The organism is Tessaracoccus sp. OS52, assembly GCF_020687685.1.
In the GTDB taxonomy this organism is placed as follows: Bacteria; Actinomycetota; Actinomycetes; order Propionibacteriales; family Propionibacteriaceae; genus Arachnia.
In genome coordinates this window covers 1702374-1760044 of record NZ_JAJEWM010000001.1, presented here as the reverse complement: position 1 = coordinate 1760044, position 57671 = coordinate 1702374, and the positions used below count along the sequence as shown (strand labels likewise).

Genomic DNA, 57671 nt, shown 5'->3' with positions numbered 1-57671 from the left:
CACCTCGCCCAGCCCGCGGGTCAGCACGTAGGTGACGAAGGCGACCGTCGCGATGATCAGTCCGAAGGGCACACCGGCCATGAGGGTCCTGCGCACGAAGCCGGTCCTCGCTCGCTCCCGGTTCGGGGCCAGGCTCAGCAGGAACGCGGGGATGCCGATGGTGAACCAGCCGACGATAGTCATGTGCAGCGGCAGGAACGGGCTCGGCAACCCCAGCAGGCCCACCAGCAGGGCCAGGGTGGCCGCGTAGACGGTCTTGGTCAGGAACAGCTTCGCCACGCGTTCGATGTTGCCGATGACGCGCCGCCCCTCGGCGACGACGTGGGGGAGGGTGGCGAACCGGTTGTCCAGCAGGACGATCTGGGCCACCGACCTGGTCGCGGCCGAGCCCGACCCCATGGCGACGCCGAGGTCGGCGTCCTTGAGCGCGAGGACGTCGTTGACGCCGTCGCCGGTCATGGCCACGGACTGGCCGGACGCCTGCAACGCGCCCACCATCCGGCGTTTCTGCTCAGGCTTGACCCGCCCGAACACGCTGGCGCTGTTGACTGCGGAGATGAAGCCGTCCTCGTCGTCGGGGAGCGTCCGGGCGTCCACGGCGTCCTCGCCGGACATGCCGAGGGAGCGGGTGACGGCGCCCACCGAGGCGGCATTGTCGCCGGAGATCACCTTGATCCTGACGTCCTGGCCACGGAAGTAGTCCAGGGTCTCGGCTGCATCGGGGCGGATCACCTGGTCCAGGACCAGCAAGGCCACGGCCTGAAGCTCCCCGGGTGCGTCGATCGCGTCCACGCTCCTGCTGCCGCGCGCCAGGAGCAGTACCCGGCGGCCGTCGGCTCCGATCTCCTCGGCGCGGGCCGCGACGTCGCCGTCGGCCAGGACGTCGGGGGCGCCGATCAGCCAGCTGCCCTCGTCGGCGAAGGAGGCGCCGGACCACTTCTTGGTCGAGGTGAAGGGGGCCCTGGCGGTGAGGTCCCACAGCCGCGCTGCCGGTTCAAGGGCTGCGGCGATGGCCTGCATGGATGCGTTCGGGGCGGGGTCGACGGCGACGAGTTGCGCCAGCACCTCCCGGACCTGTGCCTCGTCTGCGTCGTCGAGCCCGACCACCTCGCCGAGCGTCATCGCGTTCTCGGTGAGGGTTCCGGTCTTGTCGGTGCAGACGACGCTCACCCTGGCGAGGCCCTCGATGGCCGGCAACTCCTGCACCAGTGCGTTGCGCCTGCCGAGCCGGATGACCCCGAGGGCGAACGCCATGGAGGTCAGCAGCACCAGGCCCTCGGGCACCATCGGCACCAGCGCGCCGGTCATGCGAAGCACCATCTCCTGCCAGGTGGAGTCCTCCTGGTTGAACTGGACCCAGATCGTCAGGATCCCGACCGGCACGAGCAGGAAGCTGATGAACTTGAGGATGCTGTCGATGCCCTGCCGCAGTTCCGAGTTGACCAAGGTGAACTTTGCGGCCTGGGCCGTGATCTGGGCGGCGTAGGCGTCGGCTCCCACCTTCTGCGCCCGGTAGTAGCCGCTGCCGGCGACGATGAAGGCGCCGCTGAGCACCTTGTCGCCCACCAGCTTGGGCTCGGGGTCGGCCTCGCCGGTGAGCATGGACTCATCGAGTTCGAGGTAGTCGGCCCAGACCACTTCGCCGTCGACGACGATCTGGTCCCCGGGTCCGACCACGATCAGGTCGTCGAGCACGACGTCGTCGCGGTTGATGGTGTGGCGGACGCCGTCGCGGATGACGGCGGGGTGGGCCTCCCCGACCACGGCGAGCCGGTCAAGGGTGCGTTTGGCGCGGAGTTCCTGGACGATGCCGATGATCGAGTTGGCGACGATCAGGGTACCGAACAGGCCCTGCGTGAAGTGCCCCGTGGACATCACGAGCACGAAGAGCACGAACAGCATCACGTTGACGCGGGTGAACACGTTGGCGCGGATGATCTGGCCGGTGCTGCGGCCGGACCGGTCCGGCAACGTGTTGACCTTCCCGTCGGCGACCCTCGAGGCGACCTCGTCGCTGGTCAGGCCGCGATGGAGGTCAACGGTCACGCTGCACGCTCAGCTCGGCCAGGCGGACCAGCGCCGTTCGGCCGTCTGCGGTCATCTCCGCACCACCGAGGGCGGCCAGCGCCTCTGAGCTGCCCCGCTCGATGAGCTCCTCCACGTGGGCCAGCGCCCCGGTGGCGTCGATGATGACGCGGGCTTCGGCCACCTGCTCGTCCGTCAGGTCCGCACGCCCGAGCATCGCTTCGAGACCACGGCGCTGGGTGCCGTCGCCGCGCTCCAGTGCGGTGAGCAGCAGGATGGTGCGCTTGCCCTCGCGGAGGTCATCGCCGGACGGCTTGCCCGTGACCGAGGAATCCCCGTAGACCCCCAGCACGTCGTCGCGGAGCTGGAACGCGGCGCCGAGCGCCGATCCGTAGACGCCCAGTGCCCGGATCAGCTCCTCGTCGGCGCCGCCGAGGGCGGCGCCTGCCTGGGCCGGGCGCCGCACGGAGTAGCTGGCCGACTTGTACTCGAGGATCTTGCGGGCGACGGCCAGTTCGTCGGAGGGACCATCGCTGCCGGTCACCCCGTAGGCGGCGCTGACGTCGAGGAACTGCCCGCAGGTGACCTCGGTGCGCATGGCTTCCAGCAGGGGTCTGGCGCGGGTGACGGCGTCGGCCGGCATGCCGGAGGACTCGAACAGCTCCAGGCTCCAGATGAGCAGCAGGTCACCCAGCAGGATGGCACCGGAGGTGCCGAACTCGTCACCGTCGCCACGCCCGCCGGCGAAACGGTGTCGTTGCGCGAACTGACGGTGGGCGGAGGGGACGCCGCGCCGGGTCTCCGAGGCGTCGATGAGGTCGTCGTGGACCAGCGCGGAGACGTGCAGGAGGTCCAGGGAGGCGGCGGCGCGCAGCAGCGCCGTCGGATCCTCGGGGTGCCCGGCGGCGGCGACGTGCCCCCAGTAGCAGAAGGCCGGGCGCAACCGCTTGCCGCCGCTGGTGAACGTCCGGGCCAGGTCCAGCATCGGGGCCGTCCCGATCGCCGCGACGCGGGACTCCTGCTGGTCGAGGAAGGAGTTCAGCGTCTCCTGGATCCCCTGCAGGAAATCGGAACCGAGCGGGTGGGCAGGATCTGGTGTTCGCGGCACGCCTCCGAGTCTATTGGTACGGGGCAATGGCGGACCTGTGCGATTGCCTATCCTTGGGGCCATGCCAGCCGCCAGTCACGTCGCGACCACCGTCGCCTCCCTCATCCAGAGCGCCGACCGTCCCCTGCTGTCGTATGAGTTCTTCCCGCCACGCAAGCCCGAGGAGCAGGAGAAGTTCCGGACCACGGTTGACAAGCTGCGGACCCACCGGCCTGACTTCATCTCGGTGACCTACGGGGCCAGCGGTTCCACGCGTGAGCGCACCATCAGTGCCACCAAGGCCCTGGTGGGTGAGGGCGTACTGACGGTTGGTCACCTGACCTGCGTGTCGCAGTCGCGCGATGACACGCGGCGCACGCTGGACGAGTTCGCGGCCGCCGGAGTCCACAACATCCTCGCCATCCGGGGGGACATGCCCGGTGGTCCCTCGGTCCCGTGGGAGCAGCACCCCGAAGGCCTCGCAACGGCCACCGAACTGGTGGAGTTCATCAAGTCACATGGTGACTTCTGCGTCGGCGTGGCCGCCTTCCCCAACGTGCACCAGCCGGACAACGACCCTGAACTCGACGCCCGGATCGTGGTGGAGAAGGCCCGGGCGGGTGCGGAGTACGCGGTCACCCAGCTGTTCTTCGAAGGGCATCGCTACGTGGAACTGGTGGACCGGGTCCGTTCCCGGGGCTGCGACATCCCGATCATCCCGGGCATCGCGCCGCTGACCGTGATCACCCAGGTGGGGCGATTCGCGGCACTGGCCGACGCCGAACTCCCGGCCGACTTCATCGAGCAACTGAACGCCGCCCCGGATCCGGACGAAGTGCGTCGCATCGGCATCCAGCGGGCCGTCGACGTCTGCCTGGAGGTGCTGGAGGCTGGCGCGCCCGGGCTGCAGTTCTTCACCCAGAACCGCTGGATGGCTACCTCAGAAGTGATCTCCAAGCTGCCTGCTTACCGGGATCGGTGATGTCCAGGGTCGTCATCCGCTGGGTGGCGCGCGTGAGCGCGACGTAGAGCACCCGTTCCGCGCCGGGGGCCTCGGCCACGATCTCGTCGGGTGAGAGCACGAGCACGCCGTCGTATTCCAGGCCCTTGGCCTGCAGGGCGGTGACCACGACGAGCCTGTCCTCAAGCTGGGCGAGGCGCTCGTCCGCCATGGTGAACCGGGTGACCGCTGTCAGCCGCGAGGCAGGCACGATGACACCGACGGTGCCGGTGACCTGCCCGGCCAGATCCCGCACCTGCCGCAGGAGGTCGGCTTCGAGGTCCTGCTCGGTGGTGACCTCCAGGTTTGGTTGCAACCCCGTCGAGCGCACCGCCCGAGGCAGGTCCGCCTCGGGGAACACCTTGACGATGACCCTGGATGCGAGGTCGAAGACCTCCTTGGGGGAGCGGTAGTTGGTGCTGAGCGTGAACTTGCGCAGCGGCGCCCGCCCGACCACCTCGTCGACGGCCCGGGCGGTCTCCTCGGGGTCCGGGTAGGAGCTCTGGGCAGGGTCACCCACGATGGTCCACGACGACTGGGGGCCCCGACGGCGCAGCATCCGCCACTGCATGGGGGTGATGTCCTGGCCCTCGTCGACGAGGATGTGCGCGTAGGTGCGCTGGGGGTCTGCATCGGGGTCCTCGACCCGTTCCCTGCGCAGCAGGTCGGAGGTGGTCACGAGCTCGTTGACGTCGTCGAGGCCCACGAAGATGGGCTCCTGGTCGTCGTCGGCGTCCGGGGGCGGGGAGCCGAGGATGTCAAGGAGCTCGTCGAGCAGTGCGATGTCGGCCACCGACCAGCCCGTGATCTCCGAGCCGTCCTCGCCCGATTCCAGCCAGGTGTAGGAGTCGGCCAGGTCCATTCGCTCCTGGGCCGTCAACCCGGGCGCCACCTTCTCGACGACGCGCGGGTCAGCCAGGCGCGACAGGACCCGGGGGGTGCTCAGCGAGGGCCACCAGGCGTTCATGAACATCTGCAGGCTCGCCTGCTCACGGATCAGGGCGGAGACCTCCTCGTCGCCGAGGGCCACGTCGTCGGGCAGCTTGCGCGCGAGCGCGGCAACCACCTGGTCCAGGGCCTGCTGGCGGCCCCGGTTGAGCTTTGTGTGGGCAAGGACGTTGTCGCGGATCCGGTCCAGCTCGGCTTCGGTCAGCGTCAGCACCTCGCCCTTGACGGTCACCCGGACGCGCAACACGTCGGGGCCGGAGATCAGCGGCAGCCGCACCAGGCGCCGCAGGACGTCGAGCATCCGGAGGCTTCCCTTGAGCGTGGCCGCGCGGGCCCGGTCGACGCGGTCGCTGGACATCCCGAGCACATCGGTGGCCACCGAGCCGATCGCCTTGAGGGTGACCGAGTCCTCTCCGAGGCTCGGCAGCACCCGTTCGATGTAGTTCATGAACACGTTCGAGGGACCGACGACCAGCACGCCGCCCTTCTCGAGGCGGGCCCGGTTGGAGTAGAGCAGGTAGGCGGCACGGTGCAGCGCCACCACGGTCTTGCCGGTGCCGGGGCCGCCGGCGATGATCGTCACACCTTGGTAGGGAGCGCGGATGGCTTCGTCCTGCTCGGCCTGGATGGTCGCGACGATGTCCTTCATCGTGCGGCCCCTGGCGCGAGTCAGCGACGCCATGAGGGCGCCCTCGCCGAGGATCGGCAGTTCGGTCTCGGCCTCCGTGTCCAGCAGGTCGTCCTCGAGGCCGATCACCTTGTCGTCGCGGCACCGCAGGACACGCCGACGGATCACGCCCATGGGGTTGGTCTGGGTGGCGCGGTAGAAGGGCTCCGCAGCGGGGGCGCGCCAGTCGATGACCAGCGGTTCGTACTCCTCGTCCCGAACCCCGATGCGCCCGATGTAGCGCCTCTCCTCGGGTTCGGCCATGTCGAGCCGGCCGAAGACGAGTCCCTCGTGCTCGGCGTCGAGGATCGCTAGTCGCCGTGCGGCCTGGTAGGAGAAGGCGTCCCGCTCGAACAGGGCGGTGCCGTCCTCCTCACGCATCCAACTGGTCCGGTCGGTCATGAAGATGTCGCGTCCCCGGCGGGCCATTGACTTCGCATTCGCCGTCGCGTTCGCGAGATTGGCGTACACCTTGTCGACGTGGGCCTGCTCCAGGGCGATCTCCCGCTCCAGGTCATGGCGTGAAGTGGTCAAGAGTTTGAATCCTCACGTTGAGACTGACGATCCACCTTACCCTCTTGCGCTGCGCCCGTCGTGCGGGGCGGGCGCTCTGGGTGGCCGGAAGTCCTTGTTCGTGGGGCGGGAGTCCTCCCCGGTCAGCCGTTGGTGCAGTTCGTAGACGGCCAGGGCTGCGCTGGAGAGTTCCGCCCATGGCTCCGCGCCGGCAGGTGAGGCTGCCGAAGCACGGATGGTCCCGCCCGGGACCGGGACGCGCCCGAGCCAGTCGCGAGCGCTGTGCGTCGCCGCTCCCCAGGCGGGATCGGGCGCGGGGTGGCGATGGTCATGCGTGGTCACGAGCGCGCCGTCGGTGGCGGGGCGCTGCCAAGAGACGACGGGGCGTGCCGCAGTGTGGTCCACCACCTCGCGGACGTCGGCGGCCGGCTCGTCGCGGAACTCTTGGGTCACCAGCGGGGCCGGCGCCGGAGGTGTGCCGCGCCGCAGCAGGGCGCGCGTCGGGAGGGTGGGGCGGCAGTCGAGCGCCGCTTCGGTGGCGGATCCGGCCACTACGGCGACGCCCCGCTCGCGCAGACGTCCGGAGAGCAGTTCCAGGAGGCGGGAAGGGCGCTGGGGCATCCCGTCGGCATCGACCAGCTGCCAGCGTCCGAAGAGGTGCTCGACGTGGAGGGGCACGGCCATCAGCCCCGGGGAGCGGGGGGAGTCCCCGAGGTCGGTCAGCAGCCGCCCGAGCGGCGAGCCCAGGTCGTCGGCGAGGTCGCCGAGCGTCCGGTCGAGCCACAGGGCACGGCGCTGCTCCCGGGTCCGGACCGCCGCCACGCCCTCCAGCGCGTGGTGGCGATAGGCGAGCCAGAGGTCGTCGAGGCCCTCGGTCAGCGCCAGCCAGCTTCGGGCCGCTTTCCTCCCGAACGCCGCCTCGACGGCTCGCGACCGGCCCGCTCGATCAGTCGGGAGTGCGACGACGGTGCCGTCGGCGAACCGGTGCTCGGCCGCAGGAGCCTCCACCAGCGCCAGACCGACGCGGTTCAGTTCCGTCCGCAGGTGCGCGCCCGACTTCTTGAACAGGTCCCGCCAGGTGGCGGGGAGGGTGACCACCTGCGCCATGGCGTCGACGACGTGCCCGGCCGGCCCGGGCGCCGGCGCCCAGCGGTCGCCCAGGGGTTCGCCGTCGGTGACGAGGACCACCTCGTGCCCCAGCCGCGCCAGTCGCGCCGCGGCCGCCATCGCGGCCAGGGTGGCACCGCGGACGGTCAGGTGCATGCGGGTGTCGGCGGCGGGCAGCGGCCGCGTTGCTGGCTCGGGGTTCAAAGATCCCTCCTCGTGGGCATGATTGTCCCAGAACGCGGGTGGTCAGTGGCGGATGTCGAAGCTCGTCTCGCCCGTGGGTGCGACGTCGCTGACCCGGACGTTTCGGACGCGGGCACCGGGCGGCCCGTCGGCCAGCCAGCCGAGCAGGCCGTCGACTGCTTCCGGCGCACCCTCGACCTCCGCCTCGACTGTCCCGTCGGCGCGGTTGCGGATCCAGCCGCCGAGGCCCAGGTGCTCGGCGTGCCTGAGCGCGTGGTAGCGAAAACCCACTCCCTGGACCATGCCGGAGACCACGACGTGAACGCGACGCATGGGTCCATCGTGCCGCGCCGACCGGCCTCAAGTCGACCCGCTCGGCCCCTTGACTCCCGACCGAGGGGAGGGGCTACTATGGTCTGGTATCGAACAGGCGTTCGAATCTCGGAGGGTCTTGGGGAAGGGCTCCGTCGGGCGTCTTTCGATACTACTGGGCCGCTTCGGGTCCGGTAGTGGCATCGACCCCCACTACCGGACCCGAAGCTCCCGACGAGGGTCGAATCTCACAACTTCCTGCCCGGAGAACCGGACAGGCAAACCGATCCCGGAGGCCCACGTGCGCAGCTACGAAGAACCGATCCACGTTCTGTTCAGTGATCGCCCGAGGCAGTTCATCTGGCGGGGAAGACTGCTGCTGGTCAAGGAGGTCCAAGGTCGGTGGAGCCGGTCGACGGCGTGGTGGCGCAACCCTGAGCCGGGAACGGGTGAGCTGACCCGTGAGCGTGAGGTCTGGCGCGTGGAGGCCGGCAACGGCTCGCACCGGGGGGTCTATGAGCTCGCGCATTCCGTCGGCGACGAGGACTGGGTGCTGCAGGCGGTGAGCGACTGATGCGTCCCGCCGATGTCTACGTCAACGCCCACCGTGACGCCGAGAGGATCGCCCTCACCGTGATCGCCTCCGCGCCCGGGCAGGTCAGTGGCCGCCACGACGTCTGGGAACTGCTCGCCCGGCTCGCGCCGGAGCTGGGCGAGTGGGCCGCCTTCTTCGGCTACCTCTCCACCCGCGTGGAGGTGGCCGCAGCCGGTGAGCACGCGATCATAAGCCAGCGCGAGGCTGATGACCTGGTGCGTGAACTCGAACGCTTCGCCGTCGACGCCGCCCGCCGCGTCCGACGGGTCAGGGGCAGGAGTGCATCGTGACCACCCCCTTCACCCACCTGCGGGTGGCCTCGGGCTACTCGTTCCAGTACGGCGCCTCCCACCCCGGGGCACTGGTCGAGGCCGCTGCCGCCCATGGCATGGACACCCTCGCGCTGACTGACAGGGGAGGGCTCTACGGCGCGGTCCGGTTCGCCAAGGCCTGCCTGAAGGCGGGCATCATGCCCGTGGTCGGGGTGGACCTCGCGGTCGGGCCCGGTGGACTGACGGTCCGTCGTCCCACCGCGGCGCGTGGCGGACAGCTGCGCGACGAGCGGCTCCCGCGCGCCGTCGTCCTGGCCAGCTCCAGACGGGGCTGGGGCACGCTGTGCGGGCTGATCACCCAGGTCCACCTCAGCGGTGAACGCTCAGAACCGGTGGCCACCTTGGAGACCATCGCCAACCACTGTGCCGGCCGCGACGTCGTCGTCATGCTCGGTGCGGACTCCCGCCCGGGGGAACTCGTCGCCGCCGGTGACCTGCAGGCCGCCGGGGAGGAAGCCGCACGCTGGCGGGAACTGCTGGGGGACTCCCTCGTGATCGCCGCCACCAACCACCAGATCGGTGGCCGCGGGCCGACGTCGGCGCACCAGGCCGCCGGGATGGTCCGGCTCGCCGAACAGCTCGGGCTCCGCTCGGTGCTCACGAACATGGTGCGGATGGCCCACCGCCACCAGGCGGCCACCGCCGATGTCCTGGACGCTGCCCGACGGCTGGTGCCCCTGGACCTGCGCAACGTGGACCGCCGCAACGCCGAGGGCCACCTGAAGTCCACCCCGCAGATGCTGGAGGCGGCGCGGGAGGTGGCGGACCTGGCGGGCGTCGAAGTGGAGGCATTGCTGGGGCGGACCCGCGAACTGGGGGAGGAGTGCCGGCTGGATCCCATCGCGGACATCGGCCTGGGCGAGATCCGCCTGCCCGAGTTCGAGACCCTCGGCACCACCCCCGAGGAGGCGCCGACCGTGCTGCGCGCCCGGTGCGAGGCGGGTATCGCGGAGCGCTACGGTGCCCCGTCGCGGGAGGTGCTGGACCGGCTCGACGACGAACTGGCAGTGATCGGCCGCCTGGGCTTCGAGTCCTACTTCCTGACGGTCGCCGACGTCGTCGGCCTGATCCGTGAACTGCGGATCCGGTGCGCTGCCCGTGGGTCCGGGGCCGGGAGCCTCGTCAACTACGCACTCGGGGTCTCCGGCGTGGACCCGATCGCCCACGGCCTGCTGATGGAACGGTTCCTCTCGCCGCTGCGGGTGGCACTGCCCGACATCGACCTGGACGTCGAGTCCCACCGGCGCACCGAGATCTACGAGCGCATCCTTGAGGTCTTCGGTGGGCAGCGGGTCTCGTGCGTTGCGATGCTGGAGACCTACCGGGTCAGGCACGCAGTTCGCGACGTCGGGGCAGCGCTCAGCCTGCCACCGGTGGAGGTGGATGCCATGGCCAAGGCGTTCCCTCACATCCGCGCCCGCGACGCCCGCGCGGCACTGCGGGACCTGCCGGAACTGCGCGCCGCAGGACTGGGCGAGAAGCGGCTGGAGGTGCTGTTCGAACTGGTTGAGTCTCTCGACGGACTGCCCCGCCACATCGCACTCCACCCGTGCGGGGTGTTGTTGAGTGACTCCTCGCTCGGCCAGCGCACCCCCATGGAGGCCAGCTACGGCGGCTTCCCGATGAGCCAGTTCGACAAGGACGATGTCGAGGACCTCGGGCTGCTGAAGCTGGACGTGCTCGGCATCCGGATGCAGTCGTCGATGGCGCACGCGATCGACGAGATCGGTCGCACCATCCCCGAGGAGCCCGCACCCGACATCGACGCCCTGGCGCCCTTCGACGACGACGAGACCTACGAGATGATCCGGCAGCGCCAGACGCTCGGCTGCTTCCAGATCGAGTCTCCGGGACAGCGGGAACTCGTGGGCAAGTTCGGCCCGGAGAACTTCTCAGACATCATCATCGACATCTCACTGTTCCGGCCCGGTCCCGTGAAGTCGGACATGGTCACGCCGTTCCTCGAGGCCAGGCAGGGTTGGCGGGAACCGGAGTACCTGCACCCCAGCTTCATCCCGGCCCTGGAGCAGACCGGTGGGGTGGTGGTGTTCCACGAACAGATCATCCTGCTGATCTCCATCGCCACCGGCTGCTCGCTGGCGCAGGGCGACGAGGTGCGCCGGGCACTGGGCGACAAGGAGGGCCAGCAGCAGGTCAAGGAGTGGTTGTTCCCGAAGGCCAGGGCCCGTGGCTACGAGGAGCAGACCATCGAGGAACTCTGGTTCATCCTCGTGCAGTTCGCCTCCTTCGGCTTCTGCAAGGCCCATGCGGCGGCGTTCGCGCTGCCCACCTACCAGTCGGCGTGGCTGAAGCGGCACTATCCGGCCCACTTCCTGTCCGGCGTCCTCACCCATGACCCGGGCATGTACCCCAAGCGGCTGCTGCTGGAGGAGGCCCGCCGCATGGGCGTGGCCGTCCTCGGCCTGGATGTGAACCGCAGCCACGGCGCCTACCGGACCGAGCGTGTGGGGGAGGGCTGGGGGATCCGGCTGGCCCTCTCGGACGTGAAGGGGATCAGCGAGACGGAGGTGGAGCGGATCGTCGCCGGCCAGCCCTATGCCTCGCTCACTGACTTCTGGGCGAGGGCCAAGGTGGATGAACCCGTCGCCCGCAACCTCATCCTCGCCGGCGCCTTCGACTCCTGCTACGGGATCGGAGCCCACGCCGGCGTGCAGGCGCGTACGAAGGTGACCCGACGGGACCTGCTGCTGGCGCTGGCGGACCTGCAGCGTCTGCGCCGGGCCGACGAACGCACGGCCTCCAGGGCTCGCGGCCGGCGGCGCCTGCCGCAGACATCGGACGACCCGGGCGTGCTCGCACGCGCCCAGGGCCGTGCGGCGGAGGTGGCGGTGCAGTTCGTGCAGGGGGCACTGGACTTCGACGGCGACGAGGCCGAGTGCGACGTCGTCACCACCGGTCTGCCGGAGATGGACGCCGACGAACGCCTGAAGGCGGAGTTGGAGATCCTGGGTCTGGACGCCAGCCAGCACATCATGCAGCGCTACCTGCCGTTCCTGGCGGCCATCGGCGCCACGAGTTCACGCCGCCTGCTGGAGCAGCGCAACCGCTCCGAGGTGCTGGTCGCGGGGGTGAAGGTCGCCACCCAGACCCCGCCGGTGCGAAGCGGTCGCCGGGTGATCTTCCTGACCCTCGACGACTCCACGGGCCCGGTGGACGCCACCTTCTTCGAGAACGTCCAGGGTCCCTATGCGGCGACGGTGTTCTCGAGCTGGATGCTGCTGGTGCGCGGGGTCATCCGCCGCACCGGGCCCCGGGGTATCTCCATCCGCGCCACCGGCGCCTGGGACCTGGGCCAGGTCCACGAGGTCTGGGCCACCGCCGTCGAGGGCGGTGCTTCCCGCGACGAGGCCATGGCTGCCGTCTGTGAGGTCATCGATGAGGTGCCTGTGGGCTACAGCCTCGTCGGCGAATGGATCCCCGACGATTGGGGCGAGGACCCGGACCGCAGGGCGGCGCGGGCGAAGGCGCTGGCCGCAGACGCCAGCGGCGCAGGGCAGGGGGACGAGGAACCGCCTCCGGATCCGCAGGACCACACCCGTGCCGGCGGGATGGGCCGCCGTCGGGTGCTGGTTCACGCGAGCGGGTTCAAGCAGTCCCCCTACGCCGACATCAAGCCCGCCGGCACGGGGGCAGCTGAGGCGCCGCGCAAGCTGTGGCACTCCAGTCCCGGGAGCGCGGGACGATGAGCGCGCCGGTCATCATGCACGTGGACATGGATGCGTTCTACGCCTCCGTCGAGATGGCGAGGCATCCTGAACTGCGCAGCGTCCCGATGTTCGTCGGCGGCTCCAGCCGCGGGGTGGTGCTATCCGCCAACTACCCGGCCAGGGCGTGGGGGATCACCTCCGGGATGCCTTCGACGCGTGCCCGCCGACTGTGCCCCCAGGTCGCGGTGGTGCACCCCGACTTCGACCGGTACGCCGCGGTCTCCGACGCCATCGAGGAGATCTTCGACGCCATCACCAACCAGGTGGAGATGGTCTCCATCGACGAGGCGTTCATCGACGTGACGAGTGCCCTGCGCCGGCTCGGGGGTGACCCGGTGGCCATCGCCGAGAAGCTGCGTGCCCAGGTGGGTGATGAGCAGGGGGTGGCCTGCTCGGTCGGGATCGGGCCGAGCAAGTTCATCGCCAAGCTGGCCTCCAAGGCAGCCAAGCCCGACGGTCTGAAGCTGGTGTCCCCCGATGAGGTCATCGGCTTCCTGCATCCGCTCCCGGTGGAGGCCATCTGGGGCGTCGGGGAGGCAACTGCGGGAAAGCTGCACCAACTGGGATTGCGGCTGGTGCGCGACATCGCCAACACCAATCGCGCGACGCTGCAACGGGCGTTGGGTGACGGGCAGGGCGCCTTGTTGTTCGACTTGGCCTGGGGGCGCGACGACCGCTCGGTCCTGGCGCGGGAGCCGGCCGAGCACAGCGTCGGATCACAGGAGACCTTCTCGAGGGACACCGACGACGTGGAGATCGTGACCACCGAGATCCTTCGAATGGCCGAGCGCACGGCGTCGCGGATGCGGGCGCAGCGGATGGTGGGCAGGGTGGTGACCTTGTCGGTTCGGTTTGCGGACTTCACCACGATCACTCGCACGGGGACGATGAAGGCGCCCACGGATCTGACGGGGGAGATCCATGCCGAGGCGATGCGCCTGTTCCGCAGGTTGAACCTGCAGCGGGCGCGGATTCGTCGGGTGGGGGTGCGGGTGGAGAAGCTGGTGCCGAAGGAGGAGACCTACCTGCAGCCGGCCCTGGACGAACCGGAGGCGGGCTGGGCACAGGCGGAAGCGGCCATTGATCGGGCTGTGCTCAGGTTCGGGCCCACAGCGGTGAGGCGTGCCAGGTTGACGCGCAAGGCGTCCTGAACCTAGAGGTCTCCGCCGTCCTGTCGGCGGCGCCAGCGCTCCTCGAGTTTCTCCATGAAGTCCTGGCTCGTCGGCTTCGGGCCCGGGTGGTCATCGGGACGCGCGGGTGATTCTCCCTTGTCGTCCTCTCCGGCCACGCGCTGCCATGAGTTCACCGCGATGATGGCGGCCGCGAGCATGAGCAGGAACCCGCCGATGCTCACGAGGGGATTGATCTGGACCCCTGCGATCAGGACGACGACGCCAGCGATGAAACCGAGACCGGCGACAGTGGCGCGCCGACGGTGGATGCGAATGCTGCTGGTCCCCCGGAGAGTCTCGGCCAACTTCGGGTCATCGGCCATGAGGGACGCCTCAAGCTGCTCCAGCAGCTTGCGCTCCTGCTCTGACAAAGCCATCCGGACTCCTAGGTGTTGCGCCGTGGGACCATTGTATGTCCGCCCCGCAATGGGCAAAAGAGAATCGAAGACGTCATTGCCCCACGACGGAACGCAGCCGCTCGGGCAGCAGGGACAGCGGCAGGAACAACGCCCGGACCTGCCGGCTGCCGGACTGTGTTCGCAGCAGGTCCCTGCGTAGCCCCTTCACCTGCGCGCCGAGTCCGGACACGTCGGCGCCGCCCCGGGCGAACCGTGCGCGCTCGACGGAAGTCGCGATGCTGGTCAACATTGCGGCGCTGGACTCCGACACCTCACCGGACATCGCCCGCGCCGCCAACGTGGGGCTGTGCTCGTTCCAGTCGAGTCCCAGGTCCACGAAGGTGGCGCGCACCTCTTCCCAGGCAGACACGGCTGCTTCGACCGGAGGCTGGCCCGGCCGCAGCCGCCACGACCTCGCCCCGGTGCGGACCAACCAGGGCGCCGCCACCAGGAACAGGGCGCCGAACAGGATCCACCAGCCCAGCGCGGAGGAGTCATCCTGGCCGTCAGGCACCTGCGGAGGTGACGTCGGGCTCGGCGACGGCGACGGCGAGACCGGTCCCGTCGGGGAGGGCGAGGGCGACGGGCTGGGAGACGGCGATGGCTGCGCGGAGGGGTCGGTGTCCGGGTCCGTGTACTCGGGAGGAGCGGCCACCGACTTGGTGGGCTCGAACGGAACCCAGCCGAGGCCCTCGAAGTACAACTCGGGCCAGGTGTGCATGTTGTGGGTGGTCACCCGGAACCCGTCCTCGCTGGCCTCACCGGGTGTGAACCCGACGGCCATTCGGGACGGGATGCCCTCGATGCGGGCCATGGTCACCATCGCGGCCGCGAAGTGGATGCAGTAGCCGGAACGCGTCTCGAGCAGGAACGCGCTGATCGCGTCCAGACTGGTTGAACGGGGCGCCTCCAGGCTGTACTGGAACGGGTCGGAGCGCAGGAAGTTCTGGATGGCCTGGGCCTTCATGCCGTCGGTGGTCGCGGCTGCGGTGACCTCGTCGGTCAACGCCCGGACCTGGGGGTCCAACCCATCGGGAACCCGCACTGTCTCCTCGCCCGCAGGGTCGGAGCCGGCCATCGCGGCGTCCAGTGCCTCCCGGTCCGGGTTGGGCGCGGTTGCGGTGGCGCGATACCGCAGGGCGGAGGTCTGGTTCACCCGGTCGCTGCCGGTGGCCACCACTGCGAGCGTGTCGGGGTCGTGCGCCCAGCGGCCGGAGGCCTGGAAACCGTCGACGGCGAACGGCACCGGCAGGTACTCCGACGGGTAGACCATCTCGACCTCGACCTCGACGCGCTCTCCCGGAGCCTCATAGACCCCTTGGAGGTCGTTGGTCTCGAGCTGCATCGGCACCAGCTGCGCTCCGCTGGTCGTCAACCGGGACAGCGCGACCGTTCGCAGGTAGGTGGGCTGCCCGTCGCCGGTGCGGTAGAACAGGACGTCGGTCTCTTCCGGACGGGTCAGGTTCTCGTTGAGCTGGATGGTCGGGTCACTGAGCTGGATCGGGGCGTCGCTGCCCGCCTCCAGCCACGGTTGCTTCTGCGCCAGGGGGACCGCGGGTGTGACGAACAGCGCCAACGCCACCGCGACGGCGGCCAGGGCGGCCCCCGCCCCAGCCCGCGAGGCCTGGAACCCGTTCAGCTGTGACCTCGTCCCCGCCCGCCTTCCGTTTCCGAAGCCGGTGGTCACCAGGAGGATGGCGACGTAACCGATCGCGACCAGCAGGAAGTGCCGGAAGCTCATCTCGGAAGGGATCGCCAGCGCGCCGATGCCGTACAGCACGCCCAGCGGGGCCATGGACCAGGCCGGTTGTTCCAGCCCGTTCACGAGCAGTTCGAGGGAGATGATGATCAGGGCGATCGCGCAGCCGATGAGCCACATCAGCCCTGCCTCACTGGGCAGCGGCAGGCTCCCCTCCCTGACCGTCCGGACACCGGACTCCGCCAGGGCTACCAATGACTCCACGCGTCCGACGTCGGCGGCTCCCGTGACGCTGGCAGCCTCGGAGAGCCCGCGCCAGACCAACAGCGCCGCCAGGACGGCCAACTGCAACAGGATCGCAACCAGCCGTGGCATCCGGGCCAGCACGGCCAGGGCTCCGGTGAGCGCTGAGGCGGCGACCAGGACGCCGACCCAGCCCATGTAAGCGGCCTCCGCTAGCAGCGGCTGCACGCTCCAAGCCGCGAGCCAGACTGCGACGGCGATGGTGACCGAGTTGAGGGGGGAGTGGGAGAACCTCACCGGGCCTCCCGGCGAGCGATCATGGCCGTCCACGCACTGGGTACCGACTGGCCCGGTCGGTAACGCTCCACGGTCCAGCCGCTGGACTCCAGCAACCTGCAGGCGTCGTCGTGCACGGAGGCCGCCTCGGCAGCTGCTCCGAAGGCGGAGGCGTCCGGGACCAGGGCCGTGCAGTGGAGCATCCGGGAGCCGACCGCGGTCAGCGCCGCGGCGTCCCCGGCGGTCAGCATCCCCAGCGCGCCGACGATGGACTGGGAGTTGCCCGTCCCGGTCGGGTCCTCCAGACCCTCCATGAGGGTCGAGGCCCCGGAGGCTTCGAGGTCCGTGAGCCGCCGCAGCATCCGGTTGCGCCCGGACAGCGCGTCGACGTGTCCCGGCGCGAGGACTTCGGCGTCGGCGGAGAGGATCGTGATGCGGTACCGGCCCGCGAGCAGTTGCGCGGCGACCGAGGCGCCCAGCGAGATGCACCACTCGAGGGTGCCCTCCGGGCCCTGCCCGAAGTGGGCACTTCGTCTGGTGTCGATCACCAGCGTCGCCGACGGGTCCCAGGGATGCTCCTCGAGGCGAACCATCAGTTCCCCCTGCTTTGCGCTCATGCGCCAGTGGACGCGCCTCAGGTCGTCGCCATGCCGGTGCTCCCGGACGAGGACGTCGTCCTGTCCCGCCTGGCCGATCCGCTGTGGGGTGGCATCGCCCGAGGAGCCCGCACCCATGCTGTCGCGCAGCCTGGTGAGCGCCCACACCCGTGGGGTGACGCTGAGCGTCGCGTCGTCGCCGGGGACGGACCAGCTGTAGCGGGCCAGGGCCATCGGGTCGATAGCCGTGGCGCGCAGGGGGCCCAGCCGGAAGTGTCCGCGATGGTCCGCCCGCAGGTCGTAGCCCACAGGTTGCCGCCACGCACCAAGGCCGCGCAGCAGCGTGAACCTGGCGTCGGAGCCGAACTCGGAGGGGGCCTTGTCCCGGAAGTCGAGGGCAGCCACAGCGACAGGGTTGCGGTTCCGGAGCTCCAGCACCACGCGCGGTCGGCTGCCCAGTGGAACCTCGGGAGGTTCGACGCGACGTTCCATCGTGAGGCGGGGACGGGTGAGGCCGACGAAGCCGAGGGCAAGCACCGGCAGGGAGACCAGGAACACCCCGACCCAAACCAGGTCCGGTTCGCCGACCATCGCCGCAGCCACAGCGATGACTATCCCGAGGACCAGCAGTGCCAGTCCCCGTCCGGTCAGCCGCAATGTGGGCGCGCTCAACCTCAGCCCCGGCTGGGTCGGGTGGTGTTGGCCACGATGCTGCCGACCACCTGCTCGCTGGTGAGCCGGGCCACCTGCGCGTCCACGGTCAGCAGGACCCGGTGCGACAACACCATCGGCGCGAGTCGCTGCACGTCCTCGGGGATCACGTAGTCCCGCCCGGAGAGGGCGGCCTCGACCCTGGCCGCCCGCATCAGGTGCAACGAGGCGCGCGGGCTCGCTCCCAGCCGCAGGTCGGGGGAGTTGCGGGTGTTCTCCACCAGCGTGACGATGTAGTCGTTGATCACCGGCGCCACGTAGACGCCCCGGATGGCGTCGGTGGCACGGGCGATGAAGTCGACGTCGGTGACCGCACGCACGTTGCCGATCTGGTCGCCGCTGGCCTGTGAGGTCAGCATCGCCACTTCCGAGCGGCGCTCGGGGTACCCCATCTCGATCCGGGCCATGAAGCGGTCCCGCTGCGCCTCGGGGAGGGGATAGGTGCCCTCCATCTCGATCGGGTTCTGCGTGGCCACCACCATGAACGGTCGGCGCAGGTGGTAGGTCCTGCCGTCGGCCGAGACCTGCCCCTCGGCCATGGCCTCCAGCAGGGCTGACTGCGTCTTCGGGGAGGCCCTGTTGATCTCGTCGCCGACCACGATGTTGGCGAAGATGCCGCCGGGCTTGAACTCGAACTCACGAGTGCCCTGGTTGAACACCGACACACCCGTGACGTCGCTGGGCAGGAGGTCAGGCGTGAACTGGATCCGCTTGACGTCTCCGGCGATCGACCGGGCGAGTGCCTTGGCCAGCACGGTCTTGCCAACCCCTGGCACGTCCTCGATCAGGAGGTGGCCCTCGGCGAGGAGCACGAGGACCGCGGTGTGGATCTGCTGGGGCTTGCCCTCGATGACCTTGGCGATCTCGTCGGAGACGTTGCTCACGACGGCGGCCACCTCGGCCAAGGACGGGGTTGCGGCTGCTTGCTGCACCGGTACTCCTTCTCCAGTTCCGCGCCGTCTCGGCGGCACTCAATGGTTCAGCGTAGTTGCTCCCGCGGAGCCGAAGCCGCGTCCCTCCCAACACGCGACAAGTCCTGCACCTCCAATCCATGGGCAGGTGGGGGAATGTGGGGTAATGTGGGGGCAAGTGGAGGACGTTGAGTGGATTTCGGAGAGGTAGGGGGTGACATCGGTGTTCCTCGGTACGTACCAGCCCAAGCTGGACGAGAAGGGCCGGTTGATCCTGCCCGCCAGGTTCCGGGACCAACTCGCCGACGGACTCGTGGTCACGCGCACCCAGGAGCGCGCTCTGGCCGTCTACCCCACCGCCACGTTCGAGGCGATGATGGCCGAGATCGCCTCGGCTCCCTCCACCGTGAAGCAGGTCCGCGACTACCAGCGCATGCTCAGCGCCGGGGCCAGCTTCGAAGTTCCGGACAAGCAGGGCCGCGTCACGATCCCCCCGATCCTGCGCACCTATGCCTCTCTGGATCGCGACGTCGTGGTGATCGGTGCGATGAACCGCGCCGAGATCTGGGACCAGAAGCTCTGGGATGAATACTCCGCCGGCCAGGAGAAGGGCTTCGCGGAACTGGATGAGGAGTTCTTGTCCCGGCTGGGGCAATGACTCGCAGCTGAGGCGCCGGCTCCCGGCCGGAACCCACTGCCCTGACTTCACTTCCCCGATGTCAGGTCAGGTGGACCGGAAGGGAACCAGCACCGCAGGTGCGAAGGCAGAAAGCAGGGAAAGGGTCGAATGATGGAGTCACGGTTCGCCGACGTCCACGATCCGGTCATGCGTGACCGGATCGTGGAGTTGCTGCGTCCGTCGCTCACTCGCCCGGGTGCGGTCTACGTCGACGGCACCCTCGGTCTCGGCGGTCACGCCATCGCGATACTGAAGGCCTTCCCCGGCGTGCGGCTGATCGGCATCGACCGGGATCCCGACGCCCATGAGGTCGCACGGGAGCGGCTCGGGGAACTCGCCGAGCGCGCCACTTTGGTCCATGCCGTCTACGACGAACTCCCCGACGTCCTGGCCGACCTCGGTGTGGGAGAGGTTGACGCCATCCTGCTCGACCTGGGCCTCAGTTCCCTGCAGATCGACCGCGCCGAGCGAGGCTTCGCCTACTCCGTCGACGCCCCCCTGGACATGCGCATGAACCCGACGACGGGACCCACGGCGGCCGACGTGGTCAACACCTACGACGCAGGCTCGCTGGCGCGAATCCTCAAACGCTACGGGGAGGAGCGCTTCGCCGACAGGATCGCGACCGCCATCGTCGCGGCCCGCCAGACGGAGCCGTTCGCCCGGTCCGGTCGCCTCGTCGAGGTGATCGCCGACGCCATCCCCGCAGCTGCCCGCCACACCGGCGGACACCCGGCCAAGCGCACCTTCCAGGCGCTTCGCATCGAGGTCAACGAGGAGCTGCAGGCGCTGGAGGGCGTGGTTCCCGCGGCCATCTCCGCGCTCGCCGTCGGGGGCCGGCTCGCCGTCCTGGCCTACCACTCGCTTGAGGACCGCCTCGTCAAGCGCGCCTTCACAGTCGGGTCCAGTGACCGGGCCCCTCGCAATCTGCCCGTGGTGCCCGAGCACCTGCTGCCCGAGCTCCGCGTGATCACGAAGGGTGCGGAGCGCCCTGACGAACAGGAGGTCGCCTCCAATCCTCGAGCCGCCTCCGCACGGCTGCGGGTCGCCGAACGAATCAGGAAGGCAGCATGAGTGCCCAGCCAGTGACGTTCGACACCGACAACGCCACCCGGGCGGCGCGAAAGCCCCGGCTCCTGCTCGTTGCCTCCCGGCGGCCGGTGATGTCCAACGTCGGTTTCGGCGTGGTGATCACGGTCCTGGTGGCCATCGGCCTGGCACTGGTCATGGTGGTCACCACGTCGGTCTCGGCTCAGTCGCGTGAACTCGCGTCCTTGCGCAAGGAGGCGACCGAACTGGGCTACACCGCTGCCGCACTGACCACCGAGCTGCAGAGCAGGTCCAGCAGCGCCTCGCTGGCCATGCGTGCTTCCGAGCTGGGGATGGTGCCGAATCCGTACCCGGCGTTCATCAACCTTGCCGACGGAAGCATCGTCGGCGAGCCCACCCCCGTCACGGGTGACGAGGCCACCTACCTGCGCCGGCTGCCACCGCTGCCGCGGACCAGGGAACCCCAGCCCGACGTCGTGGCGGGCGTCGGGGATGGCGCCACCCTGCCCGTCGCGCCGCAGGGAGGGGTCCGGTGAGCAACGAGCGTCGCCGCACTGGCCAGACCGGGAGGGCAGCGGAGTCCCGCTCGAGGTCCCAGGTTTCCAGGTCGGGGGCTGGTTCCACGCGCCACCCCCACACCGCCAACAGGCGGCGGGTGGCGCCGGCACGCCCCGAGCGGAATCGTCCAACCACCAGGACGGCGGGCGCGGCGTCACCGACGAAGCGCAGGTCTCGCAGCTATCGCCGCACCTGGCGGCTGCCCGTGGGGCGCTCCTCCACGCGGATCCGCGCCTTCATGGTGGTCATGGCCCTGCTGGTGACCGTTTGCGTCGGCCGGGCCCTCCAGTTGCAGGCGTTCGACTCCCAGGCCATGGCGGCGCAGGCCGCCGAGAAGATGCAGTCCACGCGCGAGCTCGCGGCCACCCGCGGTTCCATCACGGACCGCAACGGCGTGGTGCTGGCGGCCACCGAACCGGCCATGCTGATCAGCGTGGACCCCGACATGGTGATGACCAACGGTGCGGACAAGCGGTACCCGATGAGCGAGCGCAAGCAGGAGGAGGCGGCCGCCGCGCCCCAGGCGGTGGCGGCCATCCTCGCCAAGCACCTCGGTGGGCGCGAAGCCACCTATCTGGACGTGCTCACCACCCCGGACTCCCGCTACGAGATCATCGCCAAGAAGGTCCCCGCCGCCACCTGGACGGCGATCCAGAAGGACATGAAGGCCGGCATGGACGGGGAGGGCCGCAGGCCATGGCATGGGCTGTTCGCCACGTCGGACCCGATCCGCACCTACCCCCAGCACGCCCTCGCCGGCAACGTCGTTGGCTTCGTCAACGGGGAGGGCGTGGGTGCTGCGGGGCTCGAGGCTGTCCTGAACGATGAACTCGACGGCGAGCCGGGGCAGGAGATCTACGACGCCTCCACCTACGGCCGCATCCCCCTGGGTGAGAACGTCATGACACCGGCCGTCGACGGCGTCGACGTCGAGACCACCCTGGACAGCGACCTGCAGTGGTTCACCGAACAGGCGCTGGCCGACGGTATGAAGAACTCGGGCGCGAAAACGGGCATGGCAGTGGTGATGGACGTCCACTCCGGCGAGATCCTGGCGCTGGCCAACGGGCCCTCCTACGACCCGTCGGATCCCGGTGCAGTGGATTCCGGAGATCTCGGCAACCCCGCAGTCAGCGCCGCCTACGAACCCGGCTCGGTGCAGAAGGTGCTGACGATGGCGGCCCTCGCCGACCAGGGCCTCGTGACTCCCGACACCAAGGTCGCGGTGCCCGGGCGGATCGCGTCTGGCGGCGGCTTCGTCCGGGACTCCTTCAGCCACGGGGACCTGCAGCTGACCGCGCGCGGCGTGATCGCGCAGTCCTCCAACATCGGCACCATCCTCCTGACCCGGCAGTTGTCCAAGGACACGCTGCGCGAGTACCTGGCCGACTTCGGGCTCGGTGCGAAGCCCGGGTCGGGGCTCCCCGGTGAGACCTCCGGCTCGCTGCCCGCCCCCGACATGGCCGACTACACCCGCGACCAGATCTCCTTCGGGCAGGGCCTGTCGGTCTCGGCCGTCCAGATGACGGCCGCAGTGGCCTCGGTGGTCAACGGCGGCATCTACCACCAGCCGACCATCATCAAGTCCGCCACCGCTGCCGACGGGTCGTCGCTCCCGTTACCGGAGCCCGAGTCGCACCGCGTCGTCTCGGAGGAGGCCTCGGCGATGACCGTGAACATGATGGAGGCGGTCATCTCCCAGATGGGCAAGGACCGCCCCATCCCGGGTTACCGCACGGCGGGCAAGTCGGGTACGGCGCAGCGCTTCGACCCGAAGTGCAAGTGCTACAACGGCTACACCGCCTCCTTCGTCGGGGTCGCCCCGGCGGAGGATCCGCAACTGGTGGTCTACGTGGTGCTGGACCAGCCGAGCAACGGTAACCTCGGCAGCCGGCTGGCACTGCCGGTGGTGAACAACATCCTCCAGATGGCGCTGCCGCGCTACAACGTCCTGCCCTCCAGCACGCCGGCTCTCGTCGAGCCCCTGACCTATGAGTGAAGTGAGCGCAATCCGCCCCTCGAGCGTCGCCCCGATTCCCCTCGCCGAACTGGTGGGGGGAATCGAACTGCGTGGCGACGTCGACTCCCGCATCGCGATCACCGGCATCTCCCTGGACTCGCGCCACCTCGCTCCCGGCTGGCTCTACGTCGGGCTTCCCGGGAAGAAGGTCCATGGCGCCGACTTCACCGAAGCCGCCGTCGCCGCCGGGGCCGCCGCGGTGCTGACCGACGCGGCGGGGGAGGCCGCTGCGCGAGCCATGGGTGTGCCAACCCTGGTGTCGGGAAACCTGCGGCGCGACATGGCACTGGTCAGCAGCCGGCTCTTCGGGGACCCGGGTGCCCGGCTCGCCCTGCTGGGCGTCACGGGCACGAACGGGAAGACCACGACGGTGGCGCTGCTGGAAGCCGCCCTGGCGGTGGCGGGACGTCGCGTCGGGACCGTCGGCACCATTGGTTTCCGGCTCGACGGTGTGGCCGTTCCTTCCGGGCGCAACACCGTCACCACGCCTGACTCGCCGGACCTCCAGGCCCTCCTGGCCGTGATGCTGGAACGCGGGGCGGACACGGTTGCCCTTGAGGTCTCCAGCCATGCGCTGAAGCTGGAGCGCGTGGTGGGTCTGCGCTTCGACGTCGCCGCCTTCCTCAACCTGGGTCATGACCATCTCGACTTCCACCCTTCGGTCGAGGACTACTTCGAGTCCAAGGCCACGCTGTTCACTCCGGAGTACGCGCGGCGCGCGGTTGCCTGGACCGACGACGAACACGGGGCGGAGATCGCGCGCCGAGCCGCTGCCGCCGGTCTGGAGGTGATCACGGTCGGTTCCGGGGAGTCAGCGCGCTACCGCCTGACCGGATACGTTCCCCTGCAACCGCTGGGCGGGGCCGCCACGCTCTCGCGTGACGGCGAGAACCTGGAACTGGTGATCGGATTGCCTGGCCGGTACAACATGATCGACGCCGCCGTGGCCGTCGCGATGCTGGAGGCACTCGGAGTTGGCACCGGGGAGATCCTGGCCGGCCTGGCGACGGCGCAGGTGCCCGGTCGCATGCAGGCGCTGGCGTTGACCGGCCCAGCCCCCACGGTGATCGTCGACTTCGCCCACACCCCACAGGCGGTGGCCGCCGCGCTCGACGCATTGCGGGCGTCGTTCGAGCGCGTGATCACGGTGGTGGGCTGTGGCGGGGACCGGGACATGGCCAAGCGTCCCCAGATGGGCAGGGCGGCGGCGGAGCGTTCCGACGTGCTGATCGTCACTGACGACAACCCCCGCAGCGAAGACCCGGCGGCCATCAGGGCCGCGACCTTGTCAGGGGCCCGGGAAGCGAATTCTGGAGCCGAGGTGGTCGAGGTGGCAGGCCGCCGCGTGGCGATCGAGCAGGCTCTGGCGATGGCAGATCCCGCTAGTGTGGTTGCGATCCTTGGGAAGGGGCACGAGCAGGGGCAGCATGTCGGGGACCAGGTGTTCCCCTTCGATGACGCCGTCGAGGCCCGCATTGCCTGGGACCGGATCAGGGAAGGAAGGCCATGAAGCCACGTAGGTTGTCGGAGTTGGTTGAGTTGATGCAGCCGGCGGACGTCGAGTTGCTGGGCGAGGACGTCTTGGTGGGACCCGACGTCATCATCGACAACCGATCCACCACCGACGGGGCCTTGTTCGTTGCCATCCCGGGCGAGCGGGTCGACGGTCACGAATTCGCGCCTGCAGCCGTCGAATCCGGTGCCGCCGCCGTGCTCGCCATGTCCGCCACCAATGCGGAGGCACCCCATCTGCTGGTCGAGGATTCCATCGGCGGCCTGTCCTGCCTGGCGCGGGGGATCGTGCGCGAGGCCAGGCAGCGTGGACTGGTGAGCATCGGCATCACGGGCAGCTCGGGCAAGACCAGCACCAAGGACCTGCTTGCCCAACTCCTCGAGGAGGCGGGCAACACCGTCGCACCCGATGGCAGTCAGAACAACGAGATCGGCGTCCCCTTGACGGCCTGCCGCGTCGGCGAGGACACCGAGTTCCTGGTCAGCGAGATGGGCGCCCGGGGAATCGGCCACATCTCCTGGCTCACCTCGCTGGTGGGGCTCGACGTCGGGGTGGTCCTCAACGTCGGCACCGCCCACGTCGGTGAGTTCGGCGGCATCGAGAAGACCGCCCTTGCCAAGGGTGAGATCGTCGCTGATCTGACCCCCCAGGGCTGGGCCGTGCTGAACGGGGAGGACCCGCTGGTGGTGGGCATGGCGAGCCGAACCAAGGGCAGGATCGCCTGGTTCGGCGAGGGGGAACTGCCCCCCGGTGACATGCAGGTGCGCGCAACAGACGTCTCCACCAACGCGTTGAGCCAGCCCTCCTTCGACCTCGTGGTCACCCGGGAAGGAAAGACCGACTCGGCGCGGGTCTCCCTGGTAGTGGTGGGCAGGCACCAGGTCTGCAACGCGCTCGCAGCAGCGACCGCGGCCCTCGCCGTCGGGCTTGACCTCGAATCCATCGCCTCGGTCTTGTCGGAGGCGGAACCACGGTCCAGTTGGCGGATGGAACTGCACCACCGCGACGACGGCGTGCTGGTCCTCAACGACTCCTACAACGCCAACCCCGACTCCGTCGCCGCCGCCCTGCGCACGGCGGTCGAACTCGGCCAGTACCAGCGCGAGGAGCATCCTGACGCCCGCGTCGTGGTGGTGCTCGGGGACATGCTGGAACTCGGCCCCATGGCGGAGGAGATGCACGCCGGCATCGGCCGCCTCGCCGCCGACGTGCGGGTGGGTGAACTGGTCGCGGTGGGCGACCACGCCGAGATCCTCGTGGCGGCCGCCCGGGAGGAGGGCGTCGACGCGCGGGTCGCTCGCCGCGAAGAGGTCGTCGCCTCCCTCAGCCTCCACGCGGGGGACGTGGTTCTGGTGAAGGGCTCCCGTGGCATCGGGCTCGAGACCGTCGCCCAGGAACTGATCGGCGAAGAGCAGGGGACCCGATGATCAACATCCTGCTGGCCGGGGGTCTGTCGCTCCTGTTCGTCCTGGTCGGTACGCCCAGGTTCATAAGGTTCCTGACCGCCCGGCAGTACGGCCAGTTCATCCGCGAGGACGGGCCCAAGGAACACCTGACCAAGCGCGGCACGCCCACGATGGGCGGGCTGGTGATCGTCGTGTCTGTGATCCTGGCCTACTTCCTGTCCCACCTGATCCTGTGGAACCCGATCTCGCTGTCGGGTGTCCTGCTGCTGGGGCTGACAGCCGCGCTGGCGCTGCTGGGGTTCCTCGACGACTGGGCGAAGATCTCCAGGGAGCGATCCCTCGGGCTGACGGCCAGGGGGAAACTCGTCGGGCAGTTCGTGATCGGTGGTGGCTTCGCCGTCCTGGCGCTCAACTTCCCCGACGAGCGTGGGATCCGGCCCGCCTCGCAGTTCATCTCCTTCCTGCGTGACGTCCCGTGGCTGTTCCTCCCGTTCTTCCTGGCCGTGATCTGGATCCTGTTCCTGGTGATGGCGTGGTCGAACGCCGTGAACCTGACCGACGGCCTCGACGGTCTCGCGGCGGGCAGCGTGACGCTCGTGTTCGCCGCATACGCGGTGATCAACATCTGGCACTTCAACCAGTGGTGCTCCCGCTCCTCCACCGCGGGCCCGCGGTGCTACGAGGTCCGCGACCCGCACGACCTGGCGGTGGTCGCACTGGCACTGGCCGGTGCCTGCTTCGGCTTCCTGTGGTGGAACGCGAAGCCCGCGAAGATCTTCATGGGGGACACCGGCTCCATGGCGCTGGGCGGTGCGCTCGCCGGACTGTCGATCATGACCAGGACCGAGCTGCTGCTGATCGTGCTGGGCTTCCTCTTCGTGATGGAGGCCGGGTCGGTGGCGCTGCAAGTGGGCTACTTCAAGGCCACGGGCGGCAAACGGATCTTCAAGATGTCACCCATCCATCACCACTTCGAGTTGCTGGGCTGGCAAGAGGTGACCGTGGTGATCAGGTTCTGGATCATCTGCGGCCTCTGCGTCGCGCTGGGAATCGGCTTCTTCTATGCGGAATGGGTGGTGACGCAGTGACCAAGGACTGGATGGCGACGGCCGACCGCCTCTCCGACTGGCCCTCGGCCAAAGTGGTCGTGGCCGGGCTCGGTGTCTCCGGTTTTGCCGCAGCGGACGGACTGATGTCGCTGGGTGCGAACGTCACCGTGCTGGACGAGTCCGAGGCGCACTCGGAGAAGGCGGACCTGCTCGAGCGTCTCGACGTCCGGGTGCGCCTGGGGAAGGGGGTCACCGCGCAGCTGCCCGAGGACGTGGACCTCGTGGTGACGTCGCCGGGCTGGCGCCCGTCGGCGCCCCTGCTGAAGCAGGCGGCGGCCAGGGGCATCCCGGTCTGGGGCGAGACGGAGCTCGCCTGGCGGATGGTGCAGCCTGACCGGTCCATCCCTTGGCTGGCCGTCACGGGCACCAACGGCAAGACCACCACCACCACCATGGTGGAGTCCATGCTTCGGGCGGCCGGGCTCAGGGCCGCTGCCGTCGGCAACATCGGCCGCCCCATCATCGAGGCGGTCCTGGACGACGAGCCCTACGACGTCCTGGCCGTCGAGTTGTCCAGTTTCCAATTGCACTGGATGAGCTCGGTGCGCATGCACTCGGCTGCTGTGCTGAACCTGCACCCCGACCACCTCGAGTGGTACGAGGGGGCGCCGGACGCGTTCGACCGCTACGTCGGCGACAAGGCCAGGATCTACGACGGCCTGACCCATTCGGCCATCTACAACGTCGCCGAACCCGCCACCGAACGACTGGTGGAGGAGGCCGACGTCACAGAGGGGGCCAGGGCCATCGGGTTCACGCTCGGCGTGCCGGCGATGAGCATGGTCGGCGTCGTCGACGACCTGATCGTGGACCGGGCGTTCGTGACCCAGCGCAGGGACTCCGCGCTCGAACTTGCCAAGGTCACCGACGTGGTGCCCTTCGCCCCCCACAACGTGGAGAACGCGCTGGCGGCCGCCGCGCTCGTCCGCAGCTTCGGAGTCCCGGCCAAGGCGGTCGCCCAGGGGCTGCGGGACCTGCAGGTGCCCGCCCACCGGATCCAGACGGTCGCGGAGTCCGGGGGCATCAAGTGGGTCGACGACTCCAAGGCGACCAACCCGCACGCGGCCGACGCCGCCATGCGGGCCTACGACTCCTTCGTCTGGATAGCCGGTGGCCAGGCCAAGGGCGTCGGCTTCGACGACCTGGTCGCCCGGCACGCGACCCGCATGCGCGGGGCGGTCCTGATGGGCGTGGACCGTGCCGAAATCGCCGGCGCTCTTGCCCGACACGCACCGCACGTCCCTGTCCAGGTGCTCGACAACCCTGACACTGGAGCAATGGACGAGGCGGTTCGGCTCGCGGGAGAGCTCGCCCAGCCGGGCGATGCGGTACTGCTGTCCCCGGGCTGCGCCAGTCTCGACATGTTCACCAGCTACTCCGACCGTGGCGAGAGGTTCGCCGAAGCGGTTCGGCGCCAGCTGGGGAAACGCCAACTCAGCTAGGGGAAACAGACCATGGCCATCGCGACCGACGCGGCAACGGCTCGGCCGAACAGCGATCCCTCGGGTGTGCGAGCCCGGGTCGAGTCCTCACCGATGCTCGACTACTACCTGATCATCTTCACGGTGACCATCCTGTGCGCCGTCGGATCACTGATGGTGCTGTCCGCCTCATCGGTGCTGGCCCAGGCCCGGGGGGAGTCACCCTATGCCTACTCGATCAAGCAACTCGTGTTCCTCGTGGCGGGAGTCGTCGCAGCCACCCTCCTGTGCCGGCTTCCGGTGCGCACCATGCGCTCGCTCGGCTGGGTCGGCTGGTCCCTCTCGGTGGTGGCGCTCGTCCTGGTGCTCAGCCCCTTGGGTCACCACGTCAACGGCAACACCAACTGGGTCAACATCGCGGGCTTCACGTTCCAACCCTCCGAGTTCGCAAAGCTGGGTCTGATCGTGTGGGCCGGTTCCATCTACCACGCGCGACGCGGCCGGCTCCACGAGCCCTTCCAGCTCCTGGTGCCGTTCATTCCGGGTGCGGGCGTCCTGCTGGCGCTCGTGCTCGCCGGCCGCGACCTCGGGACCGGCATGGTCATCGGGCTCGTGGTGCTGTCCCTGCTGTTCTTCGTCGGCACGCCCTTCAGGGTGCTGATTCCGCTGGTCCTGTCGGCCCTGGCGCTGGTGGGCGTCCTGCTGTACGGGTCGGACAACCGCATGAGCCGGATCGCCGTCTTCCTCGACCCACAGTCCAACACGGACCTGTCCTCCCAGCCGATGGCCGCCCTCTACGCGCTGGCCTCGGGTGGCTGGTGGGGGCTCGGGCTCGGTGCCAGCAAGCAGAAGTGGGGCGGTCTGAAGGACGGGGCACACACCGACTACATCTTCGCCGTCATCGGGGAGGAGCTGGGCCTCTTCGGCGTCCTGCTCGTGCTCGCCATGTTCGCGCTGCTCGCCCGTGCCGGGTTCTCCGTGGCACTGAAGTCGGACAAGATCTTCAATCGCATCGTCGCCGCCGGCATCACGGCGTGGTTCCTGATCCAGGGACTGATCAACATGATGGTCGTGCTGCACCTGCTGCCGGTACTCGGCGTCCCGCTGCCCTTCGTCTCCTACGGCGGGTCGTCGTTGCTGGCCAACCTGCTCGCGGTGGGCGTCCTCCTGATGGTGGCACGCGACACTCCGCTGGCGCGCCGGCACCTGGCAGCCAGGCGACGCAAGTCGCGCCCGAGGATGACCAGCGTGCTGGCAGCCGGAGGCAACTGATGACGAGCGTGGTCCTTGCCGGCGGCGGCACCGCCGGCCACACGTCGCCGCTCATCGCCACGGCCAGGGCGTTGCAGGCACTGGAACCCGGCGTCGAGCTGGTCTGCATCGGCACCCGCAAGGGACTCGAGACCCGGGTGATACCGGCAGCCGGGCTCCGGCTTGAGTTCGTCACCCCCGTGCCGCTGTCCCGCAAGCTCGACCTGGACCTGGTGAGGCTGCCCTGGACACTGACCAGGTCGGTGCTGGAGGCCCGCCGGATCCTGCGCGCCGCCAAGGCCGAGGCGCTCGTCGGCTTCGGCGGCTACGTCTCGATTCCGGCCTATCTGGCAGCCCGCACGATGGGTGTCCCGGTGGTGCTCCACGAGGCCAACAAGATCGCCGGCATCTCCAACCGGATCGGTGCCCGCTTCGCCGCCTACGTGGCCACCACCTTCGCCGAGACCGAACTGCCCGGCTCCGAACTGATCGGCATGCCCATGTCGGCATCCGTCACCCAGCCCCGAGTGGGGCGCGCGGAGGCGCGACGGGAGTTCGGACTCGACGAGGATCGCCCCACCCTGCTGGTCAGTGGTGGCTCCCAGGGTGCGGTCAGCATCAACCAGGCCGTCACCGGCGCGCTCGAGGAGTTGCTTGGTGCCGGGATCCAGGTGCTGCACGTCCTCGGCCCGAAGAACTTCGTGGAGGGGACGGGAGTCAGGGAGCACGTCTCAGGAGCGAAGTACGTCCCCGTGGCCTTCGTGGAGGACATGGCCCGGGCCTACGCGGCGGCGGACCTGATGGTGGCCCGCGCCGGCGCGGCCACCGTCATGGAGACGGCCGTGTCCGGACTGCCGGTGGTGTTCGTCCCCCTGCCGTGGGGCAACGGGGAGCAGGCCCGCAACGCCGCAGAACTGGTGGCTGCGGACGCCGGGATCCTGTTGCCGGAGTCGGAGCTGAGTGCGGTTAAGCTTGCCGCGTCGGTGGTGCCCCTGATCACCGACCCTGAACGGCTGTCCCGGATGTCTGCCCGGGCGCGGGAACAGTATCCCGCCGACGCGGCGGAAGTCCTGGCACGTGCCGTGCTGGAAGTGTCAACCGCGAAAGAGGCATCGTGACTCTCCTCAACCCCATCGAAGTAGTGCCGGCCAGTGAGGTCGGGCCGGTGCACTTCATCGCCGTCGGCGGATCCGGGATGAGTGGAATCGCCCGGATGTACGCCGACCTCGGGATTCCTACCTCCGGCTCCGACCAGAGCGATTCGTCCACCCTGAGGTCCCTCCAGCGCAGTGGCGTCCACACCTTCGTGGGTCACGACGCCTCGCAGCTCGGCGACGCGGCCACGGTCATCATCTCGTCGGCCATCCGGGCGGACAACGTCGAACTGGTGGAGGCGAGGCGCCGCGGCCTGCGCATCTGGCACCGCTCAGCGGCGCTCGCCGCGCTGATGGTGGGCAAGCGCGCGATCTCGGTGGCCGGGACGCACGGCAAGACCACGACGACCGCGATGACGGCGGTCATGCTCGCCGAGGCCGGGGCGGATCCGAGCTACGTGATCGGTGGGCCGCTGTCCACGACCGGCGCGAGCTCTGCCGTCGGTTCCGGCGAGGCCTTCGTCGTGGAGGCCGACGAGTCCGACGGTTCGTTCCTTCAGTACCCCACGGAGATCGCCGTCATCACCAACGTGGAGGCAGACCATCTGGTCAACTGGGGGACCCCGGAGGCCTATGCCGACGGCTTCCGCGCGTTCGCCACCCGACCCGCCGTGAAGTACGTCGTGATCAACATCGACGACGCGGGCTCGCGCACCCTGGCCGACGAGCTCGATGGCGAGGGTCCGACGGTCATCCGCTACGGCGAGGGCCCGGAGGCCGACGTCCGCATCAGCGGGGTGGAACCTGACGGCAATGGGGTGCGCGCGAGGATCACCTACGGCGAGGACGCGGGTCAGATCCGCCTCCAGGTACCGGGCAACCACAACCTGGCCAACGCCTCCGCGGCCTACGCGGTCGGCCGCGTCCTCGGCCTGGGTCACGATGCCTGTGTCGAAGCGCTCGGCCGGTTCGAGGGAACGCTGCGCAGGTTCCAGCTCATCACCGACACCGCGGGCATCCGGGTTTTCGACGACTACGCGCACCATCCCACCGAGATCCGGGCAGCGCTCACGGCCGCCAGGCGCGCCACCGAGGCGGGCAACGAGGCGACCGGGCTGCCCGGGCGCCTGATCGCCTGCTTCCAGCCCCATCTCTACAGCCGCACGATCGACTTCGCCGACGAGTTCGGCGAGGTCATGACGATGGCGGACGTGGCGGTGATCAACGACATCTGCGGCGCCCGGGAGGATCCGGTGCCGGGTGTGACAGGCGAGCTGGTGGTGGACGCCGCCGTCAAGCACGGCGCCCGCGAGGTCCACTACGTGAAGGAGAAGTTCGACCTCCCCGACGCGCTCAACGAACTAGCGCAGCCCGGGGACCTGATCATCACCCTCGGCTGCGGGGACGTGACCATCGTCGGTCCGTTGCTGGCGAACCTCCTGAAGGAGCGCCCGGAGGCCCGGGTCCATTGAGCAACACGTCGTCGCCCGGCGCGTTCGCGAAGGCGCTGCAGGAGCGACGCCGTCGGCAGGTCAGGCGAAGGATCCTCGCGCTGGCCGCCGCCGGACTGGTGGTCCTGCTCGGCGGCCTCGCGGTGTACCTGCTGTTCTTCTCTCCGGTGTTCGCGGTGAGCGACGTGCGGGTGAGCGGCAATCAACTCCTGGCCACCGACGAAGTGCTGGCAACGGCCCAGGTCGCCCGGGACAAGCCCGTGGTGACGACGGACACCGACGCCATCGGGGCCCGGGTGGCCGCCCTCCCACCGGTCGAGGCAGTGACGGTGGAGCGGGCCTTCCCCAACGCCATCAGCATCTCCGTCACCGAGCGCTCGCTGGTCTACCAGCGGCTCAACGGCGAGTCGTACCAATGGTTGGACAGGCATGGTGTGGCGTTCCACTCCACGGCCGCGCCCGAGCCGGGCGTCCCGGTGGCGGCGATCGCCAGTGACGAGACCCGTCTGCTCGCGGACGTGGCCACCGTCGTGGACCATCTTCCGGCAGAGCTCCGGCCCCGGGTCGCCTCGCTGGAGGCCCGCGCCGTGGACCAGATCACCATCAAGCTGAGCGACGGCGACACGGTCGTGTGGGGAAGCGCGGAGCAGTCGGAACTGAAGGCCGAAGTGCTCGCCGTCCTGCTGGAGGTCGAGGCGGAGGTCTACGACGTGTCGGCGCCGGGCCACCCCACCACCAAGTAGGATTCCGGTGAGCGACCGGGCGTCGCGGAGAACCCTGAAGTAGCACTTGAGGTGGTTTTCCGGCGGTTCGGGCTGGATGTTGGACGATCAGTCACCCCGCCCCATAGCCTTCAGTGCAGCAGCACGGGTTGCGACGGACGAACAGTAGGGCAGGCAATGGCAAGCGCATCACAGAACTACCTCGCAGTCATCAAGGTGGTCGGCGTTGGCGGTGGTGGCGTCAACGCGGTCAACCGGATGATCGAAGCGGGTCTCCGCGGGGTCGAGTTCATCGCAATCAACACCGACGCACAGGCGCTCCTCATGAGCGACGCCGACGTCAAGCTCGACATCGGCAGGGATCTCACCCGCGGCCTCGGCGCCGGCGCCGATCCGTCGAAGGGCAGGCAGGCGGCCGAGGACCATTCCGATGAGATCGAGGAGGCGCTCAAGGGCGCCGACATGGTCTTCGTGACCGCTGGCGAGGGTGGCGGCACGGGCACCGGCGGTGCCCCCGTCGTCGCCAAGATCGCACGCTCGCTGGGTGCGCTCACCATCGGTGTGGTCACCCGGCCCTTCTCCTTCGAGGGCAGGCGACGCTCCACGCAGGCAGAGTCCGGCATCGAGTCCCTCCGCGAGGAGGTCGACACGCTGATCGTCATCCCGAACGACAAGTTGCTGCAGATGACGGATCACCAGGTGGCCATCCTGGACGCCTTCAAGCAGGCAGACCAGGTCCTGATGCAGGGTGTCTCGGGCATCACGGACCTCATCACCACCCCTGGTCTGATCAACCTGGACTTCGCAGACGTCAAGTCGATCATGAGCCAGGCCGGATCGGCGCTCATGGGCATCGGCTCCGCGCGAGGCGAGGACCGCGCCCGCGCCGCAGCGGAGATGGCCATCTCCTCGCCGCTGCTCGAGGCCAGCATCGACGGTGCCCACGGCGTGCTGCTCTCCATCGCCGGCGGCAGTGACCTGGGCCTGTTCGAGGTCTCGGCCGCGGCCCAGCTGATCGAGGAGGCCGCGCACGACGAGGCCAACATCATCTTCGGAACGGTCATCGACGACGCCCTGGGCGATGAGGTTCGCGTCACGGTCATCGCGGCCGGCTTCGACGGCGGCAGCCCGCAGAAGCGGCCCAACGCACGCCCCGACGTCGTTCGCCAGACCCGTCCCGGCCAGCAGCCTGCCCCGGTGGGCCAGCCGCAGGGCTACGGGGGCCAGCCGCCCCAGGCTCGTCCGCTGCCCTCGGCGCGCCCCGACCAGCAGCAGCCCCAGCAGCGTCCCGCAGCGCCCCGGCCCCCGGAGGACGACGAACTGGACGTGCCCGACTTCATGAAGTGAGCCCGGAAGGCTCTCATCCCGGCCCCGGTGCGCTTCGGCGTGTCGGGGCCCTTGCATGCCTTGGTCGGGGCGGCTCAGGGTAGGCTCACCGACAAGTGTTTTAGGAGGCGACTGTGGGCGTACGCAAGCTGGCCGAGTGGATGGGTATCGTCGAGGACGACCGCTACAAGGATCACGACGAGGTCTCCGAGGAGTTCTCGCAGGACGTCTACGTCGACGAGGAACCTGTCGAGGAGGTGAGTCGGGTGGCCAGACTCCCAGAGCGGACCGCCCAGCGTCCGGAACGGCGTCGGCCGGCCATGGTGGTGACGGAGCCGGAAGTTGCCGACATCAGCCGGATCGTGAGTGTCCGTCCGCGTTCGTACAACGAGGCCCGGGCCATCGGGGAGAACTTCCGTGACGGCATCCCGGTGATCATGAATCTCTCGGACATGGAGGCGGGTGAGGACAAGCGTCTGGTGGACTTCGCAGCCGGCCTCATCTTCGGGCTCCGCGGGAACATCGAGCGCGTCTCCAGCCAGGTCTTCCTGCTCTGCCCGGCCAACCTGGTCGTGGGGCCGGAGGACAAGGAGCGCCTGGCCTCTGGCGGCTTCTTCAACCAGAGCTGAGACCAAACCATGGCTTGAGGGTCGTTGGCGGCCCCGCGCCACTAGAGTAGCCTGAAGCCGAAACTGGGCCGGTCTCCGCCCGGTAATGCACACAGCACAGACAGTTGGAGTTAAGAATGAGTCTCACCTTGGAAGAGGTCCGTCGAGTCAGGTTCCGCATGGCTCGTCGCGGCGTCACCGGTTACGACGTCGCCGATGTCGACAACTTCATCGACAAGGTGGAGGAGTCCTTCGGCCAGTTCGAGAACGAGCGTGACATCCTTCGGCGTGAGGCCCAGTCCGCGGGCTCGGGTGAGCAGAGTGGGGTGGAGCCCCAGGAGATCGCAGCAAAGGACGCGGAGATCGCCCACCTGCGTGCCGAGGTCGAGCGCCTGAGCGCTGCGCCCGCCGCCGTCCAGGAGGGACCGGCCGACGACGGCCAGGTCGCCGAGCTGGCTTCACAGAACGAACAGCTGCGCGCCGAGCTCGCCAGGGTCCGCGGCGAACTGGATGACCTGCGCACCCAGCGGGTGAGCGAGATCTCCGGTCAGGCCGAGCACATCACCGTCGGCACGCGTGAGGAGGCCAGCCCCGCCGTCATCCGGCTGGTGCAGCTCGCCACCGAGCAGGCCGAACAACTGGTCGAAGAGGCGGAGCAGGAGACCCGGCGCAAGCTGGCCGATGCCAAGCAGCAGGCCCACGAGATCACCACCGACGCCCGCACCAAGGCGGAGCGGATCGAGTCCGAGGCACGCGTCAACGCCGAGCAGATGCGCCGCGAGGCGGAGGCCAACGCCAACCGTGTCAACACCGAGGCCGACCAGCGCCGAGTCGAGCTGTTCGAGGACCTGGAGCGCGAGCAGCGTGAACTCACCTCGAAGGTCGACGCGCTTCGCAAGTTCGAGAACTCCTACCGCGACAACCTTCGCGACCTGTTGGCACGCAACCTCAACGCGCTCGAGCAGGATCGTCCCGAGCCTGGCGACGTCCCTGAACTCGCGCAGCGTCGCGATTCCGAGACGCCTCGGCTGGACGCCCTGGCCCACGGCTCGGAGCAGTGAACTAGGCAGTCATCGAACTGGCCGGCACCCGCGGGTGCCGGCCAGTTTCGTACCCGTGTTGAAAAGCTGTCCGGGAGGTGTATCCTCACCGGACAGTCCGACCCAAGAAAGCAGCCATGTCCACGAAGAATGCAGGTCCCGCCGCCCCGGCGAGCGAACTCCCGGTCCGTCCCGGCGAGGACCCCTGGACCCCAGAAGAGGTCGCGGAACAGCGCGAACTCCTCGTAGAGGAACTCGATCGCCTCGAGCGCAAGGTGGCCGCAACCGAGGAGGAACTCACCGACTTCCTGCGCGGTGGCACCGACGGCGCCGGACGTGACCCGGCGGACGTGGGCTCGAGCAACTTCGAGCGGGACCAGGAGCTGTCGCTCGCGCAGAACGTGCGCGAAATGGCTGACCAGGCTCGCCTCGCACTCAAGCTGTTCGATGACGGGCACTACGGCCTGTGTGAAGTGTGCGGAGAGCCCATCGGCAAGGGCCGGCTGCAGGTGTTCCCACGCGCGACGATGTGCGTCACCTGCAAGCAGCGCGAGGAACGGCGCTGAGTCGCGGGGCCCCCTCGGGGTCCGCTGCCCGGTTGACCGCGCTCGGGATCGGCGCGCTCGGACTCTCAGCCGACCAGCTGACGAAACAGGCAGCGCTGGCCAACCTCGAGTGGGGGGAACCGGTTGAGGTCCTCGGCCCAGTAGTGAGGTTCACCCTCATCAGCAACCCCGGGGCTGCGTTCGGCATGGGGAGTGGATCCACCCTCCTGCTGTCGCTGTTCGCCATCGTCGCGCTGGCCGGAAGCCTGACGCTGGGGCTGGCGCGCATCAGGTGGCAATCCCACGCCGTCGCCCTCGGTCTGCTGATCGCCGGCATCTCCGGGAACCTGTACGACCGGCTGTTCCGGGATCCCGAGCCCCTCTACGGGCACGTCATCGACTTCGTACAGCTGCCCTACTTCGCGATCTTCAACGTCGCCGACGTCTGCATCACGAGCGCTGCCGCTGCGATCATCGTCCTCAGCCTTCGACACCATCCGGAACCGGCCACCGAGCCCGCCCCGGCGTCCGATGCCCAGCCCGTGGAGGCGAACGACGCGTGAGTGTCTTCCTGGTACCGGAGGCGCTGGCGGGAGAGCGGATCGACGCCGTCGCCGCCCGCGTCTCGGGCTACAGCCGTTCCCGAATCGAGGCGCTCATCGAGGTCGGCGGAGTGACCCTCGACGGCGCTCCGGTGGCCAAGCCGTCGCAGCGCGTCGCCGGTGGTGAGCTGCTGGAACTGGCGGAGGCCGACCTCAAGCCGGACAAGCCGGTCGTCCGGCCACGGGTCGCGGCGGGCCTGGGAATCGTCCACGACGATGCCGACATCGTGGTGGTCGACAAGCCCGCGGGCGTGGCGGCGCACCCCAGCCTGGGCTGGGACGGACCCTCGGTCACCGAGCATCTGGCCGCCGCCGGCTTCCGGATCTCGACCTCGGGTGCGCCGGAGCGCCAAGGGGTGGTGCAACGGCTCGACGTCGGCACCAGCGGGCTGATGGTGGTCGCGAAGTCAGAGGTCGCCTACTCCATCCTGAAGCAGGCCTTCCGGGACAAAACGGTCGAGAAGACCTACCACGCACTCGTGCAGGGGCATCCCGATCCGTTCACGGGCACCGTTGAGGCTCCGATCGGACGGCATCCCGGATCGGAGTGGAAGATGGCCGTCCTCGACGGCGGACGGGCGAGCACCACGCACTACGACACCATTGAGGCGCACCGGGCGGCCACACTGCTGGAGATCGGCCTCGAGACGGGGCGGACCCATCAGATCCGCGTTCACATGGCAGCCATCGGACACCCGTGCTGCGGAGATCCGCTCTACGGCGCTGATCCGGTGCTGTCTGCACGGCTGGGACTGGTGCGGCAGTGGCTGCACGCCGTCGAGCTGTCCTTCGACCACCCGCGCAACGGTGAGCGGGTGAGGTTCAGCTCGCCCTACCCGGAGGACCTGAAGGCCGCGCTGGAGATCGTCCGAGGGGACTGACTTCCAGCAACCGGCCCCCCTTCGAGTTGGGATCGGCGTCCGGTAGGGTGATGCCCGTGCGCAGAGCAAAGATCGTATGTACCCTAGGCCCCTCTTCCGAAACCACCGAGCGTCTCGTTGACCTGATAAACGCCGGTATGAACGTGGCTCGTCTCAACATGAGCCATGGCGACTACAACGAACACGGAGGCCGTCTCAAGGCCGTTCGTGAGGCAGCCGCCATCACCGGGAAGACGGTGGGCGTCCTGGCTGACCTGCAAGGTCCCAAGATCCGCCTCGGCCGGTTCGCCGGTGACGAGAAGCATTTCCTTGAGCGAGGAGACCGGTTCACCATCACCATCGATGACATCGAGGGTGACCGTACCCGGTGCTCCACCACCTACAAGGGTCTCCCCGGTGACGTCCGCCCCGGCGACGCCATCCTCATCGATGACGGCAAGGTCGGGCTGCAGGCCATCGAGGTCACCGACACCGACGTGATCTGCGAGGTCACGGTCCCCGGCCCCGTCTCCAACAACAAGGGCATCAACCTCCCCGGTGTCGCGGTCTCGGTGCCGGCGCTCAGTGAGAAGGACGAGAACGACCTGCGCTGGGCACTGGCACAGGACATCGACATGATCGCCCTGTCCTTCGTCCGCTCCGGTGACGACATCAAGCGGGTCCACGAGATCATGGACGAGGAGGGTCGTCGCCTTCCCGTCATCGCGAAGCTGGAGAAGCCGCAGGCCATCAGCAACCTGCAGGCAATCATCGACGCGTTCGACGCCTTCATGGTCGCCCGCGGTGACCTCGGCGTCGAGCTCCCGCTCGAGGACGTCCCGCTGGTGCAGAAGCAGATCATCCGTGCGGCGCGCAAGTGGGCCAAGCCGGTCATCGTCGCCACGCAGATGCTGGAATCGATGATCTCCTCCCCGCGTCCCACCAGGGCAGAGGCCTCCGACGTGGCCAACGCCATCCTCGACGGTACCGACGCGGTCATGCTGTCGGGTGAGACCTCGGTCGGCGACTATCCCGTCGAGACCGTGGCCACTATGGCCCGCATCGTCGAGTACGCCGAGCGTGAGGGCCACGAGGAGATCCACACGATCGACTGGGACCCGCACACCACCGGTGGCGTGCTCGCCAAGGCCGCGGTGGAGGTCGCGGAGCGGGTCGACGCTCGCTACATGGTGGCCTTCACCAAGTCGGGCGACACGGCACGTCGTCTTTCGCGACTGCGTCCTTCCATCCCGCTTCTGGTGTTCTCGCCAGAGCACTCCACGCGTCAGGTCATGACCCTGTCGTGGGGCGTCGACACCCTCCTCACGGAGGACTTCGACAACCAGGAGGAGATGGTGGCGAACGTGGACAAGTTCCTCCGGGAGCACAAGATGATCGAGGTGGGTGAGCGGATCGTCATCCTTTCGGGATCGCCGATGGGTGTCCCGGGCAAGACCAACAACCTCAGGGTCCACAAGGTCAAGGAACAGGGCGCCGTCACGGAGTCCTGAGCAGGACGAGATGGCAGAAGGGGGCCGCCTGCAGGCGGCCCCCTTCTTGTCTTGCATTGCGTACCCAGGAGGGGATTCGAACCCCCAAGGCCTCGCGGCCAGACGGGTTTGAGCCGTCCGCGTATACCATTCCGCCACCCGGGCGTGGGCGCCCCAACATTGTGCCACAATCGGGCGTGGCGCCCCATCTGCGGCGGCGCGCTAGTATTGGGTGGCTGCACGCCGAGTGTGCCGCACCCCTGACGAATCGAAGAATGAGGCGATTGATGCCGGACGAGAAGAGCCCGACCAAGGTTCTGGTTGCCGAGGACGAGGCGCTGATCCGCCTTGACCTCGTCGAGTTGCTGACGGATGAGGGTTTCGAGGTCACCGGGCAGGCAGCCGACGGCGAAGAGGCCGTCCGACTGGCCCGCGAGCTCGAGCCGGACCTCGTGATCATGGATGTCAAGATGCCCAAGATGGACGGCATCACGGCCGCCGAGATCATCGCCGAGGAGCGGATCGCCCCCATCGTGATGCTGACCGCCTTCAGCCAGCGAGACCTGGTTGAGCGTGCCCGCGACGCCGGTGCCATGGCCTACGTCGTGAAGCCGTTCGACGCCTCCGACGTGATCCCGGCCATCGAGATCGCCATCGGCAGGTTCGCCGAGATCAAGGCCATCGAGGAAGAACTCGCTTCCCTGGAGGACCGGTTCGAGTCGCGCAAGATCATCGACCAGGCAAAGGGCATCCTGCAGGAGAGCCTGGGACTGACCGAGCCGGAGGCCTTCCGGTGGATCCAGAAGACCGCCATGGACCTGCGCAAGTCGATGCGCGAGGTCGCCGAGGGCGTCATCAGCCACAAGAAGAAGTAGCAGCCGGGTCAAGCCTCAGCCATCGATGAGGTGGCAGGTCAGGCGGCCCAGCGCCGTGCGCCGGCCCTGCTCGTCGGTGATCTCGACCTCGTAGACGGCGATCCGGGAGCCCAGATGGACGGGCGTCGCCACCCCGGTCACCCGCCCCTCGCGGACCCCGCGGATGTGGGTGACATTGAGATCCACTCCCACGGCGCCCCTGCCGTGCCCCCGGGCATGGGCGATCGCTCCCATCGAAGCCAGACCCTCGATCATGACCCCCGAAGCGCCGCCATGCAGGAGCCCCATCGGCTGGCGGTTGCCGGCCACCGGCATGGAGCCCACCACGCGTTCCGCCGCCAGGTGAGTGATCTCCAGGCCCATGCGTTCGTGCAGTTCCGACCTCAGGTCCACGGCCCACTCGGGGATGCCAGCAGTTGTCATGGGCCAACTGTAGAGTCGACGCCGTGACTGACAAGCCCCGCCTACTCCTGATCGACGGCCACTCCGTGGCCTACCGCGCGTTCTTCGCACTCCCGGTGGAGAACTTCGCCACCCAGACGGGACAGCACACCAACGCCGTTTTCGGGTTCACCTCGATGCTGATCAACGTCTTGCGGGACGAGGAGCCCACCCACCTCGCGGTGGCGTTCGACGTCTCGCGCGAGTCTTTCCGTACGGAGTCCTATCCGGAGTACAAGGCCAACCGGTCCACTTCACCGGAGCAGTTCAAGGGTCAGGTCGCACTGATCAAGGATGTCCTCGACGCCCTGAACATCCCGTACCTTGAGAAGCCCGGCTACGAGGCCGACGACATCATCGCGACGCTGTCCACCCAGGCCTCGGCCGACGGTTTCAAGGTGTTCATCTGCAGCGGTGACAGGGACGCCATGCAGCTGGTCGACGAGGACGTGACGCTCCTCTACCCGCGAAAGGGTGTCTCGGACCTGGCGCGGATGACGCCGCAGACCGTCGAGGAGAAGTACCTGGTCCCGCCCGCGAGTTATCCGGAACTCGCCGCGTTGGTGGGGGAGACAAGCGACAACCTCCCGGGCGTTCCCGGAGTCGGCCCCAAGACCGCTGCCAAGTGGATCCTGGAGTTCGGCGGTCTGGACAACATCCTGTCCCGCGCGGAGCAGATCAAGGGCAAGGCGGGGGAGTCGCTGCGTGACCACCTGGAAGACGTCCGACGCAACCGGCGGTTGAACGCGCTGGTGCGCGACCTGGAGCTCCCCATCGCGCCGGCGGAGATGAAGCGCAGGGACTGGGACCGTGAACGTGTGCACGAACTCTTCGACGCTCTCGAGTTCAGGGTGCTGCGGGAACGTCTGCTGGAACTCGCACCGGGTGAGCCGGTCAGCGAGGAGGGCTTCGAGGTGTCGGGAGACGTCCTGGCCGCCGACCAGCTCAGGCCCTGGCTGGCCGAGCACGCGCAGGATCTGACCGGGGTGCACTTCGTCGGGTCGTGGGCTGCCGGAACCGGGGACCTGACCGGTATCGCACTGGCCGGTTCGGACGGAGCCGGCGCCTACGTCGACGTGGCCGGACTGACACCCGATGACGACGCCGCCCTGGCCGACTGGTTCGCCGACCCGGAGCCGCGCAAGGTGATCCACGAGGCGAAGGGGCCCACTCTGGCGGTCTGGGCCCGGGGCTGGGACCTGCGCGGGGTCGCGTTCGACACCTTGCTGGCGGCCTACCTGCTGCGGCCGGACCAGCGCACCTTCGACCTCGCCGACCTGGTGCTGCGCTACCTCAAGCGCGAACTCGCGGCGGAGGCGAAGGATTCCGACGACGCCCAGCTCGCGCTGGACTTCGATGAGGACCAGGACCAGGCCGCAGGGGACGCCATGCTGCGCGCCAGGGTGGTGCTTGACCTCGCTGAGGCGCTGCGCTCCGAACTGGCCGAACGGGACGCGGAAGACCTCCTGCGGGAGGTGGAACTGCCCCTGCAGCGAACGCTCGCGGTGGCGGAGCGGGTGGGGGTCGCCGTGGACGTGGACCGGCTCGAGGAACTCCGCGACGAGTTCGACAAGGCCGTTCACCAGGCACAGCAGGCGGCCTTCGATGTTCTCGGGCACAGCGTGAACCTCGGCTCACCCAAGCAGCTCCAGACCGTGCTGTTCGAGGAACTGGGCATGCCCAAGACCCGCAAGACCAAGTCCGGCTACACCACCGATGCCGATGCGCTCGAGGGGCTGTTCGCCAAGACCGAGCACCCCTTCCTGGGGCACCTTCTCGAGCACCGGGACCGGATCCGGCTCCGGCAGACGGTCTACGGGTTGCTCGCCTCCGTGCAGCCGGACGGCAGGATCCACACCAACTACGTGCAGACCATCGCGGCCACCGGGCGGCTGTCCTCCACGGACCCGAACCTCCAGAACATCCCGATCCGCACGTCGCTCGGCCGTCGGATCCGTCGGGCGTTCGTGCCGGGCCCGGGGTTCGATGCGCTGATGACGGCGGACTACTCGCAGATCGAGATGCGCATCATGGCGCACCTCAGCGGCGACGCGGGGCTGGGTGCCGCCTTCCGCTCCAGTCGGGACTTCCACAACGAGATGGCGGCCAAGGTCTTCAACGTGGCGCCCGACGAGGTCGACGGCGAGATGCGCGCGAAGATCAAGGCGATGAACTATGGACTCGCCTATGGGCTCAGCGCCTTCGGGCTCTCGAACCAGCTCAAGATCTCCGTACCGGAGGCGAAGACGCTGATGGAGGACTACTTCTCCCGGGTGGGTGGCGTACGCGATTATCTGGCCGACGTGGTCTCGGAGGCACGGTCGCTGGGCTACACCTCCACGATGCTGGGTCGGCGCAGATACCTGCCCGACCTCACCTCCTCCAACCGGCAGCGCCGGGAGATGGCCGAGCGGGCCGCCTTGAACTCCCCGATCCAGGGTTCCGCCGCGGACATCATCAAGGTCGCGATGATAAACGTCGGACGAGCCCTCGATGAGGCTCGGCTCGCCAGCCGGATGCTGCTGCAGGTGCACGATGAACTGGTGCTGGAGATCGCCCCCGGGGAACAGGAGACCGTCGCGGAGTTGGTCAGGTCGAACATGGCCGGGGCGCTCGAGTTGGATGTCCCGCTGGAGGTGTCCATCGGCGTTGGCGAGTCCTGGTTCGACGCGGCGCACTGATCCCTCGGCACAGGACAGGCTCAGCGCTCAGGACGCCGCGCCGAGGTCAGGCAGAGACGGGCTTGCCGTAGAAGAAGATCCGGGACTCCCAGATCTCGGTGCTGCGGTCGAAGTCCCAGCAGATGACGATGGCCAGCTCCGGATCCCCTGCGTAATCGACCATGACATCGGAGTTGGGATCGTAGTCCTCGACCCACACCTTCTTCGCCTCGACGAACTCGTAGCAGGCGGTTCGGCCATCGGCGCCCTTGAGGCGGATGAGATCTCCTGCCTCCAGTTGAGCCTCACCGTTGGCATACATCTCATTGCCCAGTGCGCCACCGTTGCGGTACGTGTGGATGGACAGCACAACCTTGCCCGCGTCGGAACCCGGGCGCGGTCCCTCGTTCCACCAGGAGGCGGTCCGGGCGGCGTCGGGCGGGGGAGCGGCGATGTTGCCGTCCGCGTCCCGACCGAGGCTGAGGACGGGTTCCTGGGCCGGGGGGTTCTGCATCTCGAACGACGTCGGGACGAAGCCCTGCTCGTCGATGGCGTCACAGCCGGCGAAGGCGCTGGGGGCGGACGACACGGTGATCGGCTTCGGGGCGGCCGACGTCGCGGGCGCGCTCGAGGTGGCCTGCGTGGGGCTCGGGGACGCCGCGACGGTCGAGGGGGTGGGGGTGGGGGCGACCGCCGTCTCCCGGGGCCGGGTTACCCACCAGACCGACAGCGACAGCACCACGATCACCGCGACAACCACGGCGAGCGCCGGCCAGCGTGGTTTCCTGCCGCGTCGGGCAACTGTGGAATCACTCACGGCCAGCAGCCTACCCGCAGCATGGACACCGTTTGACCGAGGTTGCGGCCGGGGCTAGGCTAGGGAGGCGCTGTGACCTGCCCACCCTCGGACGGAGTGGGGTGGCGCGTCGTAAGTCCCCGCTGCATTCCCGGTTGGCTCCTACGACAAGGCACATCGCGCCTTACGAAAATTTCGGAGCCCAACCTACATGACCTCCTCCATTGAGGCCTCGGCTGTTGCAGTCGACGACTTTGGCACCCCGGAAGCCTTCATGGCTGCCGTTGACGCCACCATCAAGTACTTCAACGACGGCGACATCGTGTCCGGCACCGTCGTCAAGGTCGACAGGGACGAAGTCCTCCTCGACATCGGTTACAAGACCGAAGGCGTCATTCCTTCCAAGGAACTCTCCATCAAGCACGATGTCGACCCCTTCGACGTGGTCAGCGTCGGTGATGAGATCGAGGCGCTAGTCCAGCAGAAGGAGGACAAGGAGGGTCGGCTGATCCTGTCCAAGAAGCGCGCCCAGTACGAGCGCGCCTGGGGCACGATCGAGAAGATCAAGGAAGAGGACGGAGTCGTTTCCGGCACCGTCATCGAGGTTGTCAAGGGCGGCCTCATCGTCGACATCGGTCTTCGCGGCTTCCTCCCCGCCTCGCTCGTCGAGATGCGTCGCGTCCGCGACCTGCAGCCCTACGTGGGCATGGAGCTCGAGGCCAAGATCATCGAGCTCGACAAGAACCGCAACAACGTGGTTCTGTCCCGCCGTGCCTGGCTCGAGCAGACGCAGTCCGAGGTCCGCCAGACGTTCCTCACCCAGCTCCAGAAGGGCCAGATCCGCAAGGGTGTCGTGTCCTCCATCGTCAACTTCGGCGCCTTCGTCGACCTTGGTGGAGTGGACGGCCTCGTGCACGTCTCCGAGCTTTCCTGGAAGCACATCGACCACCCCAACGAGGTCGTCGAGGTCGGGATGCCCGTCACTGTCGAGGTGCTCGAGGTGGACATGGACCGCGAGCGTGTCTCCCTGTCCCTCAAGGCCACCCAGGAAGACCCGTGGCAGACCTTCGCGCGTCTGCACCAGATCGGCCAGATCGTGCCCGGAAAGGTCACCAAGCTGGTTCCGTTCGGTGCCTTCGTCCGCGTCGGTGACGGCATCGAGGGACTCGTCCACGTCTCCGAGCTGGCCGAGCGTCACGTCGAGATCCCCGAGCAGGTTGTCTCCGTGGGTGACGAGGTGATGGTCAAGGTCATCGACATCGACCTGGAGCGCCGCCGAGTCTCCCTCTCGCTCAAGCAGGCCAACGAGGGTGTCGACGTCGCCGCGGACGACTTCGACCCGTCGCTGTACGGCATGACCGCCAGCTACGACGAGCAGGGCAACTACATCTACCCCGAGGGCTTCGATCCGGAGACCAACGAGTGGAAGGAAGGCTACGACGAGCAGCGTCAGGCCTGGGAGCGCCAGTACGCCGAGGCCCAGGCGCGTTGGGAAGCCCACAAGAAGCAGGTCGAGGACGCCGAGTCCGCTGACCGCGACGCTTCCGTCACCGCCGCCACCGGTTTCACCTCTGCCACTGTCGAGGACGAGGGCGAAGGTTCCCTCGCCTCCGACGAGGCCCTGCAGGCGCTTCGCGAGAAGCTGACCGGCGGGATCTGAGCCCGGCCGCAAGCACTGAGCGCCGCTCCTCCACCTTGGTGGGGGAGCGGCGCTTTCGTTGCCCCGGGCTGCGGTCGCTATTCTTCGGTTCATGGTCCGAATCGCACTCACAGGCGGGATCGCCTCCGGCAAGACCTTGGTGTCCGACGCACTCGCCGAGCTCGGCGCCGTGGTGATCGACTCCGACGTGCTCGCCCGGGAGGTCGTCCAGGTCGGCACCCAGGGCCTGGGCGAGATCGAGCGACGGTTCGGGAAGGGTGTGCTCCGGGGTGACGGCTCCCTTGACCGCCCGAAGCTGGGCGGCATGGTGTTCTCCGACGACGCGGCGCGCGAGGACCTGAATGCCATCGTGCATCCCTTGGTGCGGCGACGTGCGGCGGAGTTGGAGGAGGCAGCACCGCCGGGCGCGGTGGTGGTCCAGGTGATTCCCCTGTTGGTGGAGACGGGCCAGCACGTGAACTTCGACGCCGTGGTGGTGGTGGACGTTCCGGTGGAGGTACAGGTCTCACGGCTGATGCACCGCAGTGGGTTGACCACCCAGCAGGCGCAGGCGCGGGTGAAGGCGCAGGCCCCGAGGACCGACCGTCTGGATGCGGCGGACTGGGTGATCGACAACTCCGGCGATCAAGCCACCACGATCGCGAAGGTGCGAGAGCTGTGGGAGGGGCCGGTGGCCCGACTGCGGAACCGCGAAGCCGTCAGGCGCCATTTCATCGGTCTTCCGAGCCACGTCCGCGGCCCGGAGCCGACGGAGGGTGCGGCTGCGCTCAAGGCATTCATCAAGGCCCAGCAGTACGCCACGGGAGAGAAGGAATTCGACATCGACCGCGTGGAGTCGTTGCTTCCCAGCGCTCGGGTCCTGCTTTCCAGGGGCGCAATAGTGGGCGCGGTGCTCGTCGATACTTCTGGGAAGCAGCCGGAAGTCCGGGGTCCCTGGGTCGTGCCCGGGCTGCGGGAAGTGGCCACACCCGTGCTGCTGGACGCGGCTCGCCAACAGATTCCTTGAACACACCGAATAGCAGAATGGCCCGCCAGACGGCGGGCCATTCTGCTGTTTCCGGTGAGTTGCCTCAGACCGCCCTGCGGCCGGAAATGAGGTTGATGACGAGGATGACCAGGGCCACCACGAGCAGAAGGTGAATCAGGTTCCCTCCGACGCTCGTGAGGAGACCGAGCAGCCACAAAACGATGACCACTGCCAGAACAATCCAAAGAATGCGTGCCATGGGACGATCCTCTCTTTCTTTATCGGACTTTCAGCCTAGCGCAGCGAACTTGGCCCGTGGGCTATTTGTTGGCCTCGATCATCTGGCGCAATTCCTTCTTCAGGTCTGCAACCTCGTCCCTGATCCGTGCCGCAGCTTCGAACTGCAGCGCCGCCGCAGCCTGGTGCATCTGGCTCGTCAGGTCCTCGATCAGGTTGCCGAGGTCCGAGGCCGCCATGGTTGCGGGGTCCAGACCGCCGTTTCGCTTCCTGCCCGTCGTGACCTTCGCTTTCGCGGAGAGGAGCTGCTCGGTGTCGGCATCCTCGCGGTCGAGCATGTCGGTGATGTCGGCGATCTTCTTCCGCAGCGGCTGGGGGTCAACCCCATGTGCCTGGTTGTAGGCGATCTGGATGGAGCGGCGCCGGTTCGTCTCATCGATCGCGGCGGCCATGGAGGGCGTGATCTTGTCCGCATACATGTGTACCTGGCCCGCCACGTTTCGGGCAGCCCGCCCGATCGTCTGGATCAGTGAGCGTTCCGAGCGGAGGAATCCCTCCTTGTCCGCGTCGAGGATGCCCACGAGCGACACCTCCGGCAGGTCCAGCCCCTCCCGCAGCAGGTTGATGCCGACGAGGACGTCGTACTCTCCCATGCGCAGTTCGCGCAGGAGCTCGATGCGGCGGAGGGTGTCAACCTCGGAGTGGAGGTAGCGCGTGCGAATTCCGTTGTCCATCAGGTAATCGGTCAGGTCCTCGGACATCTTCTTGGTCAGCGTGGTGACCAGCACGCGCTCGTTGCGCTCGACCCGCAGCTTGATCTCGGCCATCAGGTCGTCGATCTGCCCCTTCGTGGGTTTCAGCACCACTTCCGGGTCCACCAGTCCCGTGGGCCGGATGATCTGTTGGACGAAACCGTTGGAGCGCTCCAGCTCATAGGGGCCGGGAGTTGCGGAGAGGTAGACCGTCTGGCCGATGCGCTGCACGAACTCGTCGAACCGCAGGGGACGGTTGTCCAGGGCGCTGGGCAGACGGAAGCCATGTTCGACCAGCGTGCGCTTCCGCGATGCGTCGCCCTCGTACATGCCTCCGATCTGCGGGATGGTGACGTGGGACTCGTCGACGACGAGCAGGAAGTCCTCCGGGAAGTAGTCCACCAGGCACGACGGTGCCGAGCCGGGCGCGCGGCCGTCGATGTGGCGCGAGTAGTTCTCGATGCCGGAGCAGGTGCCGATCTGGCGCATCATCTCGATGTCATAGCTGGTCCGCATGCGCAGCCGCTGCGCCTCGAGCAGTTTGCCCTGCTCCTCCAGCTCTGCCAGCCGTTCGGCGAGTTCGCGCTCGATTCCGGTTATGGCCCGTTCCATCCGCTCCGCGCCCGCGGAGTAGTGGGTGGCGGGGAAGATGTAGACCTCCTGCTCATCGTGGAGGACGTTGCCGGTGAGGGCGTGCATCGTCGAGATCCGCTCGATCTCATCCCCGAAGAACTCGATCCGCACGGCGTTCTCCTCGTACATCGGGAAGACCTCCAGGGTGTCGCCCCTGACGCGGAAGGTGCCCCTGGTGCCGGCCAGGTCGTTGCGTGCGTACTGGATGTCCACCAGATGGCGCAGCAACTCGTTCCGGTCATGTTCCTCTCCCACCCGCAGCGTCACGCGTTGCTCCAGGTACTCCTCCGGGGTGCCGAGCCCGTAGATAGCCGAGACGGTGGCGACGACGATCACGTCGCGCCGCGTCAGCAGCGAACTGGTTGCCGAGTGCCGCAGCCGCTCCACCTCCTCGTTGAGCGAGGAGTCCTTCTCGATGTAGGTGTCGGTCTGCGGGACGTAGGCCTCGGGCTGGTAGTAGTCGTAGTAGGAGACGAAGTATTCGACGGCGTTGTCGGGGAAGAACGTCCTGAGTTCGTTGGCGAACTGCGCTGCGAGGGTCTTGTTGGGCTGCATCACCAGGATGGGGCGCTGCAACTTCTCAGCCAGCCAGGCCACAGTCGCTGTCTTTCCGGTGCCGGTGGCGCCGAGCAACACCATGTCCTGCTCCCCGGCCGCGATCCGGCGCTCGAGTTCGGCGATGGCTGCGGGCTGGTCACCGGATGGCTGGAAGTCAGCCTTCATTCTCAGCGGCGCGACCTGACGCCTGAGCTCGTCGATTGGTCTCATGCCATCAACTCTAGGTCGGGGCACTGACATTGAAAGAGCCCGGACCCTCGCAGGTCCGGGCTCCGCCACGGGAGTCTCAAGCGGCCGGGTCGCCGATGCAGTAGGTGCGTGCCGGCTCCTCGTAGGCGTAAGGCTCCTCGCCCTCGGCGCAGCTCGCACCCGCGGCGTCGTGCCTCTGGGTCACCTTGAACTCAGCGACGGCCTCCGAGCAGTCCACGACGGCGTAACCCCGGACATCGCTCTCCGGCAGCACTTGGTAGCAGGTGTCGGACGCGAAGTTCTCGATCAGGCAGGCGATCTTCTCAGGGCTTTCGGAGCGCTCCTGGGTGACGGTGTAGGAGAGGTACTCAGGTGCACAGCTCAGGGCGCCGTCGTTCACCCGCGCCACCTCGAACGAGAACGTGGCGGCGTCGCCACAGTCAACCTCTTCGTGGTTGGCGTCTTCCACCTGGCCGGAGAAGGCCAGACAGTTGCCCACCTCGAGGGCCGCGTCGCTGGTGAACCGGTTCCAGAGATTGAAGCCGGCCACGGCGATCAGCACCACCGAGACGATGGCTCCCAGGACCCCCTTCGCCTTCTGCGCACCGGACTTGCGCCCACCGGGAGCTTCGGTTCCGCCGCTGACGTACACCGGCTGCTGGCCCTGGGGAGGCTGTTGGCCGTAGGGGGGCTGCCCGTGGTGAGCCGGTGCCGGAGACTGCTGCCCGTAGCTGCCCGGACCGAGGTTCGGGCCGCCGCCCGGACCCGGTGTGCCCTGGTGTCCCGGTCCCCACTGGGGCTGCTGGTATCCGGGGGGCTGGTTGCCCGGCTGTCCGGCCGGGTTCTGGCCGGGGTAGTTGGGCGGCTGGGTCATCTCATCTCCGTATCGTCTATTGAAGCTGCGAGTCACCCTATAGGAAGCGGAGGACCTCAGAGGGCCGATTGCTACGCCCCTGCGACGCGTGGCGTCACCACGCCGCGAGCCAGCCAGATCAGCAGGTCTGCGGCCGGTCCGGTGACGCGCGGGGCCGAGCCGCTGGGGCCGTGGTCGAAGCCTTCGTGGCTCACGATGTGCGCGCCCGGCAGTTCGTGAGCCGGGGTGCGGGCCACCCGGAAGGCCAGCAGCTTGTTGGCGACCTCTGGGTCGAGCGCCAGCTCGTCCACGTCCGGTGTGAGGTCGAACGAGTGCAGTGCCACCTCGTGCAGGCGCAGCAGCGGCAGCTGGTCGACGGGCAGCTCCTCGCCGGACCTGAGGACGACCCTCGCGTCCGCCGGGGCAGGGCAGGACAGGGCCTCGTCCAGTTCGCCGGCAGAGGTGTCCAGGTCGATCTGCAGGCTGAGGCCGTCCGCCAGTGCACCGAGTTCGAGGGCGTGCGCCGTCTCCTGCGCGGATCGGCGTGTGGTTCTTGCCGTCCGGTTGCCGCGAGCCACTTCGTCGCACACGCCCACGAGCTCCCGGGCGTTGGTTACCAGGTGCGCCGCGACGTGGGACCGCGTCCAGCCGGGGAGGCGGGAGGGCTGCGCCCAGTCCTCGTCGGAGTAGGAGATGGTCCTGCCGAGCAGCAGGTGGGTCTGCTCACGCACCGCCTGCATCACACCCTCGTCGGGGGTGCCGTCTCCAACGGTCTGGGGGCTCGGCATGGCGCCACCCTAGCAAGTGCGCTCGTGCCCGTTGCCCGGTCCGGGAAAAGCCGCCCACCCCGGGGAGACGACACGCCGAGCAAATCAAAACACCAGTTCGAATTCGTTTGGCGGGTTGCGTAAGATGTGCCGAGTGAATGAACGGCTGACAGTCCGCGGCGCCCGGATGCACAACCTCAAGAATGTCTCCCTTGAACTGCCCAGGGACTCGTTGGTGGTATTCACCGGGCTGAGTGGGTCCGGCAAGTCATCGCTGGCGTTCGACACCATCTTCGCGGAGGGGCAACGACGCTACGTCGAGTCCCTCTCGTCCTATGCCCGCCAGTTCCTCGGCCAGATGGAGAAGCCGGACTGTGACTTCATCGAGGGGCTCTCGCCGGCGGTCTCGATCGACCAGAAGTCGACCAGCCGCAACCCGCGTTCCACCGTCGGGACGGTGACCGAGGTCTACGACTACCTGCGGCTGCTCTACGCCCGCATCGGCATCCCGCACTGCCTGGTCTGTGGTTCCCCGATCGGCAAGCAGACCCCACAGCAGATCGTGGACCGGCTGCTGGACATGGAGGAAGGCACCAGGTTCCAGATCCTCGCGCCGGTGATCCGCGGCCGCAAGGGCGAGTACCACGAGTTGTTCAGGCAACTCAGCTCCGACGGCTTCAGCCGCGTGCGGGTGGACGGCAACGTCCACCCCATCACGGAGGTGCCGGAACTGAACAAGAAGCTCAAGCACGACATCGACGTGATCGTGGATCGCGTCGTGGTCAAGCCTTCGGCCAAGCAGCGGATCACCGAATCGGTCGAAGCCGCACTGGGCCTGGCCGGCGGCATCGTGGGGATCGAGTTCGTGGACCTGCCCTCCGACGATCCGGAACGCGAGAAGCGCTTCTCCGAGGCGATGGGCTGCCCCAACGACCACGACGTCGCCATCGAGGAGCTCGAGCCCCGGCAGTTCTCCTTCAACGGGCCGTGGGGCGCCTGCCCCAAGTGCTCAGGGCTGGGAACCACCTTGGAGGTGGATCCGGAACTCGTCGTCCCCGACGTCGGGCTCACCCTGGCTGAGGGCGCCATCGCCCCGTGGGCCACGGCCCACCTGCGCGGACACTACGAGCACGTTCTGGACTCGCTGGCCGCGGAGCACGGCTTCAGCGTCCACACCCCCTGGGAGGAACTGCCGCCCAAGCACATCAAGCTGCTCCTGAACGGGGTCAAGGACCCCGTCCTGGTCACCTACCGCAACCGCTTCGGCCGCACCCGCAGCTACACCCAGAAGTACGAAGGCATCCTGCCCTTCGTCCGACGTCGACACGGCGAGGCCGAGACCGACGCCGCCCGCGACCGCTGGGGCGGCTACATGAGGGAGATCGCCTGCTCCGCCTGCGACGGCGCGCGGCTGCGCCCGGCCTCGCTCGCGGTGACCATCGCCGAGACCAACATCGCCCAGCTGGCCGACATGGCCATCAGCGACGCCAATGACTTCCTGACCGGCCTGCAGCTCACCGAGCGCGAGGCGCAGATCGCCGCTCGCGTCGTCAAGGAGGTCCAGGCCAGGTTGCGGTTCCTGCTCGACGTCGGGCTTGACTACCTCAGCCTCTCCCGCGCGGCCGCCACGCTCTCGGGCGGGGAGGCGCAGCGCATCCGGCTGGCCACGCAGATCGGCTCGGGTCTCGTCGGCGTCCTCTACGTGCTCGACGAGCCCAGCATCGGTCTCCACCAGCGCGACAACAGACGCCTCATCGAGACGCTCCACCGGCTGCGGGACCTGGGAAACACCCTCATCGTCGTGGAGCACGACGAGGACACCGTCAGGGCGGCTGACTGGGTGGTCGACATCGGCCCCGGCGCCGGCGAGTACGGCGGCCACATCGTCGTCGAGGGGAGCGTCGAGGACCTGCTGGCCAGCGAGGAGTCGCTGACCGGCGGCTACCTCTCGGGGCGGCTCAGCATCCCGGTGCCCGAGGTGCGAAGGCCACGCAACGGCAAGTCGGTCACCATCGTCGGGGCGAAGGAACACAACCTGAAGAACATCGACGTGGAGTTCCCCCTGGGCACCTTCACGGCGGTCACGGGCGTCAGCGGCTCGGGCAAGTCCTCGCTGGTGAACTCCATCCTCTACACGGCGGCGGCGAAGAAGATCTACAGCGCCAAGGCCGTACCCGGCAAGCATCGCTCCCTGAAGGGGCTCGATCACCTGGACAAGGTCATCCAGGTGGACCAGTCGCCCATCGGCCGCACCCCGCGCTCGAACCCGGCCACCTACACCGGGGTGTTCGACAAGATCCGCAACCTGTTCGCGCAGACCCCGGAGGCGAAGGTGCGCGGCTACCAGCCGGGCAGGTTCTCCTTCAACGTGAAGGGCGGCCGGTGCGAGAACTGCATGGGCGACGGCACCATCAAGATCGAGATGAACTTCCTGCCGGACGTGTACGTCCCCTGCGAGGTCTGCCACGGGGCGCGTTACAACCGCGAGACGCTCGAGGTCCACTACAAGGGGAAGTCCATCTCCGAGGTGCTGGAGATGTCCATCAGCGACGGCGTGGAGTTCTTCGCCTCCATCCAGTCCATCTCCCGTCACCTGCGGACCCTGAACGAGGTGGGCCTGGGCTATGTCCGGCTGGGACAGGCGGCCACCACGTTGTCCGGTGGCGAGGCGCAGCGGGTGAAGCTGGCGGCCGAACTGCAGAAGCGTTCGACGGGCAGGACGCTCTACGTCCTCGACGAACCGACCACCGGCCTGCATTTCGAGGACATCCGCAAGCTCCTCATGGTGCTCCAGAAGCTCGTGGACGCGGGCAACACCGTCGTCGTGATCGAGCACAACCTGGACGTCATCAAGTCCGCCGACTGGGTGATCGACATGGGCCCCGACGGGGGCTCCCGGGGTGGCGAGGTCGTGGCCGTCGGCACGCCGGAGGACGTCGCGGCGGCGGAGGGTTCGGCCACCGGGGAGTTCCTCAGGCCGCTGCTGGCGTAGCGCTCACCAGCGCTTGGGCTTCTGAACGAACCGGTGCCACAGCCACATGCCCACACCGAGGAACACCGCTGACCCCAGCAGGTAGTAAACGGATGGGTGGACCGAACCCTCGTATCCGCGTACGGCGAGTTCCACGTCGGCTCCCCGGTAGATCTCGAACCAGACGTCGGGGGAGCAGGTCACCTGGTAAGTGCCCGGAGGTGCCGTGAACCGGAAGACCGACCGGGCGGTGAAGTACGGGTCCGCGTCCGGGCGCAGTTCAAGGGGGCCGTTGAGGGAGCGCACCGTGCATTCGTCGAGCCCGCTGTTGAGGCTCGTGATGGCGTACTCGTTCGAAGGGTCCCGGAGTTCCGCAGGCCCGTCGAACGACGAGTAAACGGCGTCGGGGCGGAAGAAGGGGTGGATGTTCGAGCGGGTGTCGAACTGGGCGAAGATCGCGAGCAGCAGCAGACCCACGCCCGCCAGGACGGCGACCACCGCGATCACCATCCCGAGGACCCGCCCCACCAGCGAAAGCGCACGTGGCGTTGCTGCTGCCATCCGAGAATCCTACCGCTCAACCAGCCCGCGGGCGACGGCTGCCTGCGGTGGTCAGGCCGCGACGATGAGCTTGTTCCCGGAGTCCTCGACGCTCAGGGACTGGAGCGGCTCCGACGCGGGCCCGGCGATGGGGGAGCCGTCGCCGGTGTCGAACACGGATCCGTGGCAGGCGCAGTTGATGCCCTCGGGCTTGACGTCGCGCACCGTACAGCCCTGGTGGGTGCACACGGCCGAGAAGGCGAGGAACGTGCCCTCGACGGGCTGGGTAACGACGATCTTGGGGTCGGCCAGGACGATTCCACCGCCCACGGGTACCTGGGACTTGTCCACTTCGATGGCACTGTCGGGGGCGGCCTGCCGGGATTCGGTGGCCGCGCAGCCCGAGGCCAGCAGGGAGGTGGCGATCGCGGCGCCGGTGATCAGGACCTCGCGTCGGGTACTCATGGCTGCCAGCATAGGTGCAACGACCCCGCTGGATCGGGCGACCTATCATCGTCGTCATGGCTGACCCGTCGACTTACCGTCCGAGGCCGGGCTCGATTCCCCTCGACCCCGGCGTCTACCGGTTCTTCGACGCCTTCGGCAACGTCATCTACGTCGGCAAGGCCAAGAACCTGCGCCAGCGGCTCAACTCCTACTTCGCGGATCCCGCGTCGTTGCACTTCCGGACCCAGACGATGGTGCGCACGGCCGCGAAGGTGGAGTGGACCGTCGTCGCCAACGAGCTCGAGGCGCTGCAGCTCGAATACACCTGGATCCAGGAGTTCGACCCCCGGTTCAATGTCAAGTACCGCGACGACAAGTCCTACCCCTGGCTCGCGGTGACCGTTTCGGAGGAGTACCCCCGGGTCTTCGTCGGGCGGGGCGCCAAGCGCAGGGGCACCAGGTACTTCGGGCCCTTCGGCCAGGCCTGGGCGATCCGCGAGACCGTGGACATGCTCCTACGGGTCTTCCCCATGCGCTCCTGCACCGCCGGGGTGTTCAAGAGCGCCAGAGCCGCCGGCCGGCCGTGCCTGCTCGGCGACATCGGCAAGTGCTCGGCGCCCTGCGTGGGCCGGGTGAGCGCCGAGGAGCACCGCGCGATCGTCGACGACTTCTGCTCCTTCATGGCGGGCAACACCGCCGGGATCATCGGCGAGCTCGAACGCGAGATGTACCAGGCGTCGGCGCAGCTGAACTTCGAGCGCGCCGCGGTACTGCGGGACTCGCTCGGTGCCCTGAAGAAGGCCAGGGAGCGCCAGAGCGTCGTGCTGCCGCCCTCGACCAGGGCCGACATCATCGGGTTCGCCGACGACGGTCAGCAGATCGCGGTCCAGGTCTTCCACGTCCACGCCGGCAGGATCACCGGTGAGCGGGGCCACGTGGCCGATCGCTCCGACGACCGCGACCTCACCGAGCTGCTGGAGCCGTTCCTCCTCCACCTCTACGACGAACTGGGCGCCGACATCCCGCCGCTCATCCTGAGTTCGGTGGAGGCCGATGAACCGCTCGTCCAGCTCCTCACGCAGCGCCGTGGCGGGCCCGTCGAGATCAAGGTGCCGCTGCGGGGCAGCAAGCGGGTGCTGCTGGACACCGTCGTCAAGAACGCGCAACTGGCTCTGCAGCAGCACCAGACCCGCCGGGCCACCGACCTCACCACCCGCAACAGCGCCCTGGAGGAGGTGGCCGAGGCGCTGGGACTCGCCGAACCACCACTGAGGATCGAGTGCTACGACATCTCCCACACCATGGGCACTGAGGTGGTCGGCTCCATGGTGGTGTTCGAGGACGCGCTGCCGAAGAAGTCCGAGTACCGGCGCTTCATCATCAAGAGCTTCGAGGGCTCCAACGACGTCGCGGCCATGAGCGAGGTGCTGCGACGGCGCCTCGGCCGGCTCCTGGACGAGCGGGGCAGGGCCGGCGCCGTCGACAGTGACGCCGAGGGGCCCCTGCTGGTCGACCCGACAACCGGCGCTCCGCGGAAGTTCGCGTACGCGCCCGGGCTCATCGTCGTCGACGGCGGGCTGCCCCAGGTCAACGCCGCCGCCGCGGTCCTCGAAGAGCTGGGACTCGCGGACGAGATCGCGCTGTGCGGCCTGGCCAAGCGGCTCGAGGAGGTCTGGGTCCCGGGGGAGGAGTACCCCGTGATCCTGCCGCGGGCGAGCGAGGGGCTCTACCTGCTGCAGCGCCTCCGGGACGAGGCGCACCGGTTCGCAATCGCGCACCACCGGTCGAGGCGCGCCCGCAACATGGTGTCCTCGCTGCTGGACGACGTCCCGGGCCTCGGGGAGCTGCGGCGCAAGGCTTTGCTCACCTACTTCGGCAGCCTGCGCAAGCTGCGGCAGGCCACCGTCGAGGAGATCGCCCAGGTCCCGGGCTTCGGGCCCCGGCTGGCCGCCAGCGTGCACGCCGCCGTCGCGGACTCCGGTGGCGAGGCGATCAACCTCACCACCGGAGAGGTCACCGAACTCTAGGTGTTCGTTCAGTGCTCGATGATGGAGCACCGAACGAACACCCAGGGGTCGCTCAGTCTTCCGTGAGCGCCTGCTGGGTCGCCTTGAACTGGCGACGGCGGGCGTGGAGGATGGGCTCGGTGTAGCCGGACGGCGAGCTGGTGCCCTGGAGCACCAGGTCGCGGGCCGCGCACCACGCGATCGAGTCCTCGAAGGCCCCGCCCGGTGACTGCGGGGTCATCGGTAGGTAGGCGGGGTCGTCGGCGTTCTGTGCGTCCACCACCTCGGCCATCCGCCGGAGCGAGTCGACGACGAATCCCGCGCTCACGACGTCGTGGCGGATCCAGTTGGCAAGCAGTTGCGAGCTGATCCTGCACGTCGCCCGGTCCTCCATCAGTGCGACGTTCGCGATGTCGGGGACCTTGGAGCAGCCGACGCCGTGGTTGACCCACCGCACGACGTAGCCGAGGATCGACTGGCAGGAGTTGTCCACCTCGCGCCGTAACTCATCCTCGGTCCAGTCCGTGGTTGGCGCGAGCGGGATCTCGAGCAGCTGGTCCAGCCTGGCGCGGCGGCCCTGGGCGGCGATCTCGGCCTGGCGCGCGAAGGCGTCGACGCGGTGGTAGTGCGTGGCGTGCAGGGTGGCGCCGGTGGGGGAGGGCACCCACGCCGTGTTCGCGCCCGCAGCGGGGTGCTCGATCTTCTCGGCCAGCATGTCCGCCATCTGTTCGGTCCTGGCCCACATCCCCTTCCCGATCTGGGCGTGGCCCGACAGCCGGCACTCGAGACCGACGTCGACGTTCCAGTCCTCATAGGCGCTCATCCACGTGGCCGACTTCAGCTCCGCCTTGCGGATCATGGGGCCGGCCACCATGGAGGTGTGGATCTCGTCACCGGTGCGGTCAAGGAAGCCTGTGTTGATGAAGATGATCCGGTCCACGGCTTGCTCGACGCAGGCCTTGAGGTTGACCGTGGTCCGGCGTTCCTCGTCCATGATCCCCATCTTGATCGTGTTGTGGGGCAGGCCCAGGACGTCCTCGACGGCGGCGAACAGCTGGCTGGTGAAGGCCA

General features: G+C 68.5%; 48 protein-coding genes and 1 tRNA gene (2 of these 49 cut by a window edge). 30 read left to right on the top strand and 19 right to left on the bottom strand.

From position 1 onward, the window contains the following. Positions 1 to 2046 carry the 5' portion of an HAD-IC family P-type ATPase gene (locus LKO27_RS08305; protein ID WP_227736907.1) on the bottom strand. The gene continues 333 nt to the left of window position 1, outside the view, so 2046 of the gene's 2379 nt are visible here — the first part of the coding sequence; its start codon is at positions 2044 to 2046; the stop codon falls past the left edge of the window. Beyond that, on the bottom strand, positions 2036 to 3133 hold the full coding sequence (locus tag LKO27_RS08300) for a polyprenyl synthetase family protein (protein ID WP_227736906.1): 1098 nt from the start codon (positions 3131 to 3133) through the stop codon (positions 2036 to 2038). Before LKO27_RS08300 ends, LKO27_RS08305 begins: the two co-directional genes overlap by 11 nt. Before the next feature lie 61 nt (positions 3134 to 3194). Between LKO27_RS08300 and LKO27_RS08295 the strand changes: the two genes are divergently transcribed. Beyond that, the gene (locus tag LKO27_RS08295; RefSeq protein ID WP_227736904.1) at positions 3195 to 4094 is read left to right on the top strand and encodes a methylenetetrahydrofolate reductase; all 900 of its coding nucleotides are present in this window, start codon (positions 3195 to 3197) and stop codon (positions 4092 to 4094) included. On the opposite strand, the gene LKO27_RS08290 is transcribed toward LKO27_RS08295, so the two are convergent. Genes LKO27_RS08290 through LKO27_RS08280 form a run of 3 tightly spaced genes read right to left on the bottom strand, consistent with a single transcriptional unit; the run spans position 4048 to position 7863 of the window. Continuing rightward, a complete protein-coding gene (locus LKO27_RS08290; protein WP_227736902.1) occupies positions 4048 to 6261 on the bottom strand; it encodes a UvrD-helicase domain-containing protein in 2214 nt (737 codons plus the stop codon). The two genes, LKO27_RS08295 and LKO27_RS08290, sit on opposite strands and share 47 nt — an antisense overlap. 36 nt (positions 6262 to 6297) lie before the next feature. After that, positions 6298 to 7551, bottom strand: a complete 1254-nt coding sequence (locus LKO27_RS08285; protein ID WP_227736900.1) for a hypothetical protein — start codon at positions 7549 to 7551, stop codon at positions 6298 to 6300. Positions 7552 to 7593: 42 nt separating this feature from the next. Then, a complete protein-coding gene (locus LKO27_RS08280) occupies positions 7594 to 7863 on the bottom strand; it encodes an acylphosphatase (protein WP_227736898.1) in 270 nt (89 codons plus the stop codon). A 280-nt stretch (positions 7864 to 8143) separates the two neighbouring features. On the opposite strand from LKO27_RS08280, the gene LKO27_RS15570 reads away from it, so the two are divergent. From LKO27_RS15570 to dinB, 4 genes are read left to right on the top strand one after another with little or no spacing between them, the layout of a single operon-like run. After that, positions 8144 to 8416, top strand: coding sequence for a DUF6504 family protein (locus LKO27_RS15570; RefSeq protein ID WP_227736897.1), 273 nt, complete (start codon positions 8144 to 8146; stop codon positions 8414 to 8416). Next, entirely contained in the window at positions 8416 to 8727 is a 312-nt protein-coding gene (locus LKO27_RS08270; RefSeq protein WP_227736895.1) for an SAV_6107 family HEPN domain-containing protein, read from the top strand. The genes LKO27_RS15570 and LKO27_RS08270 overlap by 1 nt, the downstream gene beginning before the upstream one ends. After that, positions 8724 to 12476, top strand: a complete 3753-nt coding sequence (locus LKO27_RS08265; protein ID WP_227736893.1) for a DNA polymerase III subunit alpha — start codon at positions 8724 to 8726, stop codon at positions 12474 to 12476. Before LKO27_RS08270 ends, LKO27_RS08265 begins: the two co-directional genes overlap by 4 nt. Further along, entirely contained in the window at positions 12443 to 13648 is a 1206-nt protein-coding gene (gene dinB / locus LKO27_RS08260; RefSeq protein ID WP_227736891.1) for a DNA polymerase IV, read from the top strand. The genes LKO27_RS08265 and dinB overlap by 34 nt, the downstream gene beginning before the upstream one ends. Positions 13649 to 13650: 2 nt before the next feature. Here dinB and LKO27_RS08255 read toward each other — a convergent pair whose 3' ends face one another. From LKO27_RS08255 to LKO27_RS08240, 4 genes are all read right to left on the bottom strand, one after another. After that, positions 13651 to 14046: a DUF3040 domain-containing protein gene (locus LKO27_RS08255; RefSeq protein ID WP_227736888.1), complete on the bottom strand. Its 396-nt coding sequence runs from the start codon at positions 14044 to 14046 to the stop codon at positions 13651 to 13653. Between the two features lie 73 nt (positions 14047 to 14119). Continuing rightward, positions 14120 to 16306 (bottom strand): transglutaminase domain-containing protein, encoded by a 2187-nt coding sequence (locus LKO27_RS08250; RefSeq protein WP_227736885.1) that lies wholly within the window; start codon positions 16304 to 16306, stop codon positions 14120 to 14122. Next, complete coding sequence (locus LKO27_RS08245) at positions 16303 to 17553, bottom strand: DUF58 domain-containing protein (RefSeq protein ID WP_227736883.1); 1251 nt, start codon at positions 17551 to 17553, stop codon at positions 16303 to 16305. The genes LKO27_RS08250 and LKO27_RS08245 overlap by 4 nt, the downstream gene beginning before the upstream one ends. Positions 17554 to 17555: 2 nt before the next feature. Further along, positions 17556 to 18524: a MoxR family ATPase gene (locus LKO27_RS08240; protein ID WP_227736881.1), complete on the bottom strand. Its 969-nt coding sequence runs from the start codon at positions 18522 to 18524 to the stop codon at positions 17556 to 17558. Positions 18525 to 18726: 202 nt separating this feature from the next. Here LKO27_RS08240 and mraZ point away from each other — a divergent pair, with 202 nt between their 5' ends. From mraZ to pyk, 19 genes are all read left to right on the top strand, one after another. Further along, positions 18727 to 19161: a division/cell wall cluster transcriptional repressor MraZ gene (mraZ, locus tag LKO27_RS08235; RefSeq protein ID WP_227737255.1), complete on the top strand. Its 435-nt coding sequence runs from the start codon at positions 18727 to 18729 to the stop codon at positions 19159 to 19161. A gap of 129 nt (positions 19162 to 19290) precedes the next feature. Then, on the top strand, positions 19291 to 20256 hold the full coding sequence (rsmH, locus tag LKO27_RS08230) for a 16S rRNA (cytosine(1402)-N(4))-methyltransferase RsmH (RefSeq protein WP_370629961.1): 966 nt from the start codon (positions 19291 to 19293) through the stop codon (positions 20254 to 20256). Further along, positions 20253 to 20768: a hypothetical protein gene (locus tag LKO27_RS08225; protein WP_227736877.1), complete on the top strand. Its 516-nt coding sequence runs from the start codon at positions 20253 to 20255 to the stop codon at positions 20766 to 20768. The genes rsmH and LKO27_RS08225 overlap by 4 nt, the downstream gene beginning before the upstream one ends. 227 nt (positions 20769 to 20995) lie before the next feature. Then, on the top strand, positions 20996 to 22789 hold the full coding sequence (locus tag LKO27_RS08220; protein ID WP_370629991.1) for a peptidoglycan D,D-transpeptidase FtsI family protein: 1794 nt from the start codon (positions 20996 to 20998) through the stop codon (positions 22787 to 22789). A 52-nt stretch (positions 22790 to 22841) separates the two neighbouring features. Continuing rightward, positions 22842 to 24320, top strand: coding sequence for a UDP-N-acetylmuramoyl-L-alanyl-D-glutamate--2,6-diaminopimelate ligase (locus tag LKO27_RS08215; RefSeq protein WP_370629990.1), 1479 nt, complete (start codon positions 22842 to 22844; stop codon positions 24318 to 24320). Continuing rightward, complete coding sequence (gene murF / locus LKO27_RS08210) at positions 24317 to 25750, top strand: UDP-N-acetylmuramoyl-tripeptide--D-alanyl-D-alanine ligase (RefSeq protein ID WP_227736872.1); 1434 nt, start codon at positions 24317 to 24319, stop codon at positions 25748 to 25750. The genes LKO27_RS08215 and murF overlap by 4 nt, the downstream gene beginning before the upstream one ends. Continuing rightward, positions 25747 to 26817, top strand: a complete 1071-nt coding sequence (gene mraY, locus LKO27_RS08205) for a phospho-N-acetylmuramoyl-pentapeptide-transferase (protein ID WP_227736870.1) — start codon at positions 25747 to 25749, stop codon at positions 26815 to 26817. Before murF ends, mraY begins: the two co-directional genes overlap by 4 nt. After that, positions 26799 to 28280: a UDP-N-acetylmuramoyl-L-alanine--D-glutamate ligase gene (murD, locus tag LKO27_RS08200; RefSeq protein WP_227736869.1), complete on the top strand. Its 1482-nt coding sequence runs from the start codon at positions 26799 to 26801 to the stop codon at positions 28278 to 28280. The genes mraY and murD overlap by 19 nt, the downstream gene beginning before the upstream one ends. Positions 28281 to 28292: 12 nt before the next feature. Next, positions 28293 to 29531, top strand: coding sequence for a putative lipid II flippase FtsW (gene ftsW / locus LKO27_RS08195; protein ID WP_227736868.1), 1239 nt, complete (start codon positions 28293 to 28295; stop codon positions 29529 to 29531). Next, positions 29531 to 30628 (top strand): undecaprenyldiphospho-muramoylpentapeptide beta-N-acetylglucosaminyltransferase, encoded by a 1098-nt coding sequence (gene murG / locus LKO27_RS08190; RefSeq protein WP_227736866.1) that lies wholly within the window; start codon positions 29531 to 29533, stop codon positions 30626 to 30628. The genes ftsW and murG overlap by 1 nt, the downstream gene beginning before the upstream one ends. After that, the gene (murC, locus tag LKO27_RS08185; RefSeq protein WP_227736865.1) at positions 30625 to 32076 is read left to right on the top strand and encodes a UDP-N-acetylmuramate--L-alanine ligase; all 1452 of its coding nucleotides are present in this window, start codon (positions 30625 to 30627) and stop codon (positions 32074 to 32076) included. The genes murG and murC overlap by 4 nt, the downstream gene beginning before the upstream one ends. Beyond that, positions 32073 to 32798 (top strand): cell division protein FtsQ/DivIB, encoded by a 726-nt coding sequence (locus LKO27_RS08180; protein WP_227736861.1) that lies wholly within the window; start codon positions 32073 to 32075, stop codon positions 32796 to 32798. The genes murC and LKO27_RS08180 overlap by 4 nt, the downstream gene beginning before the upstream one ends. Positions 32799 to 32954: 156 nt before the next feature. Then, positions 32955 to 34124 carry a cell division protein FtsZ gene (ftsZ, locus tag LKO27_RS08175; protein WP_227736859.1) on the top strand — a complete coding sequence of 390 codons (1170 nt, stop codon included), beginning with the start codon at positions 32955 to 32957 and terminating at the stop codon, positions 34122 to 34124. 140 nt (positions 34125 to 34264) lie between these two features. Next, on the top strand, positions 34265 to 34732 hold the full coding sequence (locus LKO27_RS08170) for a cell division protein SepF (protein WP_227737253.1): 468 nt from the start codon (positions 34265 to 34267) through the stop codon (positions 34730 to 34732). A 116-nt stretch (positions 34733 to 34848) separates the two neighbouring features. Continuing rightward, the gene (locus LKO27_RS08165) at positions 34849 to 35772 is read left to right on the top strand and encodes a DivIVA domain-containing protein (RefSeq protein WP_227736857.1); all 924 of its coding nucleotides are present in this window, start codon (positions 34849 to 34851) and stop codon (positions 35770 to 35772) included. 116 nt (positions 35773 to 35888) lie between these two features. Beyond that, on the top strand, positions 35889 to 36317 hold the full coding sequence (locus LKO27_RS08160) for a TraR/DksA family transcriptional regulator (RefSeq protein WP_227736855.1): 429 nt from the start codon (positions 35889 to 35891) through the stop codon (positions 36315 to 36317). A 32-nt stretch (positions 36318 to 36349) separates the two neighbouring features. Next, the gene (locus tag LKO27_RS08155) at positions 36350 to 36859 is read left to right on the top strand and encodes a signal peptidase II (protein ID WP_227736854.1); all 510 of its coding nucleotides are present in this window, start codon (positions 36350 to 36352) and stop codon (positions 36857 to 36859) included. After that, positions 36856 to 37779 (top strand): RluA family pseudouridine synthase, encoded by a 924-nt coding sequence (locus LKO27_RS08150; RefSeq protein WP_227736853.1) that lies wholly within the window; start codon positions 36856 to 36858, stop codon positions 37777 to 37779. Before LKO27_RS08155 ends, LKO27_RS08150 begins: the two co-directional genes overlap by 4 nt. A 56-nt stretch (positions 37780 to 37835) precedes the next feature. Next, complete coding sequence (gene pyk, locus LKO27_RS08145) at positions 37836 to 39269, top strand: pyruvate kinase (RefSeq protein WP_227736851.1); 1434 nt, start codon at positions 37836 to 37838, stop codon at positions 39267 to 39269. Positions 39270 to 39330: 61 nt separating this feature from the next. Here the strand turns inward: pyk and LKO27_RS08140 are convergent. Further along, positions 39331 to 39413, bottom strand: a tRNA-Leu gene (locus tag LKO27_RS08140). A gap of 122 nt (positions 39414 to 39535) precedes the next feature. On the opposite strand from LKO27_RS08140, the gene LKO27_RS08135 reads away from it, so the two are divergent. Further along, positions 39536 to 40123 carry an ANTAR domain-containing response regulator gene (locus tag LKO27_RS08135; RefSeq protein ID WP_227736850.1) on the top strand — a complete coding sequence of 196 codons (588 nt, stop codon included), beginning with the start codon at positions 39536 to 39538 and terminating at the stop codon, positions 40121 to 40123. Between the two features lie 15 nt (positions 40124 to 40138). On the opposite strand, the gene LKO27_RS08130 is transcribed toward LKO27_RS08135, so the two are convergent. After that, positions 40139 to 40546 (bottom strand): PaaI family thioesterase, encoded by a 408-nt coding sequence (locus tag LKO27_RS08130; protein WP_227736847.1) that lies wholly within the window; start codon positions 40544 to 40546, stop codon positions 40139 to 40141. Positions 40547 to 40569: 23 nt separating this feature from the next. On the opposite strand from LKO27_RS08130, the gene polA reads away from it, so the two are divergent. After that, positions 40570 to 43245: a DNA polymerase I gene (gene polA, locus LKO27_RS08125; RefSeq protein WP_227736846.1), complete on the top strand. Its 2676-nt coding sequence runs from the start codon at positions 40570 to 40572 to the stop codon at positions 43243 to 43245. Between the two features lie 46 nt (positions 43246 to 43291). On the opposite strand, the gene LKO27_RS08120 is transcribed toward polA, so the two are convergent. After that, a complete protein-coding gene (locus LKO27_RS08120; protein WP_227736844.1) occupies positions 43292 to 44041 on the bottom strand; it encodes a class F sortase in 750 nt (249 codons plus the stop codon). Between the two features lie 190 nt (positions 44042 to 44231). Between LKO27_RS08120 and rpsA the strand changes: the two genes are divergently transcribed. Together rpsA and coaE are read left to right on the top strand one after the other, a co-directional pair. Continuing rightward, on the top strand, positions 44232 to 45680 hold the full coding sequence (gene rpsA, locus LKO27_RS08115; protein WP_227736842.1) for a 30S ribosomal protein S1: 1449 nt from the start codon (positions 44232 to 44234) through the stop codon (positions 45678 to 45680). Positions 45681 to 45771: 91 nt separating this feature from the next. Further along, a complete protein-coding gene (gene coaE, locus LKO27_RS08110; protein ID WP_227736840.1) occupies positions 45772 to 46686 on the top strand; it encodes a dephospho-CoA kinase in 915 nt (304 codons plus the stop codon). 64 nt (positions 46687 to 46750) lie between these two features. On the opposite strand, the gene LKO27_RS08105 is transcribed toward coaE, so the two are convergent. From LKO27_RS08105 to LKO27_RS08090, 4 genes are all read right to left on the bottom strand, one after another. Next, positions 46751 to 46906 (bottom strand): lmo0937 family membrane protein, encoded by a 156-nt coding sequence (locus LKO27_RS08105; protein WP_227736835.1) that lies wholly within the window; start codon positions 46904 to 46906, stop codon positions 46751 to 46753. 61 nt (positions 46907 to 46967) lie between these two features. After that, the gene (uvrB, locus tag LKO27_RS08100) at positions 46968 to 49037 is read right to left on the bottom strand and encodes an excinuclease ABC subunit UvrB (protein ID WP_227736833.1); all 2070 of its coding nucleotides are present in this window, start codon (positions 49035 to 49037) and stop codon (positions 46968 to 46970) included. A 76-nt stretch (positions 49038 to 49113) separates the two neighbouring features. After that, a complete protein-coding gene (locus LKO27_RS08095) occupies positions 49114 to 49890 on the bottom strand; it encodes a hypothetical protein (protein ID WP_227736831.1) in 777 nt (258 codons plus the stop codon). 71 nt (positions 49891 to 49961) lie between these two features. Then, on the bottom strand, positions 49962 to 50657 hold the full coding sequence (locus LKO27_RS08090; RefSeq protein WP_227736827.1) for a maleylpyruvate isomerase family mycothiol-dependent enzyme: 696 nt from the start codon (positions 50655 to 50657) through the stop codon (positions 49962 to 49964). Positions 50658 to 50823: 166 nt separating this feature from the next. Here LKO27_RS08090 and uvrA point away from each other — a divergent pair, with 166 nt between their 5' ends. Next, positions 50824 to 53628 carry an excinuclease ABC subunit UvrA gene (gene uvrA / locus LKO27_RS08085; RefSeq protein WP_370629989.1) on the top strand — a complete coding sequence of 935 codons (2805 nt, stop codon included), beginning with the start codon at positions 50824 to 50826 and terminating at the stop codon, positions 53626 to 53628. Positions 53629 to 53631: 3 nt separating this feature from the next. On the opposite strand, the gene LKO27_RS08080 is transcribed toward uvrA, so the two are convergent. Then, positions 53632 to 54168 (bottom strand): hypothetical protein, encoded by a 537-nt coding sequence (locus tag LKO27_RS08080; protein WP_227736824.1) that lies wholly within the window; start codon positions 54166 to 54168, stop codon positions 53632 to 53634. Positions 54169 to 54219: 51 nt separating this feature from the next. Continuing rightward, complete coding sequence (locus LKO27_RS08075) at positions 54220 to 54612, bottom strand: ubiquinol-cytochrome c reductase iron-sulfur subunit (RefSeq protein ID WP_227736823.1); 393 nt, start codon at positions 54610 to 54612, stop codon at positions 54220 to 54222. Positions 54613 to 54668: 56 nt separating this feature from the next. On the opposite strand from LKO27_RS08075, the gene uvrC reads away from it, so the two are divergent. After that, positions 54669 to 56621: an excinuclease ABC subunit UvrC gene (gene uvrC, locus LKO27_RS08070; protein WP_227736821.1), complete on the top strand. Its 1953-nt coding sequence runs from the start codon at positions 54669 to 54671 to the stop codon at positions 56619 to 56621. A gap of 52 nt (positions 56622 to 56673) precedes the next feature. Here the strand turns inward: uvrC and LKO27_RS08065 are convergent, their stop codons facing one another. Then, positions 56674 to 57671, bottom strand: partial view of a malate synthase G gene (locus tag LKO27_RS08065; protein ID WP_227736820.1) — the end only. 1243 nt of this gene lie beyond the right edge of the window; only the last 998 of its 2241 coding nucleotides appear in the window; its start codon lies beyond the right edge, outside the window; the stop codon is at positions 56674 to 56676.

Excerpts from the sequence above, each read along its gene's own strand:
- LKO27_RS08295 (WP_227736904.1), top strand. The coding sequence starts at position 3,195 with ATGCCAGCCGCCAGTCACGTCGCGACCACCGTCGCCTCCCTCATCCAG.
- LKO27_RS08280 (WP_227736898.1), bottom strand. The coding sequence starts at position 7,863 with ATGCGTCGCGTTCACGTCGTGGTCTCCGGCATGGTCCAGGGAGTGGGT.
- LKO27_RS08270 (WP_227736895.1), top strand. The coding sequence starts at position 8,416 with ATGCGTCCCGCCGATGTCTACGTCAACGCCCACCGTGACGCCGAGAGG.
- LKO27_RS08255 (WP_227736888.1), bottom strand. The coding sequence starts at position 14,046 with ATGGCTTTGTCAGAGCAGGAGCGCAAGCTGCTGGAGCAGCTTGAGGCG.
- rsmH (WP_370629961.1), top strand. The coding sequence starts at position 19,291 with ATGATGGAGTCACGGTTCGCCGACGTCCACGATCCGGTCATGCGTGAC.
- LKO27_RS08225 (WP_227736877.1), top strand. The coding sequence starts at position 20,253 with ATGAGTGCCCAGCCAGTGACGTTCGACACCGACAACGCCACCCGGGCG.
- murF (WP_227736872.1), top strand. The coding sequence starts at position 24,317 with ATGAAGCCACGTAGGTTGTCGGAGTTGGTTGAGTTGATGCAGCCGGCG.
- mraY (WP_227736870.1), top strand. The coding sequence starts at position 25,747 with ATGATCAACATCCTGCTGGCCGGGGGTCTGTCGCTCCTGTTCGTCCTG.
- murD (WP_227736869.1), top strand. The coding sequence starts at position 26,799 with ATGGGTGGTGACGCAGTGACCAAGGACTGGATGGCGACGGCCGACCGC.
- ftsW (WP_227736868.1), top strand. The coding sequence starts at position 28,293 with ATGGCCATCGCGACCGACGCGGCAACGGCTCGGCCGAACAGCGATCCC.
- murG (WP_227736866.1), top strand. The coding sequence starts at position 29,531 with ATGACGAGCGTGGTCCTTGCCGGCGGCGGCACCGCCGGCCACACGTCG.
- ftsZ (WP_227736859.1), top strand. The coding sequence starts at position 32,955 with ATGGCAAGCGCATCACAGAACTACCTCGCAGTCATCAAGGTGGTCGGC.
- LKO27_RS08170 (WP_227737253.1), top strand. The coding sequence starts at position 34,265 with ATGGGTATCGTCGAGGACGACCGCTACAAGGATCACGACGAGGTCTCC.
- LKO27_RS08165 (WP_227736857.1), top strand. The coding sequence starts at position 34,849 with ATGAGTCTCACCTTGGAAGAGGTCCGTCGAGTCAGGTTCCGCATGGCT.
- LKO27_RS08160 (WP_227736855.1), top strand. The coding sequence starts at position 35,889 with ATGTCCACGAAGAATGCAGGTCCCGCCGCCCCGGCGAGCGAACTCCCG.
- LKO27_RS08135 (WP_227736850.1), top strand. The coding sequence starts at position 39,536 with ATGCCGGACGAGAAGAGCCCGACCAAGGTTCTGGTTGCCGAGGACGAG.
- LKO27_RS08130 (WP_227736847.1), bottom strand. The coding sequence starts at position 40,546 with ATGACAACTGCTGGCATCCCCGAGTGGGCCGTGGACCTGAGGTCGGAA.
- rpsA (WP_227736842.1), top strand. The coding sequence starts at position 44,232 with ATGACCTCCTCCATTGAGGCCTCGGCTGTTGCAGTCGACGACTTTGGC.
- coaE (WP_227736840.1), top strand. The coding sequence starts at position 45,772 with ATGGTCCGAATCGCACTCACAGGCGGGATCGCCTCCGGCAAGACCTTG.
- LKO27_RS08105 (WP_227736835.1), bottom strand. The coding sequence starts at position 46,906 with ATGGCACGCATTCTTTGGATTGTTCTGGCAGTGGTCATCGTTTTGTGG.
- uvrB (WP_227736833.1), bottom strand. The coding sequence starts at position 49,037 with ATGAGACCAATCGACGAGCTCAGGCGTCAGGTCGCGCCGCTGAGAATG.
- LKO27_RS08095 (WP_227736831.1), bottom strand. The coding sequence starts at position 49,890 with ATGACCCAGCCGCCCAACTACCCCGGCCAGAACCCGGCCGGACAGCCG.
- LKO27_RS08090 (WP_227736827.1), bottom strand. The coding sequence starts at position 50,657 with ATGCCGAGCCCCCAGACCGTTGGAGACGGCACCCCCGACGAGGGTGTG.
- uvrA (WP_370629989.1), top strand. The coding sequence starts at position 50,824 with ATGCACAACCTCAAGAATGTCTCCCTTGAACTGCCCAGGGACTCGTTG.
- LKO27_RS08080 (WP_227736824.1), bottom strand. The coding sequence starts at position 54,168 with ATGGCAGCAGCAACGCCACGTGCGCTTTCGCTGGTGGGGCGGGTCCTC.
- LKO27_RS08075 (WP_227736823.1), bottom strand. The coding sequence starts at position 54,612 with ATGAGTACCCGACGCGAGGTCCTGATCACCGGCGCCGCGATCGCCACC.
- uvrC (WP_227736821.1), top strand. The coding sequence starts at position 54,669 with ATGGCTGACCCGTCGACTTACCGTCCGAGGCCGGGCTCGATTCCCCTC.